Raw genomic sequence first — 54838 nt, 5'->3', positions numbered from 1 at the left:
ATTGCAGTCTGCATGCCAGCTTTTAATCATATAAATAATTCAATAAAATCAATTACTTACAACAACTCAAAGACGCTCACTCACACGCATCCTGCACGATCCCCACCGGCCAACCGTGCGAAATGCACGATCGGACCGTTCCGAGTCCATGGCTTTTTGATCAGAGGGGGAACTTTGCCGAGCCGCAGACAGCCTGATACAGACCCACCCAGGGTCTAGCCTTGGCAAAAGATTAGGGATTTCAGTCTGTTAGCCATTTCCGGCGGAGATATCTAACCTTCAGGCCGTGGAATGGATCAGAATCAACCTTGCAACTTGCCCGATTTTTCTGGGACTAATTAAGATCATTCATTAAAGGAGCCTGGGAAATGGAGTCAGCGCCGGAGAATCAAGGTCGCATCCTGCTGGTGGATGACGAATCCGCCATCCTCCGCACCTTCCGCTACTGCCTGGAAGACGAGGGCTATACCGTGGCCACCGCCAACAGCGCGGCCCAGGCGGATACGTTGTTGCAACGCCAGGTGTTCGACCTGTGTTTCCTTGACCTGCGCCTGGGGGAAGACAACGGCCTTGATGTGCTGGCCCAGATGCGCACTCAAGCGCCCTGGATGCGGGTGGTGATCGTCACTGCCCACTCCGCCGTGGACACGGCGGTGGACGCAATCCAGGCCGGTGCCGCCGACTACCTGGTCAAACCCTGCAGCCCCGACCAACTGCGCCTGGCTACCGCCAAGCAACTGGAAGTGCGCCAGCTCTCGGCGCGCCTGGAAGCCCTGGAAGGCGAAGTGCGCAAACCCAAGGACGGCCTGGACTCCCACAGTCCGGCGATGAAAGTGGTACTGGAAACCGCCCGCCAGGTGGCCAGCACCGATGCCAATATCCTGATCCTCGGCGAGTCGGGTACCGGCAAGGGCGAACTGGCCCGGGCCATCCACGGCTGGAGCAAACGGGCGAAGAAGTCCTGCGTGACCATCAACTGCCCATCGCTGACCGCCGAGCTGATGGAAAGCGAACTTTTCGGCCACAGCCGCGGCGCTTTTACCGGAGCCAGCGAAAGTACCCTGGGCCGGGTCAACCAGGCCGATGGCGGCACCCTGTTCCTCGACGAAATCGGCGACTTCCCCCTGACCCTGCAGCCCAAGCTGCTGCGTTTTATCCAGGACAAGGAGTACGAGCGCGTCGGCGACCCGGTGACTCGCCGGGCCGACGTGCGCATCCTCGCCGCCACCAATCTCAATCTCGAGGACATGGTGCGCGACGGGCGCTTCCGTGAAGACCTGCTGTACCGCCTGAACGTGATCACCCTGCACTTGCCGCCCTTGCGCGAACGCAGCGAAGACATCCTGACCCTGGCCGACCGCTTTCTTGCACGCTTCGTCAAAGAGTATTCGCGACCGGCCCGAGGCTTCAGCGACAACGCCCGGGAAGCCCTGCTCAATTACCGCTGGCCGGGCAACATCCGCGAACTGCGCAACGTGGTGGAGCGGGCAAGCATCATCTGTCCCCAGGAACGGGTTGAAATCAGCCATCTGGGCATGGCCGAACAGCCCACCAACAACGCCCCGCGAATCGGTGCCGCGCTGAGCCTGGACGAACTGGAAAAAGCCCATATCGGCGCCGTCCTGGCCACCAGCGACACCCTGGACCAAGCGGCCAAGACCCTGGGCATCGACGCTTCGACCCTGTACCGCAAGCGCAAACAGTACAACCTGTGAGCATCACCCTATGAAGTTAGCGATGAAACTGCGGACCCGGCTGTTTCTGAGCATTTCGGCCCTGATCACCGTGGCCCTGCTGGGTCTGGTGCTCGGGCTGGTCAGCGTGATGCAGATGGCCAGTACCCAGGAATCGTTGATCCGCAACAACTTCATCACCCTGGATCTGGGGCTCAAGCTGCGCCAGACCCTGGGTGATCAGTTGATCATCATGCTCAGCAACAAGCCCGACTCCGCAGCCCTGGAAGCCTCGCGGCAGCACTACCTGGGCCTCCTCGACCAGGGCATCGCCCACGAACAGCAGAACCCGTCCGTGGGTGGTTTCAAGCAGGCCCGCAGCGACTACCTGAACTTCTACCAGGCCTTCGAGCACAGCAACACTGCCGCGAGCCTGAACAACAACGAGGCGCTGACCGAGCGTTTCAATACCTTGCGCAACGGCCTGATCAACGAACACAAGCGGGCCCTGGACAACATCAGCCAGGTGGAACGCCAGGCCCGGGACCGTGCCTTGCTGGTAGCCGGCTTGCTGGGCCTGGTCGGCCTGGCGGTGCTGATCATCGGCTTCATCACCGCCCACGCCATTGCCCGGCGCTTTGGCGGACCGATCGAAGCCCTGGCCAAGGCCGCGGACAAGATCGGCCAAGGCAATTTCGACGTCACCCTGCCGATCTCGGCCGCCGCGGAAATGAACCTGCTGACCCGCCGCTTCGGCATCATGGCCGAGGCCCTGCGCCAGCATCAGGCCACCAATGTCGACGAACTGCTGGCCGGCCAGCAGCGCTTGCAGGCGGTGCTCGACAGCATCGACGACGGCTTGTTGATGATCGACCGCCAAGGCCGCCTGGAGCACCTCAACCCCGTCGCCCAACGGCAGTTGGGCTGGGACCAGGAGCGCCTCGGCCAGGGCCTGGGCAGCGCCCTGCAACGCCCGGAGCTGGATGAACAGCTGCAGCTGGTTCTGCGTGGCGGCAACCTGGAGCGGGCCCCGGAAGACCTGGATATCGAGGTCGATGGCGAATCGCGCCTGCTGACCTACAGCCTGACCCCGGTGAGCCACACCCAGGGCCATATTCTCGGCGCGGTGATGGTGCTGCATGACGTCACCGAACAGCGGGCATTCGAGCGGGTACGCAGCGAGTTCGTATTGCGCGCCTCCCACGAACTGCGAACCCCGGTCACCGGCATGCACATGGCCTTCGGCCTGCTTCAGGAACGCCTGCACTTTGCCGAAGAGTCACGGGAAACCGACCTGCTCAATACAGTCAACGAAGAAATGCAGCGGCTGATGCAACTGATCAACGACCTGCTGAATTTTTCCCGCTATCAGAATGGCCTGCAGAAACTCACTCTCGCGCCCTGCCCCCTGGAAGAGTTGCTGGAGCAGGCCCAGGGCCGCTTCAACGAACAGGCGCAGCGGCAGGACATCAGCCTGCTGCTGGAGATCCAGGCGCCGCTGCCGCGCCTGCACGCCGACCGTCCGCAACTGGAACGGGTCCTGGACAATCTGATCGACAACGCCCTGCGCCATACCGCCAGTGGCGGCCAGATCCGCCTGCAGGCCAGGCGCCATGGCGAACGGGTGATTGTCAGCGTCGAGGACAATGGCGAGGGCATCGCTTACGGTCAGCAGGGTCGGATCTTCGAACCCTTCGTTCAGGTCGGACGCAAGAAAGGCGGCGCCGGGCTCGGACTGGCCCTGTGCAAGGAAATCGTCCAGCTCCACGGTGGACGCATGGGCGTCTACTCAAGGCCGGGGCAGGGCACCCAGTTCTATCTGGCCCTGCCGCTCTAGGGCTTCAGGCTTCATCATCCAGGCGCCGGGGCACCAGACGCCGGCCCCGGGTAATCAGCTCGGTAAACTGCAAGGCACTCAGGGCATGGGCGAACAGCCAACCCTGACCGAAGCTCACCCCCTCGCTGCTGAGCAGCGAAGCCTGGTCCTCGAATTCGATGCCCTCAGCGATAACCGTGAGATTCAAGGCGTGGGCCATGCGAATGATGTGGGGCGCCACGCCACTGCTGGCAGCATCGTGACCCAGAGCGTCGATAAAGGCCTTGTCGATCTTCAGGCAATCCACCGGCAGGCTTTGCAGATAGGCCAGGCTGCAGTAGCCGGTGCCGAAGTCATCGATCAGCACCTGATGCCCGACATCCCTCAAGGCCTGCAGGTTGTTGCGCGCCACCACCACGTCGATCAGGCCACGCTCGGTGACCTCGAAGGCGATCTGTCGCGCCGCCACCTTGTGCAAGGCCAGAAGCCGCGCCATGACCTGACCGATGCGCGGCACCATGACATCACAGGCCGCCAGGTTGACCGAGATATACAGCTGGGGATTGGCTCGCAGTACGTGCCCCAGTTGCTCCAGCAGACGCTGCAGGACGAAGTCGGTGATCTGGCGGATCTGCCCGGTGTTTTCCGCCAGCGGAATGAACAGATCGGGACTGGTCAGGGTGCCGTCCGGACGCCGCCAGCGCAGTAACGCTTCAGCCCCTACACAGAGCCTGCTGTTGAGGTCGAAGATCGGCTGGTACAGCACCTGCAGCTCACCGCGTCGCAGCGCCCCTTGCAGCTCTGCTCCCAACGACTGGCGCTGCCGCGCCAACTGATACACCAGCCCGCCGATAAACAGCGCCAGCAACAGACTGAACGGTAACAACCACCACCAGCCATCGAGTATTTCCGCCTGCAGGCTGGCCCGGGGCGTGATCAGCACCAACTGGTACTCGGGATTCTGGGTGGGCATGCGATAGATCAGCAGGTCAGGGGTGACCTGCAGCGGCTCCTCGCGACTGGCGCGCCAGGGCTCCACCGGCGGCCAGGAACGGGCCTGACCCAGTACCGGAATCGCCCGGGAGCCATGCTCGACCACCACCATCAGGCTGCCACCGGCCGGCAGGTCCACCACATCGGTCAAGTGCCCACGGGAGGTGGCCACGCGAAAATTGCCCCGCCCCAGCATCAGAGCAGCGAGGTTTTCATTGGGTTGGGTCGAGGTGTTGAGCCAGTAGCTGTAGGTCGGCCCGCGGATATCCGGAGCTCTGGGCGAGGGCAGGAGATTCTGTCGCGGCCAGTTTGAGCACGTCTGGGTGGCATCCATGTAGGCCGCTTCATAAATGAAGCGATAGCTGTAGCTGACCTGTTGCAGGGCTGCGATCAGCTCGGCGTTGCACTCGCGCAGCGGCTGGGCCTCCAGTACATCCAGGCCTTCACGCAGTTGCCCGAACAGTTGCTCCAGACGCTCCAGAAAACGCTGGCCCTGGGCGTTCATCTGTTGGCTTTCTCGCTGCTGGACCTGATGCATGGCCACTCCGGCACTGCCCAGCAACAACACCGCCGCGCTCAGCACAGCCGCCAGCGTCGCCAACAACCAGGGGCGATGGAACCAGGTACGCAGGGTCTGGCGAGCAACCGGCATCATGAAAGATCCGAAGGATTACCAATGAGTTATAGCAACTGATTGAGCAATCGGCCCGAACCGTCCGGCGGCGTCATTATTTTGTCTGGTTGAGCACCTGCAGGATGGCTGCACTTTCGGCGTCCGGGGTGCCGTCGAATCGACCCGGGCGATAGTGCATCTGGAAAGCCGCCAGCACGTGGCGGGTGGCCACATCCAGTTCGCCAGTCTGCGGCGTGGCATAGCCCAGGACCGCCAACTGTTGCTGGAACCAGCTGATGCTCGGCAGGTTGGCGGCAAAAAACGCCTGTTGGCGAGCCACTGCCTGAGCGTTTGGCCACAGGCCGAGTCCGGCGTCGGCCAGGCGCTTCCAGGGGAACAGCGGGCCCGGATCGAGCTTGCGCGATGGCGCGATGTCGCTGTGGCCAATGATGTGACGCGGGGAGATGTTGTTGCGCTTGCTGATGTCCTTGAGCAGCACGATCAGGTTCTGGATCTGCGCTTCGCTGTAGGGATACCAGAGCCGTCCGTTGGGACCATCACGAAAGCCCGGGTTGACGATTTCAATGCCGATGGAGCTGGAATTGAGCCAGGTCCGGCCCTGCCACTGGCTCTCGCCGGCGTGCCAGGCGCGGTATTGCTCGTCCACCAGTTTGTAGATCGTGGCGGACTTGTCGTCGCCGATCAGGTAATGGCTACTGACCTGACCCTTGGTCAGCAGGGCCAGGGAGCGTTCCAGGGATGCCGAGGTGTAATGAACGATGATGAACTGGGCGCGCTGGTCGTAATTGACCGAAGGGTGGCTGGTGTCAATACGCGGACCGCTGGCACAACCGGCGAGAACCAGGAGCGAAAAAGCAAGAGCAAGAAGTTTCATGGCAAAGGGCAGTACGCTGAAGAAAAGAATGCAACAGTGTAACGTACTGCTCCCAACGCCATGGGCAAAACCGAGGTTTCAGACAGGAATCGGCAAGCGTCTCAGCCTGCCTCTACCCGGTTGCGACCCGCATCCTTGGCCCGGTACAACGCCTGATCGGCTCTTTTGATCACCAGATCGCTGCGATCACCGGCCCTGAAGGCACTCAGTCCGACGGACACGGTAATGGTCACTGGCTCGCCCTTGAAGTGGAACGGACACGCCTCGACCGCCGCTCGCAGGGCTTCCACTATCCGCGCGCCCGCTGGCAACGGGGTATTGGGCATCAGCAGGACAAACTCCTCGCCGCCGAAACGCGCGATAAAGTCGCTGCCACGCAGGCGCTTGCGCAACACGTTGGCGATGATCTTCAACACCTTGTCACCGGCCAGATGGCCGTAGTTGTCGTTGATCCGCTTGAAGTGATCGAGGTCGAGCATGGCCAGCAGCAAGCTGTTGCCATGTTGCCGCCATAGACCGACCTCGTGCTCCAGACGCTCGGTCCAGGCGGCGCGGTTGGGCAACCCGGTCAGCGGATCGATCAGGGCCTTTTGCCGCTGTTCCTCCAGGTGCTCACGGTAGCCCTGGGCCTCCTGCTCCATGCTCGAAACCCGCTCTGCCAGGCTTTGCAGACGGGCCGCCACTTCCTTCTCACGCTCATCGCGCTGCTTCTGGTGGTGATCCATGGTGCCCAGCAGGCCTTCCAGGTGGCTTTCCAGTACCTGCTTGAGGTCATCCAGATCTGCCGCCTCCTGCACGCTGCTCTGCAGGCCATCGACCTGCTCACGGATCTGGGTGTCCATGGCCCGTGCCGCCGAGCTGCTGTCGGCGTGGCCATCACTGGCCGCCTGCAGATTGCTCTGGAAGGCCTCAAGGCGCTCGTTAAGCTGTTTGAGGTACGTCTCGAACTCATGCTGGCCCGAATCGGTGATTGCCAGCATCAGTACCGCCAGATCATCGAGGATTGGCAGCAACTCGTACCAGTTCAGGCCATGTTGCAGACGATCACGCATGGCTTCGGCCTGAGGCCGATGGCGTTCCGGCAGACTCAGGTCATCGAGCAGTCCCAGCAGGGTGTGTTCGATATGCCTGGCCACCGAGCTGTAGGAGGGCTCAGGAGAGTCCGGCAGGGCGTAGAGCACATCGTGCTCGGATTGCTCTGGATCGATGGCCGCCAAGGCCTCGGCCATGACCGGCGGCAAGGGCAGGCTGTCGAGCAGCACTGCCGGGGAAACCGCGGGAAGCGGCAACAGCTCATCGGGGTTGATCGGACCGGGCTCGCTCTGAGGTGCGGCGGGTACTTCTGCCGGCGGCTGCAGAGGCGCTACCGGTAAAGCATCGACGGCGACAGAGGCCGGAGGCGCGACCTCGGCTGCAGCCGGAGCAGGCACTTCGATCGCGACCTGGGGCGCTGGCCCAAGGGACTCTTCCTGTGCCAGGACTGGTGGCACGAATGCCACCACCGACGACGGGGGCGGTACGCTGGCCGTTTCGGGCTCAATCTTGGCAGGGGCCTCGGAAACGGGCTGCGCAGCGGGTGTTGCCTCGGGCTTGGCCGGTGTCACGGCGACAGGTGCCGGAGGGACCTCAGCGACTTCCGGCAAATCCGTGGCCGGGGTCTGATAATGCTCGCGAACCACTTCGTCCGCTTCGCCAGCCTCTTCAACCTGGGGACGGGAGTTCACCGCAGGGACAGGAGCAGGCGCCGCTGGCGTAACCGCCTCAGCCTGGGGAGCATCGGCGGCGTCACGGGCCCCGAACAGGCGCTGCAACAGACTCGGGCGATCTGGTTCGGCGGGCGTTTCCAGCTGGCTCAGGGCCTTGCCCTGAAGATTGCTCAGCTCCCCCAGCAGCAAGGGGATCTCTCGCGCCTGACTGACCCGGCCATCCAGTTGCTTGGCGAAGGCCTTCAACGGGCGGCTGACTTCCCGGGGCAAGGGCAGGGACTGCAATTGGGTGACCAGGGCGGTCAAGGCACTGCTCATCTGGTTGACCCGGGTTTCACGCCGCTGCTCGGAGTCCAGCACGGCTTTTTCCAGACGGGGCAACAGCGCTGCAAGCCCGGCATCCATGTCGTCGGTGCGCACAACCTCGCGCATCTCCTTCATGCACTGGTCGACCGCACGATCGGTACCCTCCGCCGCCAGGGTGCTACGCACCAGGCCACGACGTAGCAAGTCCAGTCGAGCGGCCCATCGGCGCTCAAGCTTTTCCTGCTGCTCGATACTTTTGAGGTATTTCTCTTTCCAGCGTTGGGCGTCGTCGCTCATTCATCGGTTCCGCGAGGTGCAGGACTCAACGCGGGCAATGCATCGGCCGTGAGCGAACCCGGCAGACGAATCTCTACCGCGACCGGCAGGTGATCGGATATGGGTTGGGCCAGGACTTCGACTCGCTCCAGGGTCAGGCTGGGGCTGAGCAGGATATGGTCCAGGCAGCGTTGCGGACGCCAGCTGGGGAAGGTCGCCTGCAGTTGCGGCGCCAACAGGCTGAGGTCGCGTAAAGGGGAGTGCTCCAGCAGATCGCTGGCGTGGGTGTTCATGTCTCCCATCAGCACCTGATGCTTGTAGCCACCGATCAACTCGCGGATGTACGCCAGTTGCCGGGTTCGAGCCCGGGCGCCGAGCGCCAGGTGCATCATCACCACCACCAGCGCCTCGGGGCCTTCGCCAAATCGCACAAGGATCGCGCCGCGCCCCTTGGGGCCGGGCAGTGGATGGTCTTCGATAGCCCAGGGGCGCAAGCGACTGAGCACACCGTTGCTGTGCTGAGCCAGGCGTCCCAGGTTGCGATTGAGCTGTTGGTACCAGTAAGGGAAGGCACCCAGTTGGGCCAGGTGCTCCACCTGATTGACGTAGCCCGAACGCAGACTGCCACCATCGACTTCCTGCAGGGCTACCAGATCGAAGTCCCCCAGCAGATTGCCGATCTTCTGCAGGTTGTCCGCACGTCCGTTATGGGGCAGCAGGTGCTGCCAGCCACGGGTCAGGTAATGGCGATAACGCTCGGTGCTGATACCGACCTGAATATTGAAACTGAGCAAACGCAGGCGACTGTCCGCCGGCAGGCCGGTCGACGCCAAATGATGCTCGTTGACCTGCGGATCATGCAGGCCAACGATGCGTTCAGAGCCCCAGCGCGGCATGGCGGCGGCGCTTACTTGGCTGCGCGCTCTTTGGCAATCAACTGGTCGGCGACGCTCAGCGCACCTTCAGGACCACCGGCGGAGCCCAGGTCGAAACGGTACTTGCCGTTGACCACCATGGTCGGTACGCCAGTGATCTGGTAGGCCTGAGCCTTCTTCTTGGCGTCTTCGACCTTGCCTTTGACGGCGAAGGAGTTGTAGGTGCTCAGGAATTTGTCCTTGTCGACGCCTTCGGCTACCAGGAATTCGGCCATCTCTTCTGGAGTGGCGAGTTTCTTGCCGCTATGGATGGCTTCGAACACGGCCTTGTGAACCTTGTGCTCGACGCCCATGGCTTCCAGGGTGATGAACAGTTGGCCATGAACGTTCCAGATACCGCCGAACATCGCCGGGATACGCACAAAGTTGACATCGCTAGGGAGTTTTTCAACCCAGGGATTGATGGTCGGCTCAAAGGCGTAGCAGTGCGGGCAGCCATACCAGAACAGCTCTACCACCTCGATCTTGCCAGGCACGGCAACCGGAACGGCGCTGCTCAACTCGACATATGTTTTACCGGCTTCAAGCGGCTCGGCGGCTTGAGCGGTCACGCCAAACAGGCTGGCGGTGACGAGAGCGGCGCTGAGAATCAGATTACGCATGCTTTACTCCTGGACAATTTTGGCGCCTCGCGCGACCTGAATTCAGACAGATCATGGCGGGCTTGAGTTCGCTAGTGTAGCGGCAGACGCCATAAAAAAGGGCGGCCTGAGCCACCCTTTATGCTTGCACCGTCAGATTAATCGATCATTAACGTTGCCGCGGCTCAACACCCTCGGCAACTTGATCGAGCAGGCCTTAGTGCAGGCCCTGAATATAGCTGGACACCGCCTCGATGTCTTTGTTGCTCAACTTGGCGGCGATGCTGCGCATGACCATGGTATCGCCGTCGTTGGTGCGGTTGCCTTCGCGGAAGTCAGTCAGCTGCTTGGCCACATATTGTGCGTGCTGCCCACCCAGGTGAGGGAAGCCGGCCGCTGCGTTACCGGCGCCATTTGGCGCATGGCAGCCGGTGCAGGCTGGCATGCCTTGATCCAACTTGCCGCCCCGGAAGAGTTCTTCGCCACGGGCCACGACTTTAGGATCGGCGGCGCCGACGCTGCCTTTCTGGCTGGCGAAGTAGGCGGCGATGTCAGCCAGGTCCTGATCGTTCAGATTGGTCAGCATACCGGTCATTTCCAGCACTTGCCGCTTGCCGGACTTGATGTCGTGCAGCTGCTTCTCCAGGTACTTTTCCCCCTGACCCGCCAGCTTGGGAAAGTTTGGCGCCATGCTGTTCCCATCAGGGCCGTGGCAAGCGCCACATACTGCGGTTTTCGCCTGACCGGCAGCAGCGTCGCCTGCGGCATGGGCGACACCTGTGATGCCCAAGGTCAACAGCAGACTCACGAGTAATTTGTTCATCAGCTAATCCAACTACGGCTAAGGGTTAAGAGTTATGGACCGGAATCACTCGCTCATCCAATGGATGATGGCTCGGTAATCCTCGGCACTGCAGTCCATGCACAAACCACGCGGCGGCATCGCCTTGAAACCCTGGGTCACGTGTTGCACCAGCGTCTCCATACCTTGCGCCAACCTCGGCGCCCAAGCTTCCTGGTCGCCCTTGCGGGGCGCCGTGGGTAGTTGGCCGGAATGACAAGCCCCACAAACACGGTTGTACACAGCTTCCGGATCCTGTGTAGCCTGAGCGCTGTAAAGCGGCATCAAGACACCGGCAGCTAGCAGCCATTTCGTCATAAAACGACCTTTTCAGGGTTGAGAGCGTGCTGCGTTCTAATGCGCATTCAAGGTTTATCGCTCTCGTGAACTTCATCCTACGCTGGGACAAAGCGCACACAAAATCTGCGGCATTATATACTGGCGTTACTGAAACGGAAACGACACCGCTCGCCGCGTCCACTCTCGGCATCGCCCCTATCGGAAATCCCATGCAACTCAAGAACCCCATCCTCGGTCTGTGCCAACAGGCTACGTTCATGCTCAGCGCCGCCAAAGTCGACCAATGTCCTGACGATGACGGCTTTGAAGTGGCCTTTGCCGGGCGCTCCAACGCCGGTAAATCCAGCGCCCTGAACACCCTGACCCACGCCAGCCTGGCACGCACCTCGAAAACACCGGGTCGCACGCAGTTGTTGAACTTCTTCAAGCTAGACGACGATCGCCGTCTGGTCGACCTGCCGGGCTACGGTTACGCCAAAGTACCGATCCCGCTGAAGCAGCACTGGCAGCGCCACTTGGAAGCTTATCTGGGCAGCCGCGAGAGCCTTAAAGGCTTGATCCTGATGATGGACATCCGTCATCCCATGACCGACTTCGACCTGTTGATGCTGGACTGGGCGGTCGCCAGCGGCATGCCGATGCACATCCTGCTGACCAAGGCCGACAAACTGACCTATGGCGCAGCCAAGAACACCCTGCTCAAGGTGCAGTCGCAGATCCGCAAGGGCTGGGGCGAAGCGGTCACCATCCAACTGTTCTCGGCCCCCAAGCGCATGGGCCTGGAAGAGGCCTACACTGTGCTGGCAGGCTGGATGGAACTGGCCGACAAAGGCGCCGAAACCGAGGCCTGAGAAAGAGTTTCAAATTGTCTGCGCGGTGATCAGGCAAGGCAAAAAGCGGCGGGAAAGCGGAGTTTAGGGGCCTAAATGAGCATTTCCCGCCGCTTTTTAACGCAGCATGGTCGCCGCGCAGGCAATTTTCAGGCAAAAAAAACCCCGGACTTCGTATGGGGAGGGGGAAGTTCGGGGTTCAAGTTCTAGACCGCTAGGGCGGGGTCCAGATATCTGCCAACACTTAACACAACATAGGAGCATCGAAGGGCTTCACCAGCCATTCAGTAACTCTGAGTGAGCTTTCACCGATTTAGTTCCGGCGGATTGCAAAAACTATTGGCAATAAACGATGAAATTTTCCGTGCTAATAGCCCCTGGCCAGCTTTTACCGCGACACTATGCCGCGGCAAAAACCGCTTAAAAGAGCCCTTAGTGGGCCTCATCCCAGTTATTTCCCACGCCGACTTCAACCAATAACGGCACATCCAGAGTTGCGGCACCGCTCATGTAGCCGCGAATCTCATCACGTACTTGATCCACCAGGTCCTCACGCACCTCCAGTACCAGTTCGTCGTGTACTTGCAGAATGACCCGGGCATCCAGCCCCGAGGACTCCAGCCAGTTGTCCACCGCCACCATGGCCTTCTTGATGATATCCGCCGCCGTGCCCTGCATCGGCGCGTTGATCGCGGTGCGCTCGGCCCCGGCACGCTCCTGCGGCTTGTTGGAGTTGATCTCCGGCAGGTACAGCCGGCGACCGAAGATGGTCTCCACATACCCTTGGTCCGCCGCCTGGGCACGGGTACGGTCCATATACTCGCGAACCCCCGGATAGCGGGCGAAATAGGTATCGATGTAGGCCTTGGCCTGCTTGGTATCGACGCCGATATCCTTGCCCAGCTTCTGCGCGCCCATGCCATAGATCAGACCAAAGTTGATGGCCTTGGCACTGCGACGCTGATCGGACGTAACGTCCTTGAGCTCCACCTTGAACACTTCGGCAGCCGTAGCGGTGTGCACATCCAGGTTGTTGCGGAAGGCATTGAGCAGGCCTTCGTCCCGGGACAAGTGCGCCATGATCCGCAACTCGATCTGCGAATAGTCCGCCGCCAGCAGCTTGTAGCCGGCCGGGGCGATAAAGGCCTGGCGAATACGCCGACCTTCCGCGGTGCGCACCGGGATGTTCTGCAGGTTCGGATCACTGGAGGACAGACGCCCGGTAGACGCCACAGCCTGATGATAGGAGGTGTGGATACGCCCCGTGCGCGGGTTGATCTGCTCGGGCAGGCGATCGGTGTAGGTGCTTTTCAGCTTGCTCATGGAGCGGTACTGCATCAACACCCGAGGCAGCGGATAGTCGTCTTCGGCGAGCTTGGCCAACACCTCTTCAGCCGTAGAAGGCTGGCCCTTGGCGGTCTTTTTCAGCACCGGCAGGCCGAGCTTGTCGTAGAGAATCGTCCCCAGTTGCTTGGGCGAGCCCAGGTTGAACTCCTCACCCGCGATCTCGAAAGCCTCGCGCTCAAGGGCAACCATCTTGTCCCCCAGCTCGATGCTCTGAAGCCCCAGCAGCTTGTCGTCCACCAGAGCGCCCTGACGCTCGATACGCGCCAGGACCGGCACCAGCGGCATCTCGATATCGGTCAATACGCTGGCCAGGCTCGGAATGGCTGTCAGCTTCTCGAACAGCACCTGGTGCAGACGCAAGGTCACATCGGCATCTTCAGCAGCATACGGCCCCGCCTGCTCAAGGGGGATCTGATCGAAAGTCAGCTGTTTGGCGCCCTTGCCGGCGATGTCCTGGAAGCTCACGGTGCTGTGGTCCAGGTACTTCTGCGCCAGGCTGTCCATGTCATGGCGAGTGGCGGTGGAGTTGAGCACGTAGGATTCGAGCATGGTGTCGAAGGCAATGCCGCGCACAGTGATGCCATTGGCCTGATCGCCACCTATGGCGCAATTGGCCAGGATGTTCATGTCGAACTTGGCGTGCTGACCGACCTTGAGCAGCTTGGGATCTTCCAGCAACGGCTTCAAAGCCAGCAGCACAGTGTCGCGATCCAGCTGCTCCGGAACGCCCATATAGGAGTGGGTCAACGGAACGTAGGCCGCTTCCCCGGCCTTGACCGAGAAGGACAGCCCCACCAGTTGCGCCTGTTGTGCATCGATACCGGTGGTCTCGGTATCGAACGCAATCAGCTTGGCGTTTTTCAGCTTCTCCAGCCAGACCGCAAAACGCTCCTGGTCGAGGATGGTTTCGTACTGCAACTCAAGTGGCGCCTGCTCCGCCGCTGCCGGTTGCTCTGCCACCGCCTCAGGCGCCTCGGCAGAGCTGAGCTCGACGCGCTTGGCGTCTCGCTGCAAATCATCGAGCCAGCTCTTGAATTCCAGCAGGCTGTAGAGCTCCGCCAGTTTCTCGCGGTCGGGCTCGCGCAAGTGCAGGTCATCCAGCCCCACATCCAGGGCCACGTCTACCTTGATGGTCGCCAACTGATAGGAGAGAAAGGCCATCTCCTTGTGCTCTTCCAGCTTGGCCGGCAAGGTCTTGGCGCCGCGAATCGGCAGGGTCGGCACGATATCAAGCTGCTCGTAGAGCTCCTTCAGGCCACCATTGACCCCGACCAGCAAACCGGAAGCCGTCTTCGGACCAATACCCGGTACGCCCGGAATGTTGTCGGAAGAATCGCCCATCAGCGCCAGGTAATCGATGATCTGCTCGGGAGCGACGCCGAATTTCTCCTTCACGCCTTCCACATCCATGCTGCTACCGGACATGGTGTTGACCAAGGTAATGTGCCCGTCGACCAACTGGGCCATGTCTTTGTCACCGGTGGAAATCACCACCGGGCGATCCGCCGCCGCGCTGCTGCGGGCCAGGGTGCCGATCACGTCATCGGCCTCGACCCCTTCCACGCACAGCAGCGGGAAGCCCAGGGCGATCACGCTGGCGTGCAGCGGCTCGATCTGCACCCGCATGTCATCGGGCATGCTCGGGCGGTTGGCCTTGTATTGGGCGTACATGTCATCGCGGAAGGTCCCGCCCTTGGCATCGAAGACCACCGCGAACGGGCTGTCCGGATACTGCTTGCGCAGGCTCTTGAGCATGTTCAGCACGCCCTTGACCGCGCCGGTGGGCAGGCCTTTGGAGGTGGTCAGAGGTGGCAACGCGTGAAACGCGCGGTACAGATATGAAGAACCGTCCACCAGGACGAGGGGGGCTTGGCTCATGAGCAGGATCAACCTTTTCGGCGGGTCCGGCGCTAGAATAGCGGGACCGTTGACGACAAAGGGACAAGGTTATCATGCGCACACTAAATCGCTTGCTGCTGGCCGGCTTGATTGCAATCGCTCCAATGGCCGTGATCGCCGCAGAAGATGCGCCGTCAGCGGACCCGGAAGTGACCATTCGCACGGAAGGCGACAAGACCATCCAGGAATACCGGCAAAATGGTTTTCTGTACGCCATCAAAGTCACGCCCAAGGGCGGTAAACCCTACTTCCTGGTGCGCGCCGATGGCTCCGACGGCAACTTCATCCGTTCGGATCAGCCGGATATGCTGATCCCTTCGTGGAAAATCTTTGAGTGGTAAACCACTCCGACTTCAACTCATTGGCGCTGGCTCGATAGCGGCGCCCGTACTGGCAGTTTTTAACCATGTCTGTGTTCACCCCCCTGGCTCGGCCCGAGCTGGAAACCTTTCTCGCCCCTTATGGGCTCGGCCGCCTGCTTGACTTCCAGGGGATCGCCGCTGGTAGCGAAAACACCAACTTCTTCATCAGCCTGGAGCAGGGCGAGTTCGTCCTGACCCTGGTGGAGCGCGGCCCGGTCCAGGAAATGCCGTTCTTCATCGAACTGCTGGACGTGCTGCACCAGGCCGACCTGCCGGTGCCTTATGCGCTGCGCACCACAGACGGCGTGGCCCTGCGGGAATTGGCTGGCAAACCGGCGTTGCTGCAACCGCGCCTGGCAGGCAAGCACATCAAGGAAGCCAACGCCCAGCACTGTGCCCAGGTGGGTGAGTTGCTCGGGCATCTGCACGTGGCGACCAAGGACAACATGATCAAACGCAAGACCGATCGTGGCCTGGACTGGATGCAGGAGGAGGGCACCCAGCTGTTGTCGCATCTCGATACTCCCGCTCAAGACCTGCTGCAGCGGGCGCTGGATGAAATCACCAAACAGAAGACCAGCATCCTCGCCCTGCCCAGGGCCAACATCCACGCCGATCTGTTTCGCGACAACGCGATGTTCGAAGGCACCCACCTGACCGGCCTGATCGATTTCTACAACGCTTGCTCGGGGCCGATGCTCTACGACGTGGCCATTGCCTTGAACGACTGGTGCTCCGACGCCGAAGGCGTGATCGACGGACCACGGGCCCGGGCGCTGTTGGGCGCCTATGCGGCGCTGCGACCATTCACTGCGGCCGAGGCCGAACTCTGGCCGACCATGCTGCGGGTAGCCTGCGTGCGCTTCTGGCTGTCACGACTGATTGCCGCCGAGAGTTTCGCCGGGCAGGATGTACTGATTCACGATCCGATGGAGTTCCAGCAGCGTCTGGCACAGCGGCAACAGGTCAGCCTCACGCTGCCGTTCGCCCTGTAAAACGCTTCGCGGGCCAGCCCGCTCCTACAGGTGCACTCTGTAGGAGCGGGCTGGCCCGCGAAAGTCGTCCCGCAACAATCCCTGCTTAAAGCTGCTCCAGACAGCCCGCCAGATCGTTCCCCAATTTCTCCAGCACCTGCTCATAGCCCTGAGCGGTCGCGGGCGTATAACCACCCAGCGCATCCAGCTCCGCCAGTTTCACCGGCAGCCCGGCCACCAGGGTTTCCGCCAGCCGCGGACGCAGAGGCGGCTCGCTGAACACACAGGTCTTGCCCACCTGCTGCAAACGCGCGCGCATGGCCGCCACGTGCTGCGCACCCGGCTGCACTTCCGCAGCAACGCTGAACACCCCGGCGTGCTTGAGGCCATAAGCGTCCTCGAAGTAATCGAATGCCTCATGGAACACGAAGTAGGGCTTGCCGGCGATCCCCGCCAGACGAGCCTTCAAACGGGTATCCAGGGCATCCAGACGCTCATTGAATGCTTTCAGATTGCTCTGGTAACGGGCAGCGTTGGCCGGGTCGGCAGCACTCAAGTCCGCAGCAATGCGCGCCGCGATCACCCGGGCATTTATCGGCGACAGCCACAGGTGGGCATCCAGGGTTCCCGGGCGATGATCGTGATCGTGTTCGTCGGCTTCTTCGGCATGCGAGTGGCTATCTTCGGCGAAATGGCGAAGCTTCATGCCAGGCAGATCCTGCACCGCCACCGAGGGCAGGGTGCGTCCCTTAAGGACCCGCGGCAGAAAACCCTCCATGTCCGGGCCGATCCAGTACAGCAGGTCCACACTCTGCACCTTGCGTACGTCCGACGGACGCAGCGCATAGTTGTGCGGCGACGCACCCGGCGGCAGCAGCACCTCAGGAACCGCAACGCCGTCCTGCACCGCCGCCGCGATCAGTTGCAGCGGCTTGATGCTGGTGAGTACCCGGACTTCGGCCTGGGCCGAGCCGATCGCGAACAAGCTGAAGGTAAAAGCGACAAAAAGGCGAAAAAGTGTGGGCACGATGGACACTCGAAGAGGCGAGAACGGGTAACATAATAACGTCTCTCACAAACCTCGTCGCCGCTCATGCCTAAAACACCCCTTGCCAGCCGTCCACACGACCACTCTCACTGCGTACACAGCGCACTGTCTGAGGCCGACGCCCTGTGCGCACGGCAAGGCCTGCGCCTGACCGCCCTGCGTCGGCGGGTACTGGAGTTGGTGTGGCAAAGCCACAAGCCCCTGGGGGCTTACGACATTCTCGCCGTACTCAGCGAGCAGGACGGTCGCCGCGCCGCCCCGCCAACGGTTTACCGGGCCCTGGATTTCCTCCTGGAAAACGGCCTGGTACACCGCATCGCCTCGCTTAACGCCTTCGTCGGCTGCAACCACCCGGAACACGCGCACCAGGGCCAGTTCCTGATCTGTCGCGAATGCCACGCCGCCATCGAGCTCGAACAGAAATCCATCAGCGACGCCATCATCACCAGCGCCCGCGACGTCGGCTTCGTGGTCGAGGGCCAGACCGTCGAAGTGGTCGGACTCTGCTCGGGCTGCCAGGAGGCTTGATGAGCACTGCGTTGATCCGCCTCGAGCAGGTCGGGGTGACCTTTGCCGGGCAGAACGTCCTGGACAACATCCAGCTCAGCGTCGAGCCCGGGCAGATCGTGACCCTGATCGGCCCCAACGGCGCCGGCAAGACCACCTTGGTGCGCGCCGTACTGGGCCTGCTCAAGCCCGACAGCGGCAGCGTCTGGCGCAAGCCCAAGCTGCGGGTCGGCTACATGCCGCAAAAGCTCCATGTCGACCCGACCCTGCCCCTGTCGGTGCTGCGCTTTCTGCGCCTGGTGCCGGGCGTGGATCGCAGCCGAGCCTTGGCAGCCCTCAAGGAAGTCGGCGCCGAGCAGGTGATCGACAGCCCGGTGCAAAGCATTTCCGGCGGCGAAATGCAGCGCGTGCTGCTGGCCCGGGCATTGCTGCGCGAGCCTGAACTGCTGGTACTCGACGAGCCGGTACAAGGCGTTGACGTCGCCGGCCAGGCCGAGCTCTACAGCCTGATCACTCGCCTGCGGGACCGGCATGGCTGCGGCGTGCTGATGGTCTCCCATGACTTGCATCTGGTAATGAGCACCACCGACCAGGTGGTCTGCCTGAACCGCCACGTCTGCTGCTCGGGCCACCCCGAACAGGTCAGCGGCGATCCCGCCTTCGTCGAGCTGTTTGGCAAGAACGCGCCAAGCCTGGCGATCTACCACCACCATCACGATCACGCCCATGACCTGCATGGCTCGGTGGTCACCCAGCCCGCCTCGGGCCATACCCATGTCCACGGAGAAAACTGCAAGCATGGCTGATTTTCTGCTCTACGCCCTGCTCGCAGGTTTGGCCCTGGCGGTGGTTGCCGGCCCCTTGGGGTCCTTCGTGGTCTGGCGGCGCATGGCCTACTTTGGCGACACCCTGTCCCATGCTGCGCTCCTGGGAGTCGCCCTGGGTTTCCTGCTGGATGTCAGCCCCGCCGTGGCCGTCACCGTAGGTTGCCTGTTGCTGGCGGTGCTGCTGGTGACCCTGCAACAACGCCAGCCTCTGGCATCCGACACGCTGCTGGGGATTCTTGCTCCCAGCACCCTGTCCCTGGGCCTGGTGGTACTAAGCTTCATGCATGAAGTGCGAATCGACCTGATGGCCTACCTGTTCGGTGACCTGCTGGCGATCAGCCCGGGCGATCTGGCGTGGATTCTCGGCGGCAGCGCAGCGGTGCTGTTGCTGCTGGTGGCACTGTGGCGGCCCCTGCTGGCAATCACCGTGCACGAGGAGTTGGCCAAGGTCGAAGGCCTGCCCGTGGCTTCGCTGCGCCTGGCGCTGATGCTGTTGATTGCCGTGGTGATTGCGGTGGCGATGAAGATTGTCGGGGTATTGCTGATTACCTCGTTGCTGATCATCCCGGCCGCTGCGGCACAGCGTCACGCCCGTTCGCCGGAGCAGATGGCCCTGGGCGCAAGCCTGCTGGGCATGCTCGCGGTGTGCGGCGGGCTGGCGCTGTCCTGGTTCAAGGACACCCCGGCCGGGCCGTCGATCGTGGTCACGGCCGCCGCATTGTTTCTGCTGAGTTTTGTTCTGCCCCGTCGAGGGGTGTAGACTTGCTCGCTTTTTGCGCAATTAGAGAGTCGCAGGAATGAAGCCGTTCGCCTCCCGTTATCTGCTCCTTGTCGCATTCTCCCTGCTGCTGGGGGCCTGCCAAAGCACCCCACCGGCGACCACCCAGGTCCCCGATGCGCGGGCCTCGGCCATCGCGCAGCTGGAACAAAACATTGCCAGCAGTGAGCTGGCCACCGCTGAAGACCAACTCAGTGCGCTGCAGGCACAAACGCCTGACGACCCACAGTTGGTGCAATACCAGCGGCAGATTGCCGAAGCCTATCTGCAGCGCAGCCAGATCGTCCTGCAAAAGGGCGATGTGAATGCCGCGGCCACAGCCCTGAGTCGGGCTCGGGCGCTGATGCCCAAGGCGCCGGCGCTGACCGGTGGTGTCAACAACGCCATCGCTCATGCACGCAAGGCCGAGCTGGACCAGGCCGAAGCCGCCTTGAAGGCTGCCGAAGCGCGCCCAGCGGCCAAGCTGATCGATCCTGCGGCCCAGAGCACCACCATCGCCTTGAACGTCACCGATATCCGCAAGCTGCGTCATCAGCTCGATGCGCTGGCCACCGATGTGGTGAATTATCAGTGCGACGTGAGCATCCAGGTGCCGCGCACCGAAGATTATCCCTGGCTGTCGACCTTGCTCGGCAAGCGGGTGAAGAAGCTCGACCCCGACTTTGAACAGAAGATCAGCCGGCAGATCGTGCGCCACGTACCGGCGCAGATGGTCTTGAGCCCGCGCAAGGCGCAGTAAAGCCTTCGCCGGCAAGCCGGCTCCTACCGGGAGCGGGCTGGTCGGCGAAAGTTTGTTCAGGCCGGGATTGCCTTGGCCTTTTCCTCTCGATCCCAGACCCGATGCTGCCCAATGGCGGCAAAGAACGCTTTGAATGCCTTGGCATCTCCTCCAACGATCAAGCCCTTGTCCGCTTCCAGCTTGAGCACCGCCAGCAGCTCCCGGGCTTCGCCGTGCAAGGCGATGGCCTTGAGATGTTTGTAGGCCTCCAACAGGTAATGCAGCGCCACACCATTGCCGCTCAGGGTCTTGATCGACTGCGCACCGCCCGGCACGAACACCGCGTCGAACGCCACTGACGGCAGGCCCTCCATGGAAGCATCCACCGGCAAACGCTTGCCGTCCGCGGTGGTGACCGGTGCCGAGGTCGGCCCCAACAGCTTAGCGTGCGCCCCTTCGGCCGTGAGAGCCTTCTTCAACGCGTCAATCGCTGCACCATCAACGCCGTTGGCCGCAAGAATCGCCACTTTCCGCGTTTTGATATGACCCGGCAGCAGGTTCGCCTGGCTCAGGGCCGGCGAGCGTGTCAGCGACGTCTTGCGCTCAGCCACAGTGGCCTTCTTCGGCGCCGCCAGGCCCAGGTTCTCGGCCACACGAGCGGCCAGGTGCAGATCGATGTTGGCGAGAATTTCGTTTACCTGCCGCTCACGGATCCACTGCCGCTCGACCTTGCCCAGCTCGAAGCTGTAGGCCGCGATGATGTGTTCCTGCTCGTGCTTGCTCATGCTGTTGAAGAACAGCCGTGCCTGGGAGAAGTGATCGCCGAACGACTCGCTGCGCTGGCGGATCTTGTGGGCATCGATGCGCTCGTTATAACTCTCGAAACCACCATCCTGGGCCGCCGGCGGGGTTTCTTTCGGCCAGCCACCATCAATGGAGTTCGGCTCGTAGGCAGCCCGCCCCTTGTCGATGGTGCTGCGGTGCATGGCGTCGCGCTGACCATTGTGTAAAGGGATCAGCGGTCGGTTGATGGGCAGCTCATGAAAGTTCGGCCCACCCAGGCGACTGATCTGCGTATCGGTGTAGGAAAACAGCCGCCCTTGCAGCAACGGGTCGTTGGAGAAATCGATCCCCGGCACGATGTGCCCCGGGCAGAAGGCGACCTGCTCGGTTTCGGCAAAATAATTGTCGGGGTTGCGGTTGAGCACCATCTTGCCCAGGGGCGTGATGGGCACCAGTTCCTCGGGGATCAGCTTGGTGGGGTCGAGAATGTCGAAGTCGAAATTGTGTTCGTCTTCTTCGGCGATGATCTGCACGCCGAACTCCCACTCCGGGTAATCCCCGGCTTCGATGGAGTCCCACAGGTCACGGCGATGGAAGTCGGTGTCCTTGCCGGCGAGCTTCTGCGCCTCGTCCCAGACCAGGGAACAGGTGCCTACCGCCGGCCGCCAGTGAAACTTGACGAAGCTTGCGCGCCCCTCGGCGTTGATCAAACGAAAGGTGTGCACGCCAAAGCCCTGCATGCTGCGCAGGCTTTTCGGAATGGCCCGGTCGGACATGGCCCAGATCACCATGTGCGCCGATTCCGGCTGCAGGGAGACAAAGTCCCAGAAGGTGTCGTGGGCCGAGCCGCCGGTGGGGATCTCATTGTGGGGTTCGGGTTTCACCGCATGCACGAAGTCGGGGAACTTGATCGCGTCCTGGATGAAGAACACCGGCATGTTGTTGCCCACCAGGTCGAAGTTGCCCTCGTCGGTGAAGAATTTCACTGCAAATCCCCGGACATCACGCACGGTATCGCCGGAACCTCTTGGTCCCTGGACCGTGGAAAAGCGCACGAACACCGGGGTCTTCTTCTGCGGATCGCGCAGGAAACCGGCCTTGGTCAGCGCCGAATGATTGTCGTAGCTCTGGAAGTAGCCATGGGCGCCAACACCCCGGGCGTGGACGATGCGCTCGGGAATCCGCTCATGGTCGAAGTGGGTGATCTTCTCCCGCATGATGAAGTCTTCCAGCAGCGAAGGACCACGAGCGCCCGCCTTGAGGCTGTTCTGGTTGTCAGCGACCTTCACCCCCTGATTGGTCCGCAGGGCCTGACCCGTGGCGTCGGAGCGGAACGGCTCCAGGCTCTGCAACTTGGTGTTGCTGTTGCCCCGGTCCAGGGTATCGGTCCCGGCCATCTGGCTTTTCGGGGCATTGGGTTTTTTCGTACTCATCAGACAAAAACTCCTCGTTGGCGAAGTCCCTGGCACGCCGGGGCTTCGTGAACACAGGCCCGCAGGCACGGCACCTGGGGCTTCTCGAGTGGCTTAAGTAGTGACTGACGAGAAACTGCGAGCGTTCCTTTTTTATGACCTTTGATCGCGTTATTGCCAAATGGCAGGATGATTGCGAAATAAATGCTAAGAACCTCTATACGGACAGGCTAAAATGCGCGCCCGGCTAACCGCTGATCCTTTTCTAACGCGCCCCACAAGGTTCGCTACGTGATCGAGTTTCAAAACGTCCATAAAACCTACCGGGTCGCCGGTAAGGATATTCCCGCCCTGCACCCGACCAGTCTTCGGGTCGAGAATGGTCAGGTGTTCGGCCTGATCGGTCATTCCGGCGCGGGCAAAAGCACGCTGCTGCGCCTGATCAACCGCCTGGAAAACCCCAGCGGCGGCACGATCATCGTCGACGGTGAAGAAGTCACCGCGCTGGACGCCAACGGCCTGCGCCGCTTCCGCCAACAGGTCGGGATGATCTTCCAGCACTTCAATCTGCTGTCCTCCAAGACTGTGGCTGACAACGTCGCCTTGCCCCTGACCCTGGCCGGCGAGCTGTCGCGCAGCGACATCGAACGCCGTGTGGCTGAGTTGCTGGAGCGGGTCGGCCTGTCCGACCACGCCAAGAAATACCCGGCACAACTGTCCGGCGGCCAGAAACAGCGCGTCGGCATCGCCCGTGCCCTGGCCACCAAGCCAAAGATCCTGCTGTGCGACGAAGCCACCAGCGCCCTCGATCCGCAGACCACGGCCTCGGTCCTGCAACTGCTGGCCGAGATCAATCGCGAGCTGAACCTGACCATCGTTCTGATCACCCACGAAATGGACGTGATCCGTCGCGTCTGTGACCAGGTGGCGGTCATGGACGCCGGCCAGATCGTCGAACAGGGCTCGGTGGCCGAGGTGTTCCTGCACCCCAAGCACCCGACCACCAAACGCTTCGTCCAGGAAGACGAGCAGATCGACGAGAACGAGCAACGCGACGACTTCGCCCACGTACCGGGGCGTATCGTGCGCCTGACTTTCCAGGGCGATTCCACCTACGCACCGCTGCTGGGCACTGTGGCCCGGGAGACCGGGGTCGACTACAGCATCCTCGCCGGACGCATCGACCGCATCAAAGACACCCCTTACGGGCAACTGACCCTGGCCATCACCGGCGGTGACATGGAAGCGGCCTTCGCCCGCTTCACCGCGGCGGATGTCCACATGGAGGTGCTGCGCTAATGAGCGGCTTACTGCATTACTTCGACAACGTTGACTGGGCCGATATCGGAGTGGCAACCAGCGACACCATGGTCATGCTCAGCACGTCCCTGGTATTCACCGTACTGGTCGGCCTGCCGCTGGGGGTCTTGCTGTTCCTGTGCAGCCCAAGGCAGTTGCTGGAACAGAAAAATGTCTATTCGATCCTGGGCTTTGTGGTCAACGCCATCCGCTCGCTGCCGTTCATCATCCTGCTGATTGTGATGATTCCGACCACTATCCTCATCACGGGCACCTCCCTGGGTGTGGCGGGCGCCATCCCTCCGCTGGTGGTGGGCGCTTCCACCTTCTTCGCGCGCCTGGTGGAAACCGCTCTGCGTGAAGTGGATCGCGGCATTATCGAGGCCACCCAGGCCATGGGCGCCACGACCCGGCAGATCATCATGAACGCCCTGCTGCCCGAGGCCTGCCCCGGTATCATCGCGGCGATCACGGTCACCGCCATCGCCCTGGTCGGCTACACCGCCATGGCCGGTGTCGTGGGTGCAGGCGGCCTCGGTGACCTGGCCATTCGTTATGGTTACCAGCGTTTCCAGGACGATGTGATGGTGGTGACCGTGGTAATGCTGATTGTGTTGGTTCAGGTTCTGCAAACCGTTGGCGATAAGCTGGTGGTGCACTTTTCCCGCAAATAATTGCAATCGCCGGCCCCGGCCGGCAGGCGCCCGGGGTCGGGCGACTTACAAGGAGCTTGTTCGATGAAAAAACTACTCGTCGCTTTCGCAGCCGTTGCCGCGTTCTCCGCGCACGCCGCCGAAACCCTGACCGTGGCCGCCACACCGGTGCCCCACGCCGAGATCCTGGAATTCGTCAAACCGGCCCTGGCCAAAGAAGGCGTGGACCTGAAGGTCAAGGTCTTCACCGACTACGTGCAGCCCAACGTGCAAGTGGCCGAAAAACGCCTGGACGCCAACTTCTTCCAGCACCAGCCATACCTGGATGAGTTCAACAAGGCCAAGGGCACCAAGCTGGTGAGCGTGGCCGGCGTGCACCTGGAACCCCTGGGCGCCTACTCCAGCAAATACAAGCAACTCTCCGAACTGCCAGGCGGCGCCACCGTGGTGATCCCCAACGACGCCACCAACGGCGGTCGCGCCCTGTTGCTGCTGGACAAGGCCGGCCTGATCAAGCTCAAGGATTCCAACAACATCCTGGCCACCATCAAGGACATCACCGAGAACTCCAAGGACCTGAAGTTCCGCGAACTGGAAGCCGCCACCATCCCCCGCGTGCTGACTCAGGTCGACCTGGCCCTGATCAACACCAACTACGCCCTGCAGGCCAAGCTGGACCCTTCCAAGGATGCCCTGGTGATCGAAGGCAAGGATTCGCCTTACGTGAACATCCTGGTCGCCCGTCCTGACGACAAGGACTCGGACGCCATGAAGAAACTGGTCGCCGCCCTGCACAGCCCAGAAGTGAAGCAATTCATTCTCGAGAAGTACAAAGGCGCCGTGCTGCCAGCGTTCTGATCGGTTGCAGAAATACAAACGGGGCGCCTTGGGGCGCCCCGTTTTGTTTGTAGCCGCTGCCGAAGGCTGCGATAAGGCGCGAAGCGCCTTCCGAGGGCCTCAAGCACGCGTCCTCTTCGAGGCCGATCGCAGCCTGCGGCAGCGGCTACAGGGTTCAGCGGTTCAGCGGTTCAGCGGTTCAGCGGTTCAGCGGTTCAGCGGTTCAAGCATGCCGCGTTATTGGCGCTGCAACATCACCGGCAACTGGGCCACCAGCTTCTGGTTGTTCAACGGTGCGCGGATAAAGCCACGCTGGTGACCGTCCGGACCGATCACCGCGAGGTTGCCGCTGTGGTCCACGGTGTAATTGGGCTTGCTGGTGTCCGCCGGAATGAAGGGAATGCTCACCGCGTTGGCCAGCTTCTGCAGGTCTTCCACCGAGGCGGCGGTCAGGCCCTTGAAGTCCTTGTCGAAATAGCCCAGGTACTGCTTGAGCTGTTGCGGCGTATCGCGGTTGGGGTCGACGCTGACCAGGATCACCTGCAGCTTGTCCACCGCCTCCTTGGGCAGCTCACTCTTGATCTGCCGCAGTTGGGCCAGGGTGGTGGGGCAGATGTCCGGGCAGAAGGTATAGCCGAAGAACAGCAGCGACCACTTGCCCTTCAACTCATCGATCACCACGGGCTGGCCGTCCTGGTCGAGCATCTTCACCGCAGGCAGGGTACGGCTCTGGGGCAGGAGGATGATGCCGGCGTCGATCAATGCGGTGGGATCGCCCTGACCCTTGCCGGACAGTACTTTGTTGACGGTCAGCCCCAGGATCAGGGCCACCAGCGCAACGAGAATAAAGACGGTTTTCTGAGTTCGAGTCATAGGTTCAACAATAGGTAGTGGTCTACGAGCAGGGCGATGAACAGCAGGAACAAGTAGTAAATAGAGTACTTGAAGGTGTTGATCGCCGCGTGCGGCCGAGTGCCACGGTACAGCACCCAGGCCCATTGCAGGAAGCGCCCGCCCAGAAGCAAAGCGCACACCAGGTACAGCACGCCGCTCATGTGGATGGCATAGGGCAGCAGGCTGACCGCCAGCAGGGCAAAGGTATAGAGCAGGATGTGCACCTTGGTGTAGTGCTCACCGTGGGTCACCGGCAGCATCGGGATATCGGCCTTGGCGTATTCCTCCTTGCGATGGATGGCCAGGGCCCAGAAGTGTGGCGGGGTCCAGGCGAAAATGATCAGCACCAGCAGCAGCGGCTCGGCGCTCAAGTGCCCGGTAGCAGCAACCCAGCCCAGCAGCGGCGGCGCCGCACCGGCCAGCCCGCCGATCACGATGTTCTGCGGCGTCGCGCGTTTCAGAAAGCCGGTGTAGACCACCGCGTAGCCCAGCAGGGACGCCAGGGTCAGCCAGGCCGTGAGCGGATTGGTGAACGCCAGCAGCAGCGCTTGCCCGGCCAACGCGAGGCACAGGGCGAACGCCAAGGCCGCCCGGGGTGAAACCCGGCCTTGGGCCAGGGGCCGTTTGTGGGTCCGGGCCATCAGCGCGTCGATGCGCCGGTCCACCACATGATTCACCGCCGCCGCGCCACCCGCACACAGGGCAATGCCCAGGTTGCCGAACACCAGCACCGTCCACGGCACCCCCGCGCGGGTGGCGAGGAACATGCCCACCAGGGAGGTGATCAGCATCAGCACCACCACCTTGGGTTTGGTCAGTTCCAGGTAATCGCGCCAGATGGCCTGGGGATGCTGACGTTCGCTGATCAGAGTCGCCATGGCATCTCTCCTTTGATGGTGATGGGACCCGCCATCTGTTTGCGCGGGCTCAGACGCCAGCCCAGGGGCAGGCGATCCCGGGCCTGCACCAGGCTGGTACGGGCGTGATAGTTGACCAGCACCAGGGTCAGCAGCAGCGCCGCGCCCCCGGCGTTATGCGCCACCGCCACCGGCAGCGGCAAATGGAACAGCACGTTGCTGATGCCCAGGCTGACCTGCGCCGCCAGCGCCACCAGCACCAGCCCGGCCAGACGGGTCATGCCGGTTTGCCGCAACTGCCAGGCCAGCCCCAGCAACACCAGGGTCACCAGCACCGCGCCGACCCGGTGGGTCATGTGGATGGCGGTGCGGGCGTCGCTGTCCAATTGTCCGCCCAGGTAGTTGGGGCCGATGTGCTGGGTCAGGTGAAAGCCGTTGGCAAAATCCATGTTCGGCCACCACTGGCCATGGCAGGTGGGCAGGTCGATGCAGGCCACGGCGGCGTAGTTGGAGCTGACCCAGCCGCCCAGGGCGATCTGCCCGATCACCAGCACCAGCCCGGCCGTTGCCCAGTGCTGCAGGCGTCGCGGCACAATCAGCGCCGGCAGCACGCCGGACAGGCGCAAGGTCAGCAGGAACAGCAGGCTCAAGGTGGCGAAGCCCCCCAGCAGGTGCGCGGTGACCACTTGCGGCCAGAGCTTGAGGGTGACCGTCCACATGCCGAAGGCCGCCTGGGCAAACACCACCACCATCAGGAACAGCGGCAGCTTCAGGGGCTGCCCGGGATGCCGGCGATGGGTCCAGGCCCGGGCCGCCAGCAGCACGATCAACAGCCCCAGGGTGCCGGCAAAATAGCGGTGGATCATCTCGTTCCAGCCCTTGTGGGCTTCCACCGGGGTGTCGGGAAAATGCCGTTCGGCATGGGCCAGTTGGGCTTCGCTGTTCGGCACGCTGATAAACCCGTAGCAGCCGGGCCAATCCGGGCAGCCCAGGCCCGCATGGGTCAGCCGGGTGTAGGCGCCCAGCAGCACCACGATCAGAGCCAGCAAAGTGGCAAACAACGCGAGGCGAAATCCAGGTTTGGCCATGACGATGCCCTTATCCGATGTTCGACAGTTTCAGCAGGTGCCGCAGGTCGTTGAGCAGGTCCTTGCCCTTGACCCGAGCGTCGTAGCGCAACACCAGATTGCTGTGGGGATCGACGATCCACAGCTGCGGCGCGTCCTTGTCGTTGACGCCTTTGGCATAGGTCGCCAGGTCCAGGGGGTAGCGTTGCAACTGCGGGTACTCGCGCTGCAGCCTGGCTTGGTATTCGGCGCTCAGCGGCTGGGCGCTGGCCAGGGCATGGCTGGCCCGCGAAGCATCACGGCCCAGGGCCACCTGGATCTGCCGCGCCAGGTACACCAGTTGCTGGCAATCGGCATCACACGCCTTGGGGGCCGTGACCAGGATCTGCCAGCGATCCTCCTCGGACTGCACGCCGATCTGCGCCCGGGTCTGGCCATTGCCGATCAGCTCACCGTGATAGCTGCGGCTTTCCGGCACCCAGAACTGCAGCTTGTACATGCCGGTGGCGAGGATCATCGGACCGATCACCATCAGCAGGATCAGGATCAGTTGCCAACGGCCGCGGCGCCGGTTGGGCACCTGGGCGTCAGAGATGTTGGGTGGATTCATGGCCGTTCCCATGGCGGTTCTCCCGTGCGTTGTGCCAGCCGAAATAGAGATAGAGGAGCAGCAGGGCCAGGGCCATGGCGAACCACTGCACGGCATAGCCCAGGTGTTTTTCCGGCCCCATGGCCACCACCGGCCAAGCCGTCAGGTAGGCGCCAACACCGGACTCCTGACGCACTTCATGCTTGAAGCCGCTGCGGCCAAGCTCGGCCCAGAGAGCCTCCGGGTTCACGGCGGTGATCAATCGTGGCCAGCGCGCAGCCGCCGGGTCGGCCTGCAGTTGGAACGCCGCGCCCGGAGAAACGTAGACCCAGGCATCCAGACTCAGGCTCTGTTCCGGGGTGCTGAATGCCGCAGGCGTGCGCCGATCGGGCCAGGGCAGCCAGCCACGATTGACCAGCAACCAGCGCCCGCTGGCCTGATCGAGGAAGGGTTGCAGCAGCTCGACCCCGACCTGGCCGTCGTGCAGGCGGTTGTCCAGGAGCAGGCTGTGATCGGCATCGAAATGACCGTGCAGGCGCACCCGGCGAAAGGCCGGGTCCTCGACCGCCAGCAACTCGAACAACGACACCGGCTCGGCCGCGCGGCGCTCGGCGTAGCTGGTCAGCAATTGGCGCTTCTGCTCGCCACGGCTCAGTTGCCAGAAGCCCAGGGAAACCAGCGCAGGCAGCAGCAACAGCACCACCAGGGTCGGCACGACTCCCGGCCGGAAGCCTTTCATGACCGGCCCGCAAGGCTGAGAAATCCACTCGCTATACTGCTGTACATCGCGTTTCCCCCGGAGTCCCACCATGCTCAAAGCAGCCATCGTCCTGATGCTGATTGCCACGGTTATCAGCCTGTTCAGCGGCCTGTTCTTTCTGGTCAAGGACGACAGCCAATCCAAACGCCTGGTGACCGCCTTGAGTATTCGGGTATGCCTGGCCGCGATCACCGTGGGCTTGATCGCCTGGGGGTTCTTCAGCGGCCAGCTGGTGTCCCACGCGCCCTGGTAGGGCGCAGCAGGCCCTCAGAGCACGTAGACAAAAACGAACAGGCCGATCCACACCACATCGACGAAGTGCCAGTACCAGCTGGCTGCTTCAAATCCGAACTGATGTTCGGCGTCGAAATGCCCACGCATGATGCGCATCAGCATCACGAACAGGATCAAGGTGCCGATGGTCACGTGGGCGCCGTGGAAACCGGTGAGCATGAAGAAGGTGGCGCCGTAGATCCCCGAGCCCAGAGTCAGGCCCAGCTCGCGATAGGCGTGGATGTACTCTTCGGCCTGGAAGCCGAGGAAGGCGCACCCCAGCAGCACGGTCAGCGCCAGCCAGATCTTCAGCGCTCCACGATGGCCTTTCTTCAGGGCATGGTGGGCGATGGTCACGGTGACACTGGAACTGACCAACAACACAGTGTTGAGCAGCGGCAAGCCCCAGGGGCTGATGGTGCCCGTGGGCGATGGAAAGAGTTTCGGATCGGGGTTGTTGAGCAGGGGCCAGACGAACTCGAAGTTCGGCCAGAGCATATGGGCGATGCCCTTGTTCCCCTCACCGCCGAGCCAGGGCCCGGACAGGTGTCGCACATAGAACAGCGCGCCGAAGAAGGCCAGGAAGAACATCACTTCGGAAAAGATGAACCAGCTCATGCCCCAGCGGAACGAGCGGTCCAGCTGAGCACTGTACAAGCCGGCGCGGCTTTCCTTGATCACCGCGCCAAACCAGCCGAACAGCATGTAGGCCAGCAGCAGGCTACCGACGAAAAAGATCAGCGGGCCATGGGATTCCGGGCGCGCCGCCTTGAGGTCGTTGAACCAGGTCGCCAGGCCGAACACGGTGACGAACATGCCCACCGTCGCAATGATCGGCCACTTGCTCTGGGCAGGAACGTAATAGTGCTCATGAGTCGCCATGGGTTGTTCTCCTTATCGGGCACGCCAGATCGTCTATCCACCGGTCTTGGCGGCAACCGCCACCGGTGGATGACGCGCGGTGATATCGAACAGCGTGTAAGCCAGCGTCAGGTGCTTCACATCCTTGGGCATGTCGCGGTCAACGATGAAACGCACCGGCATCTCGATCTTCTCCCCGGGCTGCAGCACCTGCTGGGTAAAGCAGAAGCACTCGGTCTTGTGGAAATACATGGCCGCGCTGCTGGGGGAGATGCTTGGGATGGCCTGGGCGCTCATCGGGTGATCGCTGGGGTTGCGGGCGATGAAGACCATCTCGTTCACCGCCCCCGGATGGACCACGATGTCATCGAACTTGGGATAGAACTCCCAGACCATGTCGATGGCATTGGTGGACAGGAACTGCACCCGCACCTGGCGCGAAGCGTCGATCTGCTGCCCCTGGTCCGCGTACTGCCCGCCGGTCTTGCCATTGATGCCCAAGGCCTTGCACATCACGTCGTAGATCGGCACCAGGGCAAAACCGAAAACGAACATCGCCGCCACCACCAGCAACAGGCGGGTCACCAGCTTCTTCAGCGAGATCTCGGCCATCTCAACGTCCTCCCGAACCTGTAGGAGCCGGCTTGCCGACGAACCGGGCACCAGGTTCTGACGCCTTCGCGAGCAAGCTCGCTCCTACAACACAGCTGTTCATTTCACTTCCGGTGGCGTGACGAAGGTGTGGTACGGCGCCGGCGATGGAATGCTCCACTCCAGCCCTTCGGCCCCTTCCCACGGCTTGGCCGGGGCCGGTTTGCCACCGCGAATGCACTTGATGACGATGAACAGGAAGAAGATCTGCGTCGCGCCGAAGGTGAAGGCACCGATAGAGGACACCATGTTGAAGTCGGCGAACTGCAGGTTGTAGTCCGGAATCCGCCGCGGCATGCCCGCCAGACCCACGAAGTGCATAGGGAAGAACGCCAGGTTCATGCCGACGAAGGACAGCCAGAAGTGCAGCTTGCCCAGGGTTTCGTCGTACATGTACCCGGTCCACTTGGGCAACCAGTAATAGGCCGAGGCGAAGATCCCGAAGATCGCCCCCGGCACCAGCACGTAGTGGAAGTGCGCCACCACGAAGTAGGTGTCCTGGTACTGGAAGTCCGCCGGGGCGATGGCCAGCATCAACCCGGAAAAGCCGCCAATGGTGAACAGAATGACAAAGGCCACGGCGAACAGCATCGGCGTCTCGAACGTCAGCGCGCCCTGCCACATGGTGCTCACCCAGTTGAACACCTTGACCCCGGTGGGCACGGCAATCAGCAGGGTGGCGTACATGAAGAACAGTTCGCCCACCAGCGGGATGCCCACCACGAACATGTGGTGCGCCCAGACGATGAACGACAGGAAGGCAATGGCTCCGGTGGCATAGACCATCGAGGTGTAGCCGAACAGCGGCTTGCGGCTGAAAGTGGGGATGATCGAGCTGACGGCGCCGAAGGCCGGCAGGATCATGATGTACACCTCGGGGTGGCCGAAGAACCAGAACACGTGCTGGAACAAGACCGGGTCGCCGCCGCCGGCGGCACTGAAGAAGCTGGTGCCGAAGTGGATGTCCATCAGCATCATGGTCACGCAGCCGGCCAGCACCGGCATCACTGCGATCAGCAGAAAGGCAGTGATCAGCCAGGTCCAGACGAACAGCGGCATCTTCATCAGGGTCATGCCCGGGGCACGCAGGTTGAGGATGGTGGCGATCACGTTGATCGCCCCCATGATCGAACTGATCCCCATCAGGTGGATGGCGAAAATGAAGAAGGTCACGCTCTCCGGGGCGTAGGTGGTGGACAGAGGGGCGTAGAAGGTCCAGCCGAAGTTGGGCCCGCCGCCGGGCATGAATAACGTCGAAACCAGCATCAGGAAGGCCGCCGGCAACAGCCAGAAGCTGAAGTTGTTCATCCGCGGCAGGGCCATGTCCGGGGCGCCGATCATCAGCGGAATCATCCAGTTGGCCAGGCCGACGAAAGCCGGCATCACCGCGCCGAAGACCATCACCAGGCCATGCATGGTGGTCATCTGGTTGAAGAACGCCGGCTCGACGATCTGCAGCCCGGGCTGGAACAGTTCGGCGCGGATCACCATGGCGAACGAGCCGCCGAGGAGGAACATGCTGAAGCTGAACCACAGGTACAGGGTGCCGATGTCCTTGTGGTTGGTGGTCAGTACCCAGCGCATCAGGCCCTTGGCGGGACCATGGGCGTGGTCATCATGGCCGGCGTGGCCGTGGTCATCGATCACTGCACTCATGCCCTGTCTCCTGCAAACGGGTGGGCTGGACGCTCAGGGACACTGCACCCCGAGCGGTTGCGGAAATACCCAATAAGCCGGCTCATTTGCTTTCCGCCTGTTTCAGCGCCAGCACTTCTTTTGGCGTGACCATGTCGCCCTTGTTGTTGCCCCAGGCGTTGCGCTCGTAGGTCACCACCGCAGCGATGTCGACTTCCGACAACTGCTTGCCGAAGGCCGCCATGGCAGTCCCCGGTTTGCCGTGAAGGACGATATTCAAGTGATCGCCCTTGGGCCCGGTGGCAATCTTCGAGCCCTTGAGGGCCGGGAACATCGGCGGCAGGCCCTGGCCTTCCGCCTGGTGACAGGCGACGCAAGCGGTGTGGTAGACCTTATCGCCACGGGCCACCAGCTCATCGAGGGTCCATTCCTTGCTGGTCAGCTCCTTGAGCTTGGCGGCCTCGGCCTTGCGCTCGCCCATCCAGGTGTCGTAGTCGGCCTGGCTCTTGACCTCGACCACGATCGGCATGAAGCCGTGGTCCTTGCCGCACAGCTCGGCGCACTGGCCACGGTAGATGCCGGGCTTGTCGACCCGGGTCCAGGCTTCGTTGACGAACCCCGGGATGGCGTCACGCTTGACCGCAAAGGCCGGCACCCACCAGGAGTGGATCACGTCGGCGGCGGTCACCAGGAAGCGCACCTTGGCCCCCACCGGCAGCACCAGGGGCTGGTCGACTTCCAGCAGGTAGTGCTCGCCCTTGACGCTCTTGTTGTGGATCTGCTCGGCGGGAGTGGCCAGGTTGCTGAAAAACTCCACATCCTGGCCGAGGTATTTGTAGTGCCACTTCCATTGGTAGCCAGTGATCTGGATGTCCACATCCGGCTCGCTGGTGTCGTACATCTTGATCAGGGTCGCCGTCGCCGGGACGGCCATGGCCACCAGGATCAGGAAGGGGATGATGGTCCAGAGGATTTCCACGGTGGTGCTTTCGTGGAACCGGGCCGGGACCTGGCCCGTGGAGCGACGGTGAACGATCATTGACCAGAACATCGCGCCGAAGACGATGACGCCGATCACCACACAGATCCAGAAGATGGTCATGTGCAGGTCGAATACCGCGTGGCTTATCTCGGTAGCCCCAGGCGTCATATTCACCGTCCAGGCGGCTTGCGCCTGGCTGAATATCGACAACAACAGGAGGCCCATCCAGACATGTGGATGTCGCATCATTGCGGGTTCCCCTTATCGTTCTTGTTATCCCGCCGGCTTAACACCTGCGGCAAGGGAGCGGCTGCCTAGACTACGAACTTAAACCGGCCGGGCCTCGCTGCATCTGCAGTCGGGCGTCATCAGCTAACTTCACACAATGGCGAGTATAGACAGCGACTCTGACCTCGCAACGCGAGGGCGTAAATCAGCTGAAACACTGGAAAGGAGGTTTGCAGGCCACGGCACAAAAGGGGTCGAGTGCCCGGGATGGCAGAGCGATATAACCCCGCCGTCTAAGCATGAAATAATTATGACAAATGCGTCTTAAGCATTTTCGTAAGCAGGCTAACTTATGTGCTCCCTATTCATGTCCTTGTCCCTGGAGTTTTCATGAACACCGCCGCATTGCGCGAGCAGATCCAACTGGCCCGGCAACACGAAGCCAGCACAGGCCTTCTGACCCGTCAGTTGGAAACGCAACTGCCTCACCTGCACCCTGCCATCCAACTGCCCGAAGTCGACGCCAAGGACGTCATGACCCGTTTCGTCAGCGCCTACATCGACCAGGTTCCGGACCTGCTGGACGCCGCCAATGCGGTGGCCCGTGAAGCCGGAATCGAATCGCAGATCAAGCCGGTACTGAAGATCGCCGAGCAATTCTTCCTCCAGCCGCCGGCCATCATGGACGGCCACGTCGGCCTCGACAGCCTGCTGGACGAAGCCTACCTGGCCCTGCGCCTGGTGGAAGAAGTCAACGATCTGTACATCAAGCACTTCGGCCGTCCACTGATCCCCCTGGACATGACGGTCGCCAACCTCATCGCCCACCAACTGATCGGCGAAACCTTCGCCAACCAACTGGACGAAGCGGTGCACCACGCGGTCGACGCCATGCTCAACGAAGAAAGCTTCGCCCTGGAATCCGTGGAAGCCTACCGCGACACACTCAACAGCCCGGACACCGAGGCCGCGTGGAAGCGCTGGCCCTGCCTGTCGCGCCAGTTGGGCGTGGAGCTAGAGCTCGACCAGCCCGCCGCCTGAACCCACTCCTCGCCAGCAAGGCTCGCAACGAGCCTTGTGGCGAAGGGGCAGCCCATTCCCTGCCATCAACTTCTTGCTGACGCCACTCCAATCCCACCACCACTGCTCAAGCGTCCTTCCAGGCGTCGCTTCAAGCCCCGCGCCTCAATCATCAACCGCGAACCCTTGGCCTGATTGGCCCGAGTCCATTCCTCCAGCAGCTCCAGGCAGGCGTGATCGATGTAACTGAGGTGGTTGAGAGGCACATGCACCGTTGTCGCCGGTGGAATGCTCGCCAGAACCCGAGTCAGGGCCGGCACTTTGAGAAAGGTCGCGGCCCCCATCAGTCGCAGCTCCATCTCGCCAGCGGCTGGAAGGTCGATCAGGCTGATCTTCAAGCGCGAGGCCTTGAACGCCAGCTTGGCCAGCGTCAGGGCAAAACCTATCAGCACACCGGTCAGCAGATCGCTGAAGACAATCGCCAGGGCCGTCACCGCGTAGGTCAACATCGGCATCCGCCCGTAGCGCCCCAGGCCGCGAAACACCTTGAGGTCCACCAGCTTGAAGCCGGTGTAGACCAGCACCCCGGCCAGGCTCGCCACCGGAATGCTCTGCAGCACGCTGGACAGCAGCAACACGAAACCCAGCAGCCACAGGCCATGGAAGATCGTCGAGAAACGGGTCTGGGCCCCGGCCTGGACGTTGGCCGAACTGCGCACGATGACCCCGGTCATCGGCAAGGCCCCAAGCAGGCCGCAGAGCATATTGCCCACGCCCTGGGCCGACAGTTCACGGTCGAAGTCCGAACGCACGCCGCTGTGCATGCGATCCACTGCAGCGGCAGACAGCAAGGTCTCGGCGCTGGCAATGAAAGCCACGGCGAAGGCCGCGATCAACAGGTTGGGGTCCGCCAGATTGAGCAGGTCGGCGGGGCGCAGCCAGTCGATGGCCTCACTCAGGTTGGCCGGCACCTCGACCCGCTTCACCTCCAGGGCCAGGACCAGGCTGGCCAGGGTCGCCAGGCCCACCCCCAGCAAAGCCCCCGGAATGAAGCGCAGCGATTGTGGCCGCCACTTGTCCCACCCCCACATCAGCGCGATGGTCGACAACCCCAGCAAGCCCGCCTGCCAACCCAGGCTCGGCAAGGCCTGGGCCAGCGCCTGAGGGAAACCGACAAGGTTAGCCAGCCCCGAGGCCTGGGGCGCGGCATCAAGCATCACATGCACCTGGGACAGCACGATCAACACACCTATGCCCGCCAGCATGCCGTAGACCACCGCCGGCGCCGTGACCCGGAACCAGCACCCCAGGCGCAGACGCCCGGCCAGCAATTGCAGCAGCCCGGCCAACAGCAGGATCGGCCCGAGCATGGCCACACCGTGCTGGCGCACCAGTTCGAACACCAGCACCGCCAGCCCGGCAGCCGGACCGCTGACCTGCAAGGGCGAGCCCGCCAGCCAGCCCACCACCAGCCCGCCGATGATCCCGGTGATCAGGCCCTTGGCTGGCGGCAGGCCCGAGGCAATGGCGATCCCCATGCACAGGGGCAGGGCCACCAGAAACACCACCACCGAAGCCAGCAGCTCCCGTGGCAGGACACTTTTCAACTGTGCTGCACGCATGACAGTTCTCCTGACTTTTGTTCAGGCGTGGCAAAGCCGGACCGCCAAACGGCGGCCCTGGCTACAACCACTCAGGTGTATTTAGGCGGGATTAGAAGCGCGCTTTGGGCGTCGCCACGGGGATCGGATGAGTGCCATCGAGCGGCAGGAAACAGCCCTTGTCCGCGTCGTAGGCCTTGATCGAACTGGTCTCGATGTCGTAGACCCAGCCATGGATGAACAATTGGCCGTTGGCCATGCGCGAAGCCACCGAAGGGTGGGTGCGCAGATGCTGCAACTGGGCGATGACGTTCTCCTCGGTCAGCACATGCATGCTGGAGGATTCATCGGCGCAATCGCAGTTCTCGTGGACCATGGTCCGCGCCACTTCGGCGTGCCGCAGCCAGGCCTTGACCGTAGGCATTTTCTCCAGGCTTTGCGGATTGAGCACCGCCCGCATGGCGCCGCAGTCCGAGTGCCCGCAGACGATGATGTGGTGCACCCCAAGGGCCAGCACCGCGTATTCGATCGCCGTGGAAACACCCCCGTTCATCTGCCCATAGGGCGGCACCACGTTGCCCACGTTGCGGGTCACGAACAGGTCGCCGGGAGAGCTCTGGGTAATGAGTTCGGGAACGATGCGCGAATCCGCGCACGCAATGAACATCGCCCTTGGCCGCTGGGCGGTGGCGAGTTTCTTGAACAGCTCTTCCTGCTGCGGGAAGACTTCATGATGAAAATGCAAAAAGCCGTCAACGATATGCTGCAGCGCTGCATCGGCGGTTTCGGCAACCTCGGTGGGTGCGGGAGCCGACGCAGCCAACGGCTGTTTATCCTTGTCACTCATGATTCAGCCTCTCTGTCGGATTTGGTGAATTTTCCAGAATTATCCGGCACGACGCCAGTAATCGATTAAAAAATAACCGGGGCGCCGACCGCGACCCGTCGGTCACTTGATGGGCAAGGTAGCGCTAAAAACTTAACTCAAACTGAATGGAACGCTCTAGAACGCCACTATTGGCGATGTCAAAAGGTGACCAGCGGACCTCCGTCAGCAACATCCGCTAGGCAACCATAGGCCAATGCTTCTCACAGCAACGACATCTGCCCCCCCGGCGGACAGAAGGCCGAGCAATCAAGATCGAAGCCCGCGCGCCGATCGAGCCCCAGGCGCTTGAGCGCCTTGGCGAAACGCTGGGCCAACAGGTCGGCGAAGGGTCCCTCACCGCGCATGCGGCTGCCGAAACGGCTGTCGTAGAGCTCACCACCCCGGCTCTGGCGGATCAGGCTGAGCACATGGGCGGCCCGCTGCGGGTAATGCGCCGCCAGCCACTCCTCGAACAGCGGCGCCACCTCCAGGGGCAGGCGCAGCATCATGTAGGCCGCGCTCTGCGCCCCGGCGGCATGGGCCTCGCTGAGCAGGCTTTCCAGCTCGCTGTCGTTGATCATCGGGATCATCGGCGAACACAGCACCCCCACCGGAACGCCCGCTTCACGCATCACCCGGATCGCCCGCAAACGCGCCTTGGGCGCCGCCGCGCGGGGTTCGAGAATGCGCTTCAACTCATCGTCCAGGGTGGTCAGGCTGATCATCACCGCCACCAACCGCTGCCGGGCCAGCTCGACCAGCAGGTCCAGGTCCCTCAGGATCAGCGAGCCCTTGGTGACGATGGTCACCGGATGCCGATAGCGCAGCAGCACTTCCAGGGTGCGTCGGGTCAGTTGCTGCTCACGCTCGATGGGCTGGTAGGGGTCGGTATTGGACCCCAGGTTGATCGGGGCACAGCGATAGCCGGGCTTGGACAGTTGCTGCTCCAGCAGCGCGGCGGTGTTGCTCTTGGCGATCAGCTTGGTTTCAAAATCCAGCCCCGGGGACATATCCCAATAGGCATGGCTGGGCCGCGCGTAGCAATAGATGCAGCCGTGCTCACAGCCGCGATAGGGGTTGATCGAGCGATCGAAGGGCAGGTCAGGCGAGGTGTTGCGGGTAATGATGGATTTCGCCGTTTCAAAACGCACCTCGGTGCCCTGGGTCAGCGGCACTTCCTGGTACCAGCCGTCGTCCTCGGCCACCGAACGATTGGGCGCGAAACGATTGTGCGGATTGCTCGCGGTACCGCGACCACGGGGAGGCAGGGGGGTGAACATGGGAGCGCTCCATTACTGTATGCATACACAGTAATGGAGCCGGATTTATCTGACCAGCACCGCCGGACCGAAACCCACCCCCTGCAAGTGAACGCTCCCCAGCGCACACAGGCCGCACCTTCGCCGGCAAGCCGGCTCCTACAGGTTTGTGCCGTTGGGGTATAAGGCAGGCTCAAAGAACAGGAGCGCAAACATGCCCAGGACACCTGGCAGGCTGGAAAAGATCTTCTACGCAGCGGATGCCTACCTCCCCAGCTACGAACAAGGCGCCGACCTGATCATCGTCAGGGCGCCCGATGGCCAGCTCTGGGGCGTGGCCTGCGAATTCGAGCTGTGCACCCAGGACATCGAAAAGGCCGCGGTGAACAACCAGCAACCTTTCGATGAAGCGGACCCGAAGTTCGCCGCGGTGCGCTGGAGCGCCCACCACAATGGCATCGGCCTGCTCCCCGCAAGCTGGGAAGACCTGATGAACGCCGGACTGGCGGACTGCATCGCCGGCTATCAACTGGAAAGCCGCTTGGGCATCCAGCGCTTTACCCAGGACTGAACAGCCACCGCCGGACCGACGCCCGCAGCGGGCGCCGGCCTCGACGCTAGCGACCAGTGAACGGCCCCAAATCATCGTTGGACGTGCTCTGCAGGTCGCCATTGCGCAACGCCGCCACGTCCCCGGCCTTCACCGCCGACGCCTGGTTGCCCCAGCTGCCGCGGATGAAGTTGACCACATCGGCCACCTCCTGGTCCGACAGGCGCCAGGCGAAAGGCGGCATGGTGAAGGTCGACGGCGCGCTGTGGGTGGCCGGCAAGGTGCCGCCCTTGAGCACGATGTGAATCAGCGAGGTGGCATCCGCCGATTGCAGCACCGGATTGCCCGCCAGCGCCGGGAACACCCGGGTGTAGCCCTGGCCGTCGGTGCGATGGCAGGCTGCGCAGTTGTCGATGTACACCGCCGCACCGGGCTGGCTGTCGTCACCTTTCCACAAAGCCTCAGCCACCTGCTGGTCATACGAGTGCGGCTGATCCTTGGGATCATTGGCCGGCAGCGACTTGAGGTAGCGGGCAATCGCCGTCAGGTCGGCCTCGCTCATGTACTGCATGCTGTGCACCACCACATCGCTCATGCCGCCAAACACCGCGCTGCGATCGCTGCGGCCGGTCTTGAGGAACTGCACCAACTGCTCTTCGCTCCAACTGCCCAGGCCATCCTTGTGGTCACCGCGCAGGCTCTTGGCGATCCAGCCCTCCAGCGGCGCACTGCCGGACAGGAAAGCACTGCCGTCGCTGGCGCTCAGGGCCTTCTCCTGCATGGTCAGGGCCCGGGGCGTGTGGCAGGCACCACAGTGGCCCAGGCCCTCCACCAGATAGGCACCGCGGCTGATCACCGGATCGCTGCCGGTCGCGAGCGCCGGGGTCTCCACGCTCGGGGCGAACATCCAGCGCCAGATCGACAGCGGCCAGCGCATGCTCAGGGGCCAGGGAATGTCGCTGTCCTGGTTGTCCCTGGCCACCGGTGCCACGCCCTTCATGAAGTAGGCGTAGAGCGCCTGCATGTCGGCGTCGCTGACCCGGGCATAGGACGGGAAGGGCATGGCCGGGTACAGGGTACTGCCGCCCTTGGCCACGCCATGGCGCACGGCCTGGTCGAAGTCCTCGAAGCTGTAGTCGCCGATGCCGGTCTTGTCCGGGGTGATGTTGGTGGAATAGATCACCCCGATGGGGGTTTCCATCGCTAGCCCGCCGGCGAACGGCTGGCCGTCCTTGGCGGTGTGGCAGGCCACGCAGTCACCGGCACGGGCCAGGTACTCGCCCTGCTGCACCAGGGCCTGCTGATCCGCTTCGGCGGCGCTGACCGAGGCGCTGCCCAGCAGCGCCAGGGTGGCGATAACGAGTGCTTTCATGGTCATCGCTCCTTATGCCTGCACCAGCGGGCCGGGGTTTTTCAGGTACTGCTCGCGGATCGCCCGGGCCGACCAGTAGGTCAACGCCGCCACCAAGCCGGTGGGGTTGTAGCCCAGGCCTTGAGGGAAGGCCGAAGCCCCGGGAACGAAGACGTTGTGCACGTCCCAGCTCTGCAAGTAGCGGTTCAGGGCACTGGTCTTGGGGTCGGTGCCCATGATCGCGCCACCGTTCAGGTGCGTGGTCTGGTAGGACGCGGTGTTGAAGTGCTCCCCTACCTGCTTGCCCAGCCGGGCAATGGCCTTGGGGTTCATCGCCTCGGCGATCTTGCCCATCTTCTCGACCATGAAGCGGTTCATCTTGATGTCGTTTTCCTGCCAGTCGAAGGTCATCCGCAGCAGCGGCAAGCCGTAGGCATCGCGGTACACCGGGTCCAGATCCAGGTAGTTGCCACGGTAGGACTGATGCGCACCGTGGGCGTCCATGGATACCTGGTGGGTGTAGTAATCGGCAGTGGCCTTCTTCCAGGCGCTGCCCCAAGTCGGGGTGCCCGGTGGGTTCGAGGTGCCGGCAATCGGCCGGCTGCCGGCCTGGTTGACCCACATCGGCGAGCCGCCGACGAAACCGTGCGGGCCGTGGTCGAAGTTGTCAGCGTTGAAGTCGTCCACCGCCACACCGTTGCCGCCGGCGCCGATGAAGTTGTTGGTGTGCACGTCCTTGTCGAAGTAGGCCTTGATGGTGGCCATGTTCTGGTAGGCGAAGTTCCTGCCCACCACGCCTTCGCCGCTGATCGGGTCGTAGGGTTTGCCGATGCCCGACAGCAGCATCAGGCGCACGTTGTGCAACTGGAAGGCGCCGAGGATCACCAGGTCCGCCGGCTGCTCGATCTCCCGGCCCTGGCCGTCGACATAGGTGACGCCGGTGGCGCGGGTCTTGCTGCTGTCGAGGTTGACCTTGAGCACGTGGGAATTGGGGCGCAACTCGAAATTCGGCAGCGGCTTGAGGGCCGGCAGGATGTTCACGTTGGGCGAGGCCTTGGAATACATGTAGCAGACGTAGCCGCTGCAGAAGCCGCAGAAATTGCACGGGCCCATTTGCGCGCCATAAGGGTTGGTGTAAGGCCCTGAGGTATTGGCCGACGGCAGGTTGTAGGGCTTGTAGCCCACTTCATGGGCGGCTTTCTGGAACAGCTGTGCGGAATAGGTGTTTTTCTGCGACTCCAGGGGGAAGTGGTCCGAGCGATCCGGTGCATAAGGGTTGCCGCCCTTGCCGTCGCCCACCAACTGGCCCTTCACGGTCCAGGCCTGGCCCGAGGTGCCGAAGACCTTTTCCGCGAAGTCGAAGAACGGCTCCAGCTCTTCGTAGCTGACGCCGAAGTCCTGGATGGTCATGTCCTTGGGGATGAAATGCTTGCCGTAGCGCTCTTCGTAATGACTGCGCATGCGCAGTTCGATGGGGTCGACGCGAAAGTGCACGCCAGACCAGTGCAGGCCGGCGCCGCCCACGCCGTTGCCCGGCAGGAAGGCGCCCAGTTGCCGGTTGGGCAAGGCCACGTCGTTGACGCTGTGGCGAATGGTCACCGTTTCTTTGGAAATGTCCTGGAAGAGTTTCTTGCGCACGCTGTAGGTGAGCTCGTCGATCACCTGGGGATAACTGCCGTCAGGGTAGGTGTCCTGCATTGGCCCGCGCTCCAGCGCCAGCACGTTGAGCCCGGCTTCGGTCAGCTCCTTGGCCATGATCGCGCCGGTCCAGCCGAAACCGACGATCACTGCGTCGACCTTCTTCATCACTGTTGCCATGCTCAAGCCCTCTGGCCGCGAATCGATACTGCCGGGAAGGGGTATTGCTCGTTGCGCTCCACCCAATCCATGAAATCGGCGCGCGCGCCGGGAAAGCCGATCAGGGTCCAGCCCACCAGGCCTTGGTTGCCACCGTGGATCGGATCGCTGAAGAAGCCTTCCTTGGTGTTTTGCAGCAGCAGATTGAAGAAAAGCTTGGCCGGGACCGCCTCGAACTGCGGGGTTCCGGCCTCCAGCTGCTTGAGCAAAGCGTCTCGGGTAGCGCTGTCTTGCGCAGCAAAAACTTGACCCTTGAGGTCTTTGCACCATGCATCCACAGCGGCAATGCCCAGGCGATAGATCTCCTTGGGCACCAGCTTGCTCTGCCAACCCATCTCCGGTGCGGCGTCGGCCTTGAACGGGCCTTGCATGTACCACAGGGCGCCGGCGGCGTAGGGGGTGTTCATTTGGCGGTCGATGTACTCCGGCACCCCGGCTTCCAGGGCACCTGGCCCCATTTCGTCCGCCGGGATCAGGCGCTCTACCGCCGCCTTGATGAAGGCCCACTCTTCGGCGCTGAAGTAACTGGGCTCATAGTTCTGGCTGCCCCTGGGCAGCTTGCTCGGCGCCGCCGGCCTGGCAGGGGCGGCCGTCTCGGGCGCGGCCGCCAGCATGGAACTGCCCAGGCCGGTACTGGCGACAGTGACCACAGGGATCAAGGTCAAGGATTTACGCAAAAACTCACGCCGCGGGTTGTCTCGATCTTGATCAGACATGGGTGCACCTCATCAGGCATTGATGGAAATGTCAGCCGCGTCATGGCGCGACTTTGTGTTTTGGCAACGCAGAAGGCCGGGCAAGACCCGGTTTTTATGAGCACATCAGCAAAATTTGGTTACAAATGGTAGCAGGCTAAGCATTTGGATGAACCGTTTCAGGCGAAAAAAAGATCAGAAGCGGCGGAAAATTACGTATCAGCTTCACGTTTCTCTGACAGTTGGCTCACGGGGCTTTGCTGGCCAATGGCGGCTGCAGCACCCGTGTGTTCGCCACCTGCTCGGTGAAAAGCTGGTTCGAAACGGTGGGGGTCAGGAGGCCGCGTAGGAGCGAGCTGGCTCGCCAAAGCCCACGGGGCGAAGGAAGGATGGCGAATCGTTTCGCCGGCAAGCCGGCTCCTAACAGGGAGCCGGCTTTGTCTGGCGTGGTCAGTCGGTTTTTTTCTTCAACTTGGGGTTGGGGAAGAACTGCACCGATTGCACCTTGGTGTCGGCCACCTTGGGCGTCGCGCTGTTGACCCGGGTCCCGAGTTCCTTGGGCACCGACAGGCCCTGCTCGTTGAGGGTGTCGGAGTAGCCACAGGCCACGCACTCGCGATGGGGTACGTCGTCCTCACTCCACATCATCAGCTTGTCCTGCTCACTGCACGCCGGGCACACCGCACCGGCGATAAAGCGTTTCTTGGTCTTCACGGGTGCGTCACTCATGCTGCCGCGTCCTCGCTGAGGCCGCTGTGGCGCAAGAGTGCGTCAATCGACGGCGCCCGTCCGCGGAAATCGACAAACAGCACCATCGGCTCCTGGGAGCCGCCACGGGCCAGGATCGCCTCGCGGAACGCCCGCCCGGTGGCCGGGTTGAGCACGCCGTCTTCCTCGAATTTGGAGAAGGCATCGGCCGACAGCACTTCCGCCCACTTGTAGCTGTAGTAGCCCGCGGCATAACCGCCGGCAAAGATGTGGGCGAAGCTGTTGGGGAAACGGTTGTAGGCCGGCGGACGCATCACCGAGACCTCGTCACGCACGGTTTCCAGCACTTGCAGCACGCTGCGGCCATCGCCGTGGGTGGCATGCAGTTCGAAGTCGAACAGCGAGAATTCCAGCTGGCGCACCATCATCAGCCCGGACTGGAAGTTCTTCGCCGCCAGCATCTTCTGCAGCAGGTCCTGGGGCAGCGGCTCGCCGGTTTCATAGTGACCGGAGATCAGCGCCAGGCCTTCCGGCTCCCAGCACCAGTTCTCCATGAACTGGCTCGGCAGCTCCACCGCGTCCCAGGCCACGCCGTTGATACCGGAGACCCCGGCATGCTCGACCCGGGTCAGCAGGTGGTGCAGGCCATGGCCGAACTCGTGGAACAGGGTGGTGACTTCGTCGTGGGTCAGGAGTGCAGGCTTGCCGCTGTCGGCCGGGGTGAAGTTGCACACCAGGTTGGCCACCGGGCTCTGCAACACACCGTCAACGGTGCGGCGACGGTCGCGGGCACCGTCCATCCAGGCACCGCCACGCTTGTTGGAGCGGGCGTAGAGGTCGAAGAAGAAACGGCCGACGTGCTGACCGTTTTCCTTGATTTCGAACAGGCGCACGTCCGGGTGCCAGCTGTCGAAGCCCTGCTGCTCGGCAATCTCGATGCCGTACAGGCGCTGGACAATGGCGAACAGGCCGCCAAGTACCTTGTCGATGGGGAAGTAGGCGCGCAGGGCTTCCTGGGACACGCTGTAACGCTGCTCGCGCAGCTTCTCTCCATAGAAACCGCTGTCCCAGCTTTGCAGGTCGGGGCAGCCCTGTTCGGCGGCATAGGCCTTGAGCTGTTCCAGGTCCTGAGCGGCAAAGGGTTTGCTGCGCTTGGCCAGGTCCCGCAGGAAGCTCAGCACCTGATCGCTGGACTCGGCCATCTTGGTGGCCAGGCTCAGCTCGGAAAAGCTGGCAAAGCCCAGGAGCTTGGCCAGTTCCTGACGCAGGTCGAGGATCTCTTCCATCACCGGGCCGTTGTCGTTCTGACCGGCATTAGGGCCTTGGTCCGACGCCCGGGTGCAGTAGGCGGCATAGACCTCTTCACGCAGGGCACGGTCCTGGGCGTAGGTCATCACCGCGTAGTAGCTGGGGAATTCCAGGGTGATCAGCCAGCCGTCCAGGCCTTTGGCCTGGGCCGCGGCGGCCATTTGCGCCTTGGCCGAGTCGGTCAGGCCGGCCAGGGCCGCTTCGTCGGTGATGTGCTTGGTCCAGGCCTGGGTGGCGTCCAGCAACTGGTTGGAGAAACGGCTGGCCAGCTCCGAGAGCCGGCTTTGTACCTCTGCGTAGCGCTGTTGCTGCTCGGGCGGCAAGTCGATACCCGACAGGCGGAAGTCCCGCAGGGAGTGTTCAAGGATGGTTTTCTGCGCCACGTCGAAACCGGCGGCTTCGGGGCTCTTGGCCAGGGCGTCGAAGGCCTGGAACAGCTCGCGGTTCTGGCCCATTTCCGTGGAGTAGGCGCTCAAGGCCGGCAGGCAGGCCTCGTAGGCTTCACGCAGTTCGGCGCTGTTGCACACCGCGTTGAGGTGGCTGACCGGGCTCCAGGCCGCGCTCAGGCGGTCATTGAGCTCGTCCATGGCCAACACCAGACCGGCCCAGGTGGGCTGGGTGGCTTGGGTCTTGAGGATTTCAGCGATGGCGGCGCGGTTGTCAGCCAGGATCTGTTCGATGGCCGGTTGCACATGCTCGGCGCGGATCGCCGAGAACGGCGGCAGGTCGTAGGGCTGCAGAAGAGGGTTGTTCACACTCACGGTGGGCACCTTGGCTGGAAGAAACATGCAGGGAAACGTAGCACCATCTTAATTACAATGAGCGGCCACCGCAGCTATAGCCCCCATTAATAAATCTCAGAGAGGCATTCGCACTTGGCCATTCGCAGCTATCAGAACCACACCCCGAGCCTGGGCGAACGGGCCTTTGTCGACCACTCGGCCGTGGTCATCGGCGACGTCGAGATCGGCGCCGACAGCTCGGTCTGGCCCCTGACGGTAATCCGCGGCGACATGCACCGCATCCGCATCGGCGCGCGCACCAGCGTGCAGGACGCCAGCGTGCTGCACATCACCCACGCCGGCCCCTTCAACCCCGACGGCTTCCCGCTGCTGATCGGCGACGACGTGACCATCGCCCACAAAGTCATGCTCCACGGCTGCAGCATCGGCAACCGGGTACTGATCGGCATGGGCAGCATCGTCATGGACGGCGCGGTGGTGGAAGACGAGGTGATCGTCGGCGCCGGCAGCCTGGTGCCACCGGGCAAGCGCCTGGAAAGCGGCTTTCTCTACGTCGGCAGCCCGGTGAAGCAGGCGCGCCCGCTGACCGACAAGGAGCGCGCCTTCTTCACCTACAGCGCCGCCAACTACGTGAAGCTCAAGGACCTGCACCTGGCCGAAGGCTACGACCGTCCCTGATCTGCTACTGACTGCCGAGGAACTGCCATGCATTACCAAACCGTCCTGTTCGACCTCGACGGCACCCTGACCGATCCCCGCGAAGGCATTACCCGCTCGATCCAGTTCGCCCTGGGCAAGCTGGGGATCGACGAGCCGGACCTGACCCGGCTGGAGCACTTCATCGGCCCGCCGCTGTTACAGGCTTTCATGCAGTTCTACGGTTTCGACGAAGCCCGGGCCTGGGAGGCGGTGAACTTCTATCGCGAACGCTTCAAGGTCACCGGCCTGTATGAGAACCGGGTCTTCGACGGGGTCGCGCCGCTGCTGGAAACACTCGGTGGGCAAGGGCGCCAGCTGTACATCGCCACCTCCAAGCCCTGGGTGTTCGCCCGGGAAATCGCCCGCCACTTCGACTTCGCCCGGCACTTCAAGGTGATCTACGGCAGCGAACTGGACGGTACCCGCACCGACAAAGTGGAGCTGATCGCCCATTTGCTGGAGCAGGAACAGCTGGACCCGGCCAGCACCCTGATGATCGGCGATCGCAAGCACGACCTGATCGGCGCCAAGCGCAATGGCCTGGACGCGGCGGCGGTGGGGTATGGATTCGGCAGCCGTGAGGAGCTGAGTGCCGAAGCTCCGGCCTATCACTTCGAGACGCTGGCCGAGTTGCATCAGGCGTTTTTGCGGCGTTAGAACCGCTGTTCGCCGGCAAGCCGGCGCCTACCGGTCAGGGGTGGGAGCCGGCTTGGTGGATAGGGCGCTCTGCAGCCTGAGCAAATCAGCCTTGCGCTGCTCAGCCGGCAGGCGCCCCAGTTTCTCCACTGCAAGGAAGAACGCCGGCCAGTCGCCATTGACCTCCTTGAACAGCGCGGCAAACGCCGGCACCCATTGGTCGTACAGACCGAAGGGCAGCAGCCGGGCGTTGTTCAACGGTGCGTTGATCCAGGCGTCATAGCGCTTGGAACCGGCCCACTCGCGGTCCCGCAGCTGCCGATAATCCCGGCGCAGCACTTCGAACTCCTGGGCCTTGCGCTGGCGCATCTGCTCGGCGGACAAGGGTTGGGCATACAACTGCTCCAGGCGTTTGCGAGCATCCAGCAACAGCTGGATGAACTGATCCCGTTGACGGACATCAGCGTTGTCCTGAGGCGGCAACCCACGATAGGCCCGCCACTGGCGGGTGCCTTCCTGCTCGACGAAAGTGGCGAAGGACTCATTGAACTCGGTGTCGTCCTTCACATAGAAGCGCTGGTGCGCCAGCTCGTGGAAGATCAGGGTCGCCAGACGCTCATCGCCCCAATGCATCATCGAACTGATGATCGGGTCATCGAACCAGCCCAGGGTCGAATAGGCCTCCACCCCGCCGATCGCCACGTCCATGCCTTTTTGCCGCTGCAGTGCCGCCTCGCCCCGGGCGGCGCCCTGGCTGTAGTAGCCGCGGTAGGCCACGCAACCGGCAATGGGGAAGCAATGGGTCTGCGGGCTCAGGGAAAACTCCGGGGTCGCGAACACGTTCCACACCACATAGGGCCGGCCGATGTCGACGTACAGCCGGTAGCTGTTGTTATCCGGCAGGTGCAGATGCTGGCTGGCAAAGGTACGGGCCCGTTGCGACTGGGCCAGATGGGCCCGCAGGGTCGGGTCGCGGGTGGGGTCGGCGACCACCTGGGCCACCGGCGTGCGAGCCCGCAACAGGTGCATCTGGCCGCTGGCCAACTGGCTGTAGTACGCAACGCTGCTGCAACCGTTGAGCAGCAAAAGCGTCAGGGCCGCAAACAAAAAGCGCAAAAGAGGATCAAGTAACCCATGGCTTGAATGCGGCCTATTCAATTGGAATCATCCACAGAGAGTCTGCCCGCAAGACTATCTCGCCAGCCTGGAGTTTCGCCATGTGCGTGTTACTGCCGACGGCCGCACTCTTGTCTTTCGTCGGCGGCGCCGGACTGCCCGAACCGGCCCCGGCGCAAGCCTGGATCGACCTCGAGCCCCCCGGGACCGCCACCTGCTGGCTGATGAGCAACACACCCTGCTAGCGGCGGGCTGCCAGCGCAATTGATCGGCGCTATGCTGAGGGCCTTTCGCTTATTCGGCCTCCGTCATGCGCCCACTTCTGTTGATCCTTGCCCTTGCCACCCTCAGTGCCTGCAGCACACCCCTGCCCAGTGTCGATCCGCAACAGGCCTGGATCGACCTGGCCACGCCGACGCCGGGGGGCAAGCTGGTCATGGCCGAACGCCTGGACAACCAGCGCCTGCGGGACGGGCGTTTCTTCCAGGTCAGCCCCGGCAGCCACGAGCTGATGGTGCGTTTCGACTTCGAGGTGTTCGGCGGCGGCATGGGGATGACCACCGATCCCCAGGAGCGACTGTGCTACCTGAGCCTGCGCTACGACCATTTTGAGGCCGGCCAGCGCTATCGCCTGGAGGCGCGCAACCTGGCCTTCACTCCCAGCGCCCGGCTGTACAACGCCAAGCGCGAGATCGTCGCCGAGGAGCGCCTGATCAACTGCGTGCCGTGAGCCGGCTCAGCGATCGTTCTTCTGATAGATGATCTTCTTCGTGCCGTTCTCACAGCTGCCGACCACCATGTTGTTGTCGTGGACCTCGTCGTTGGTGACGATTTCCAGCGTGTAGGAGGCAACGCCCTGGGCCTGGATCTTGGCTTCGATCTCAGCCTTGAGTTCCTCGCAGGGCTTGGGGGCGGCGAAGGCCGATGTGGCCAGCGCACAGCAAACAACCGCCAAGGCAAAACGTTTCATGATCTCAAGCTCCCTTGCTACGGCGCGCACGAGCGTGCGCTGAAGCCGCAGTCGCGTATTCGACCACAGGTTCTTGTCCGCCGCACAGACGCATTCACCGGCATGCCGGCTCCTAGCAACCGAAGCAGGAGCTGGCTTGCCGACGCAACGCTCAACCCAGCAGCGTCGCTTCCAGGCTGATCTTGGCATTGAGCACCTTGGACACCGGACACCCTTCCTTGGCCTTGTTGCTCAGTTCCGTGAACTGCTGCTGGCTGGCGCCGGGGATCTTCGCCTTGAGGATCAGGTGCACCGCCGTGATGGCGAAGCCGCCGTCCACCTGATCCAGGGTCACTTCCGCCTGGGTATCGATGCTGTCCGCCTTGAGCCCGGCATCACCGAGAATCATCGAAAACGCCATGGAAAAGCAGCCCGCATGGGCCGCACCGATCAACTCTTCCGGATTGGTGCCCTTGCCACCTTCAAAACGTGCCTTGAAGCCATAGGGCGCCTCACGCAACACCCCGGTTTCGGTCGAGATCGAGCCGATGCCGGTTTTCAGATCACCTTCCCAATGAGCCGAAGCCTTCTTTTTGATACTCATCTCTTTCTCCTCAAGAACCGGGTGCGAAGGGTCGCACCGCACTTGTTTCTGTTGCCTAAGGGTTCTGAGGATAGATCCGGCGGCAAAGTTCAGCCGGTGTGCGCGACGTCTATTTACCCGACAAATTCACTCTGACTATTGAAACTCGGGTATATGCCCACATTGCATGAGTCTGACTTACATATTTCGGCAGGTTTTGGCTCATGACAAAGGCCTGCACCCCTATGGAGAAGCAGGCCTATGAAACCGCTGTCCGCTGTTAAATTCTCGACCCTCGATCTGGTGCCCGTGCGTGAAGACGGCAGCCCGGCGCAATCCCTGCGCAATTCCCTGGACCTGGCCCAGCACGTGGAAAAGTTCGGCTACACCCGCTTCTGGGTCGCCGAACACCACAACATGGATGGCATCGCCAGTTCCGCCACTTCGGTGTTGCTGGGTTATCTGGCCGGTGGGACATCGAGCATTCGCGTCGGCTCCGGCGGGGTCATGCTGCCCAACCACGCACCGCTGGTGATCGCCGAACAGTTCGGCACCCTGGAAAGCCTGTACCCGGGACGCATTGACCTGGGCCTGGGCCGCGCCCCGGGTTCCGACCAGATGACCGCCCGCGCCCTGCGCCGGGAACGCTCCGGCAGCGCCGACGATTTCCCCGAGGACGTGGCGGAACTGATGGCCTACCTCGGCCCGCGTACTCCGGAGCAACGGGTGATCGCAGTACCGGGCACCGGCACCAACGTACCGGTGTGGCTGCTGGGCTCCAGCCTGTTCAGTGCGCAATTGGCCGGGGAGCGGGGTTTGCCTTACGCCTTCGCCTCGCATTTCGCACCGCGCTACATGCATGAGGCGATTCGCGTCTATCGCAATCACTTCAAGCCTTCTGCGGTGCTCGACAAACCATACGTGATGCTGGGCGTGCCTCTGGTAGCAGCGGATACCGATGAACACGCGGATTACCTGGCCACCTCGGTGTACCAGCGGATTCTCGCCCTGATGCGCGGCCAGAGCCTGGTCCAGCGCAAGCCGGTCAACAGCATGGACGGCCTGTGGCTGCCCCATGAGAAGGAGGCGGTGTCGAGTTTCCTGGGGTTGGCGATGATCGGCAGCCCGGCGAAGATCCGCGCCAAGCTGGAGGTGCTGATCGAGCAGACCGGCGCCGACGAACTGATCTTTACCTGCGACCTGTACGAACACGCCGATCGCCTGCACTCCTATGAGTTGCTGGCCCAGGTGATGAAGGGCTAAGGCTGCTTTCGGGCACAAAAAAGCCGACGCTGATGCGTCGGCTTTTCAATGGGCTTCTACAAAGGCTCAACCGCGCTTGTAGACAATCTCCTTGGTGCCGGCTTCGCAGGAGCCAACCACTTTGCCGTCAGCCGCCGCGCCTTTGTCGACCACTTCCAGCGAATAGTGGGTGGCGCCTTTGGCATCGATCTTCGCGGCGATCTCGCTTTTCAGCTCTTCGCACGGCTTGCCGGCGGCAAGGGCAGTTCCCGCAAGACTCAACAAAGCAGCAGCTAATACTAGTTTTTTCATCGGTCACATTCCCTGGTCGGATCAAAAGAGGCGGCGTTGCAGCCAGCCTGACAGAGGCTCAAGACAGTTGTAGCGCTTTGCCACTTCCTATGGCACTCGGCCAGCGCACAAGTTCCAGAGCCTAGCCCAAGCTTTCAACTATTGGCAATCCGGAAGCCTACCTTGAGGGTGACCTGGAAATGCGCCGCTTTACCGTCCTTGATATGACCCCGGGTTTCGGTCACTTCGAACCACTCCAGGTGCTTGATGCTCTTGTGCGCCTCGGCCAGCGCGTTGTTGATTGCCTCTTCGATGCTGTTCGGCGACGAACCCACCAGTTCGACTTTCTTGTAGGTGTGATGATCGGTCATGGCGCTCTCCTTTTTTGCTGTGAAATACAGCCTAGCAGTGATTTTTCTTATTACTTGGGGCGCCAGTGCCAAGGGGTAAGTTCAGATTTTCTGCACTTTCCCAACAGGCCGCAGTCGGAACCTACACAGCCTATTCATCACCCCGCAGGAGAGCCGACATGGCCAACACCTCGTTACGCAAAGCCTCACTGGAAAGTATGGAAGCCGAGATCGAAAGCCTGCTCAAATCCCTGGAAAGCCTCAAGGACGATGCGACTGACGAATCGCGCAAGACCCTCAAGGCCCTCAAGAGCAACGCCGAGAATGCGCTCAAGCATTCCCGCAGCCTGATCAGCGATGCCTACGAAGAAGTCAAAGTCAAAACCCGCGAAACCGGGATCGCCACTCGCGACTACGCCCAGGAACACCCCTGGACCACCGCGGGTGTGGCGGTAGGCGCCATTGGTCTGCTGGCCGCCTACCTGCTGTGCAAGCGCGGTAACTAAAGCGCCTGGCGCAGTTCGTTTTTCAACCACTGCGCCAATTGCCGGGCGCGCCCATCGGCGGCGCGCTTGGGTAACCACAGCGCCAGTTGCCCCGGGGTGTCGGAAAACCCCCACGGGGCAACCAGCCTGCCCGCCAGCAAGTCCTCGGCCACCAGCGGCTCAGGAGCGATTGCCACGCCCAGCCCGGCCACGGCCGCTTCCAGTAAGTAATACAAATGCTCGAAACCCTGCCCGTACTTCAGCGCCTCGGCGCTGATGCCGTTGTGCCGTGCCCAACTGGGCCAGGCCTGGGGACGCGAGGTGGTGTGCAGCAGCGATTCTGCCGCCAGGGCCGCCGCTGGCGCTTCGCGCAAATGCGAGTAACCGGCATAGCGCGGGCTGAGCACCGGCCCGATTCGCTCGCTGGCCAGCTCATAGACCTGCATGTCCGCCGGCCAGGGGGGCTCGGCAAACACCAGCAAGGCATCCAGCCCCGGGCGCCGGGGGTCCAGATCGCCTTCACCGGCGGAAAGGTGCAGGCGCAGGTCCGGCAAGTCGGCATTCAGGCGCCCCAGGCGCGGAATCAGCCAACGCGCCAGCAGGCTGCCGGAGCAGCCGAGCACGAAGGGCGCAGCGGCACTGCCCCGGGTCAGTTCGCCACAGACGTCCCGCAGGCGCTCGAAGGCCTCGCTGCTGGCATCGCGCAGGCGAACCCCGGCATCTGTGAGTTTAATGCCACGGCCATCCTTGACGAAAAGACTCAGGCCCAGGTGTTCTTCCAGCACCTTCAACTGCCGGCTGACTGCGCCGTGGGTCACGTGCAGTTGTTCGGCAGCCTGGCTGACGCTGTTGAGCCGGGCAGTGGCTTCGAAGGCCCGCAGGGCGTTCAGGGGGGGCAGGTCGCGGCTCATGGGATAGGTGAGTTTTCCTGACAGGTTGCGGCGATCTTATCGGTTTTCAGGCTCCAGTGTCAGGGGTAGAGTGGGCTCCATTGTCCTTCCACGAATCTGTCATTCCACACACTTCCCCGGGAGCGCTCCAATGACCCAGTCCCAATTGCGTAATGGTCCTGACGACAACGGCCTGTTTGGCGCGTTCGGCGGCCGTTATGTGGCAGAAACCCTGATGCCGCTGATCCTCGACCTGGCCCGTGAATACGAAAAGGCCAAGGAAGATCCCGAGTTTCTCAAGGAGCTGGCCTACTTCCAGCGCGACTACGTCGGCCGTCCCAGCCCGCTGTACTTCGCCGAACGCCTGACCGAACACTGCGGCGGCGCGAAGATCTACCTCAAACGCGAAGAGCTGAACCACACCGGCGCGCACAAGATCAACAACTGCATCGGCCAGATCCTCCTGGCCCGGCGCATGGGCAAGAAACGCATCATCGCCGAGACCGGCGCCGGCATGCACGGCGTGGCCACCGCCACCGTGGCCGCGCGTTTTGGCCTGGATTGCGTCATCTACATGGGCACCACCGACATCGAGCGCCAACAGGCCAACGTGTTCCGCATGAAGCTGCTGGGCGCCGAAGTGATCCCGGTCGTCGCCGGCACCGGCACCCTGAAAGACGCGATGAACGAAGCCCTGCGTGACTGGGTAACCAACGTCGACAGCACCTTCTACCTGATCGGCACCGTGGCCGGCCCGCACCCGTACCCGGCCATGGTCCGCGACTTCCAGGCCGTGATCGGCAAGGAAACCCGCGAGCAGATGCAAGCCCAGGAAGGCCGCCTGCCGGACAGCCTGGTGGCGTGCATCGGCGGCGGCTCCAACGCCATGGGCCTGTTCCACCCGTTCCTCGACGACAAAAGCGTGCAGATCATTGGCGTTGAAGCCGCCGGCTACGGCATCGAGACCGGCAAGCACGCCGCCAGCCTGAACGGCGGCGTACCAGGCGTGCTGCACGGCAACCGCACCTTCCTGCTGCAGGACGACGACGGCCAGATCATCGACGCCCACTCGATTTCCGCCGGCCTCGACTACCCCGGCATCGGCCCGGAACACGCCTGGTTGCACGACATCGGCCGCGTCGAATACACCTCGGTGACCGACGACGAAGCCCTGGCCGCGTTCCACCAGTGCTGTCGCCTGGAAGGCATCATCCCGGCCCTGGAAAGCGCCCACGCCCTGGCCGAAGTCTTCAAGCGCGCACCGACCCTGCCCAAGGATCACCTGATGGTGGTCAACCTCTCGGGCCGCGGCGACAAAGACATGCAAACCGTCATGCACCACATGCAACAGTCCCAGCAGGAGAAACACTGATGAGCCGCCTGCACACCCGCTTTGCCAAGCTCAAGGAACAGAACCGCGCCGCCCTGGTGACCTTCGTCACCGCCGGCGACCCGAACTACGACACTTCCCTGGCGATCCTCAAGGGCCTGCCCGCAGCGGGTGCCGACGTGATCGAACTGGGCATGCCCTTCACCGATCCGATGGCCGACGGCCCGGCGATCCAGCTGGCCAACATCCGCGCCCTGGGGGCCAAGCAAAACCTGGCGAAAACCCTGCAGATGGTCCGCGA

56 protein-coding genes (1 of these 56 running past the window's edge) are annotated in these 54838 nt (G+C 62.6%); 23 read left to right on the top strand and 33 right to left on the bottom strand.

The genetic code is table 11. The features are described from left to right. Positions 1-368 precede the first annotated feature (368 nt). Together algB and ACMGF8_RS05465 are read left to right on the top strand one after the other, a co-directional pair. Positions 369-1715: a sigma-54-dependent response regulator transcription factor AlgB gene (gene algB / locus ACMGF8_RS05470; protein ID WP_102862502.1), complete on the top strand. Its 1347-nt coding sequence runs from the start codon at positions 369-371 to the stop codon at positions 1713-1715. 10 nt (positions 1716-1725) lie between these two features. Further along, positions 1726-3510, top strand: coding sequence for a KinB sensor domain-containing domain (locus tag ACMGF8_RS05465; RefSeq protein ID WP_115581310.1), 1785 nt, complete (start codon positions 1726-1728; stop codon positions 3508-3510). A gap of 4 nt (positions 3511-3514) precedes the next feature. Here ACMGF8_RS05465 and ACMGF8_RS05460 read toward each other — a convergent pair whose 3' ends face one another. The 7 genes from ACMGF8_RS05460 to ACMGF8_RS05430 form a co-directional block, all read right to left on the bottom strand. Further along, positions 3515-5134, bottom strand: a complete 1620-nt coding sequence (locus ACMGF8_RS05460) for an EAL domain-containing protein (RefSeq protein WP_115582452.1) — start codon at positions 5132-5134, stop codon at positions 3515-3517. A 76-nt stretch (positions 5135-5210) separates the two neighbouring features. Beyond that, positions 5211-5990: an N-acetylmuramoyl-L-alanine amidase gene (locus tag ACMGF8_RS05455; RefSeq protein WP_102862500.1), complete on the bottom strand. Its 780-nt coding sequence runs from the start codon at positions 5988-5990 to the stop codon at positions 5211-5213. 101 nt (positions 5991-6091) lie between these two features. Further along, positions 6092-8299: a GGDEF domain-containing protein gene (locus tag ACMGF8_RS05450; protein ID WP_207166845.1), complete on the bottom strand. Its 2208-nt coding sequence runs from the start codon at positions 8297-8299 to the stop codon at positions 6092-6094. Continuing rightward, positions 8296-9174 (bottom strand): endonuclease/exonuclease/phosphatase family protein, encoded by an 879-nt coding sequence (locus ACMGF8_RS05445; protein ID WP_102862498.1) that lies wholly within the window; start codon positions 9172-9174, stop codon positions 8296-8298. Before ACMGF8_RS05445 ends, ACMGF8_RS05450 begins: the two co-directional genes overlap by 4 nt. Positions 9175-9185: 11 nt before the next feature. Continuing rightward, entirely contained in the window at positions 9186-9815 is a 630-nt protein-coding gene (locus tag ACMGF8_RS05440) for a thiol:disulfide interchange protein DsbA/DsbL (RefSeq protein ID WP_102862497.1), read from the bottom strand. 196 nt (positions 9816-10011) lie between these two features. Further along, positions 10012-10617, bottom strand: coding sequence for a c-type cytochrome (locus ACMGF8_RS05435; RefSeq protein WP_102862496.1), 606 nt, complete (start codon positions 10615-10617; stop codon positions 10012-10014). A 45-nt stretch (positions 10618-10662) separates the two neighbouring features. After that, positions 10663-10953: a c-type cytochrome gene (locus ACMGF8_RS05430; RefSeq protein WP_016963939.1), complete on the bottom strand. Its 291-nt coding sequence runs from the start codon at positions 10951-10953 to the stop codon at positions 10663-10665. Between the two features lie 191 nt (positions 10954-11144). On the opposite strand from ACMGF8_RS05430, the gene yihA reads away from it, so the two are divergent. Next, positions 11145-11786: a ribosome biogenesis GTP-binding protein YihA/YsxC gene (gene yihA, locus ACMGF8_RS05425; protein WP_060836883.1), complete on the top strand. Its 642-nt coding sequence runs from the start codon at positions 11145-11147 to the stop codon at positions 11784-11786. 411 nt (positions 11787-12197) lie between these two features. Here yihA and polA read toward each other — a convergent pair whose 3' ends face one another. Continuing rightward, on the bottom strand, positions 12198-14990 hold the full coding sequence (polA, locus tag ACMGF8_RS05420; protein WP_102862494.1) for a DNA polymerase I: 2793 nt from the start codon (positions 14988-14990) through the stop codon (positions 12198-12200). Between the two features lie 74 nt (positions 14991-15064). Here polA and ACMGF8_RS05415 point away from each other — a divergent pair, with 74 nt between their 5' ends. After that, complete coding sequence (locus tag ACMGF8_RS05415) at positions 15065-15352, top strand: DUF2782 domain-containing protein (protein ID WP_102862493.1); 288 nt, start codon at positions 15065-15067, stop codon at positions 15350-15352. Between the two features lie 65 nt (positions 15353-15417). Further along, positions 15418-16368: a homoserine kinase gene (locus ACMGF8_RS05410; RefSeq protein ID WP_102862492.1), complete on the top strand. Its 951-nt coding sequence runs from the start codon at positions 15418-15420 to the stop codon at positions 16366-16368. 85 nt (positions 16369-16453) lie between these two features. Here ACMGF8_RS05410 and ACMGF8_RS05405 read toward each other — a convergent pair whose 3' ends face one another. Beyond that, positions 16454-17383, bottom strand: coding sequence for a zinc ABC transporter substrate-binding protein ZnuA (locus tag ACMGF8_RS05405; protein ID WP_102862491.1), 930 nt, complete (start codon positions 17381-17383; stop codon positions 16454-16456). Positions 17384-17440: 57 nt separating this feature from the next. On the opposite strand from ACMGF8_RS05405, the gene zur reads away from it, so the two are divergent. The 4 genes from zur to ACMGF8_RS05385 are packed head-to-tail and all read left to right on the top strand — an operon-like array spanning position 17441 to position 20246. Beyond that, the gene (gene zur, locus ACMGF8_RS05400; RefSeq protein WP_416758929.1) at positions 17441-17923 is read left to right on the top strand and encodes a zinc uptake transcriptional repressor Zur; all 483 of its coding nucleotides are present in this window, start codon (positions 17441-17443) and stop codon (positions 17921-17923) included. Next, positions 17923-18708 (top strand): zinc ABC transporter ATP-binding protein ZnuC, encoded by a 786-nt coding sequence (gene znuC, locus ACMGF8_RS05395; RefSeq protein WP_416758927.1) that lies wholly within the window; start codon positions 17923-17925, stop codon positions 18706-18708. Before zur ends, znuC begins: the two co-directional genes overlap by 1 nt. Beyond that, a complete protein-coding gene (znuB, locus tag ACMGF8_RS05390; RefSeq protein ID WP_102862489.1) occupies positions 18701-19489 on the top strand; it encodes a zinc ABC transporter permease subunit ZnuB in 789 nt (262 codons plus the stop codon). Before znuC ends, znuB begins: the two co-directional genes overlap by 8 nt. A gap of 37 nt (positions 19490-19526) precedes the next feature. Beyond that, on the top strand, positions 19527-20246 hold the full coding sequence (locus ACMGF8_RS05385) for a PA5502 family lipoprotein (protein WP_102881442.1): 720 nt from the start codon (positions 19527-19529) through the stop codon (positions 20244-20246). A 56-nt stretch (positions 20247-20302) separates the two neighbouring features. Here ACMGF8_RS05385 and katE read toward each other — a convergent pair whose 3' ends face one another. Continuing rightward, complete coding sequence (gene katE, locus ACMGF8_RS05380) at positions 20303-22477, bottom strand: catalase HPII (protein WP_416758924.1); 2175 nt, start codon at positions 22475-22477, stop codon at positions 20303-20305. 234 nt (positions 22478-22711) lie between these two features. Here katE and ACMGF8_RS05375 point away from each other — a divergent pair, with 234 nt between their 5' ends. From ACMGF8_RS05375 to ACMGF8_RS05365, 3 genes are all read left to right on the top strand, one after another. Beyond that, entirely contained in the window at positions 22712-23719 is a 1008-nt protein-coding gene (locus tag ACMGF8_RS05375) for a methionine ABC transporter ATP-binding protein (RefSeq protein WP_102862486.1), read from the top strand. Next, positions 23719-24393 (top strand): methionine ABC transporter permease, encoded by a 675-nt coding sequence (locus tag ACMGF8_RS05370; protein ID WP_102862485.1) that lies wholly within the window; start codon positions 23719-23721, stop codon positions 24391-24393. Before ACMGF8_RS05375 ends, ACMGF8_RS05370 begins: the two co-directional genes overlap by 1 nt. Before the next feature lie 63 nt (positions 24394-24456). Next, positions 24457-25230 (top strand): MetQ/NlpA family ABC transporter substrate-binding protein, encoded by a 774-nt coding sequence (locus tag ACMGF8_RS05365; protein WP_102862484.1) that lies wholly within the window; start codon positions 24457-24459, stop codon positions 25228-25230. Between the two features lie 216 nt (positions 25231-25446). Here ACMGF8_RS05365 and ACMGF8_RS05360 read toward each other — a convergent pair whose 3' ends face one another. The 5 genes from ACMGF8_RS05360 to ACMGF8_RS05340 are packed head-to-tail and all read right to left on the bottom strand — an operon-like array spanning position 25447 to position 29355. Beyond that, a complete protein-coding gene (locus ACMGF8_RS05360; RefSeq protein WP_102862483.1) occupies positions 25447-26082 on the bottom strand; it encodes an SCO family protein in 636 nt (211 codons plus the stop codon). Further along, positions 26079-26981, bottom strand: coding sequence for a heme o synthase (gene cyoE / locus ACMGF8_RS05355; protein WP_102862482.1), 903 nt, complete (start codon positions 26979-26981; stop codon positions 26079-26081). The genes ACMGF8_RS05360 and cyoE overlap by 4 nt, the downstream gene beginning before the upstream one ends. Then, entirely contained in the window at positions 26969-28048 is a 1080-nt protein-coding gene (locus ACMGF8_RS05350) for a COX15/CtaA family protein (protein WP_416758920.1), read from the bottom strand. Before ACMGF8_RS05350 ends, cyoE begins: the two co-directional genes overlap by 13 nt. 10 nt (positions 28049-28058) lie before the next feature. Beyond that, on the bottom strand, positions 28059-28649 hold the full coding sequence (locus ACMGF8_RS05345) for a hypothetical protein (RefSeq protein WP_102862539.1): 591 nt from the start codon (positions 28647-28649) through the stop codon (positions 28059-28061). Then, positions 28615-29355 carry an SURF1 family protein gene (locus ACMGF8_RS05340; RefSeq protein ID WP_416758918.1) on the bottom strand — a complete coding sequence of 247 codons (741 nt, stop codon included), beginning with the start codon at positions 29353-29355 and terminating at the stop codon, positions 28615-28617. The genes ACMGF8_RS05345 and ACMGF8_RS05340 overlap by 35 nt, the downstream gene beginning before the upstream one ends. 70 nt (positions 29356-29425) lie before the next feature. Between ACMGF8_RS05340 and ACMGF8_RS05335 the strand changes: the two genes are divergently transcribed. After that, positions 29426-29629, top strand: a complete 204-nt coding sequence (locus ACMGF8_RS05335; RefSeq protein ID WP_016967712.1) for a twin transmembrane helix small protein — start codon at positions 29426-29428, stop codon at positions 29627-29629. A gap of 14 nt (positions 29630-29643) precedes the next feature. Here the strand turns inward: ACMGF8_RS05335 and ACMGF8_RS05330 are convergent, their stop codons facing one another. From ACMGF8_RS05330 to coxB, 4 genes are all read right to left on the bottom strand, one after another. Further along, entirely contained in the window at positions 29644-30531 is an 888-nt protein-coding gene (locus tag ACMGF8_RS05330) for a cytochrome c oxidase subunit 3 (protein ID WP_102862479.1), read from the bottom strand. Positions 30532-30564: 33 nt separating this feature from the next. Continuing rightward, positions 30565-31122, bottom strand: coding sequence for a cytochrome c oxidase assembly protein (locus ACMGF8_RS05325; RefSeq protein ID WP_207166839.1), 558 nt, complete (start codon positions 31120-31122; stop codon positions 30565-30567). A gap of 99 nt (positions 31123-31221) precedes the next feature. Continuing rightward, positions 31222-32817, bottom strand: a complete 1596-nt coding sequence (gene ctaD / locus ACMGF8_RS05320) for a cytochrome c oxidase subunit I (protein ID WP_102862477.1) — start codon at positions 32815-32817, stop codon at positions 31222-31224. Positions 32818-32899: 82 nt separating this feature from the next. After that, positions 32900-34027 carry a cytochrome c oxidase subunit II gene (gene coxB / locus ACMGF8_RS05315; RefSeq protein WP_102862476.1) on the bottom strand — a complete coding sequence of 376 codons (1128 nt, stop codon included), beginning with the start codon at positions 34025-34027 and terminating at the stop codon, positions 32900-32902. A 369-nt stretch (positions 34028-34396) separates the two neighbouring features. On the opposite strand from coxB, the gene ACMGF8_RS05310 reads away from it, so the two are divergent. Then, the gene (locus ACMGF8_RS05310; protein WP_102862475.1) at positions 34397-35047 is read left to right on the top strand and encodes a hypothetical protein; all 651 of its coding nucleotides are present in this window, start codon (positions 34397-34399) and stop codon (positions 35045-35047) included. A 65-nt stretch (positions 35048-35112) separates the two neighbouring features. On the opposite strand, the gene ACMGF8_RS05305 is transcribed toward ACMGF8_RS05310, so the two are convergent. The 3 genes from ACMGF8_RS05305 to ACMGF8_RS05295 form a co-directional block, all read right to left on the bottom strand. Beyond that, on the bottom strand, positions 35113-36648 hold the full coding sequence (locus tag ACMGF8_RS05305) for a SulP family inorganic anion transporter (RefSeq protein ID WP_110652528.1): 1536 nt from the start codon (positions 36646-36648) through the stop codon (positions 35113-35115). Positions 36649-36739: 91 nt separating this feature from the next. Next, on the bottom strand, positions 36740-37474 hold the full coding sequence (locus ACMGF8_RS05300; protein ID WP_102862473.1) for a carbonic anhydrase: 735 nt from the start codon (positions 37472-37474) through the stop codon (positions 36740-36742). Positions 37475-37716: 242 nt separating this feature from the next. Beyond that, positions 37717-38775, bottom strand: coding sequence for a PA0069 family radical SAM protein (locus ACMGF8_RS05295; protein WP_110594127.1), 1059 nt, complete (start codon positions 38773-38775; stop codon positions 37717-37719). 193 nt (positions 38776-38968) lie between these two features. Here ACMGF8_RS05295 and ACMGF8_RS05290 point away from each other — a divergent pair, with 193 nt between their 5' ends. Beyond that, positions 38969-39325, top strand: coding sequence for a hypothetical protein (locus tag ACMGF8_RS05290; RefSeq protein ID WP_102862471.1), 357 nt, complete (start codon positions 38969-38971; stop codon positions 39323-39325). 46 nt (positions 39326-39371) lie between these two features. Here the strand turns inward: ACMGF8_RS05290 and ACMGF8_RS05285 are convergent, their stop codons facing one another. The 5 genes from ACMGF8_RS05285 to prlC form a co-directional block, all read right to left on the bottom strand. Next, a complete protein-coding gene (locus ACMGF8_RS05285; protein ID WP_102862470.1) occupies positions 39372-40676 on the bottom strand; it encodes a c-type cytochrome in 1305 nt (434 codons plus the stop codon). Between the two features lie 12 nt (positions 40677-40688). Continuing rightward, a complete protein-coding gene (locus ACMGF8_RS05280) occupies positions 40689-42473 on the bottom strand; it encodes a GMC family oxidoreductase (RefSeq protein WP_102862469.1) in 1785 nt (594 codons plus the stop codon). Positions 42474-42475: 2 nt separating this feature from the next. Further along, positions 42476-43228 (bottom strand): gluconate 2-dehydrogenase subunit 3 family protein, encoded by a 753-nt coding sequence (locus ACMGF8_RS05275; protein ID WP_416758912.1) that lies wholly within the window; start codon positions 43226-43228, stop codon positions 42476-42478. Positions 43229-43657: 429 nt separating this feature from the next. Next, positions 43658-43936, bottom strand: a complete 279-nt coding sequence (locus ACMGF8_RS05270) for a YheV family putative zinc ribbon protein (protein ID WP_047290196.1) — start codon at positions 43934-43936, stop codon at positions 43658-43660. After that, entirely contained in the window at positions 43933-46011 is a 2079-nt protein-coding gene (prlC, locus tag ACMGF8_RS05265) for an oligopeptidase A (protein ID WP_180988544.1), read from the bottom strand. Before prlC ends, ACMGF8_RS05270 begins: the two co-directional genes overlap by 4 nt. Before the next feature lie 87 nt (positions 46012-46098). Between prlC and ACMGF8_RS05260 the strand changes: the two genes are divergently transcribed. Together ACMGF8_RS05260 and ACMGF8_RS05255 are read left to right on the top strand one after the other, a co-directional pair. Next, positions 46099-46644, top strand: a complete 546-nt coding sequence (locus tag ACMGF8_RS05260) for a gamma carbonic anhydrase family protein (protein WP_207814914.1) — start codon at positions 46099-46101, stop codon at positions 46642-46644. Positions 46645-46671: 27 nt separating this feature from the next. Further along, positions 46672-47322 (top strand): HAD family hydrolase, encoded by a 651-nt coding sequence (locus ACMGF8_RS05255; protein ID WP_102862466.1) that lies wholly within the window; start codon positions 46672-46674, stop codon positions 47320-47322. A gap of 27 nt (positions 47323-47349) precedes the next feature. On the opposite strand, the gene ACMGF8_RS05250 is transcribed toward ACMGF8_RS05255, so the two are convergent. Further along, a complete protein-coding gene (locus ACMGF8_RS05250; RefSeq protein WP_416758908.1) occupies positions 47350-48459 on the bottom strand; it encodes an aminopeptidase in 1110 nt (369 codons plus the stop codon). A 59-nt stretch (positions 48460-48518) separates the two neighbouring features. Here ACMGF8_RS05250 and ACMGF8_RS05245 point away from each other — a divergent pair, with 59 nt between their 5' ends. Both ACMGF8_RS05245 and ACMGF8_RS05240 read left to right on the top strand, forming a co-directional pair. After that, positions 48519-48662 carry a hypothetical protein gene (locus tag ACMGF8_RS05245; protein ID WP_207166833.1) on the top strand — a complete coding sequence of 48 codons (144 nt, stop codon included), beginning with the start codon at positions 48519-48521 and terminating at the stop codon, positions 48660-48662. A 65-nt stretch (positions 48663-48727) separates the two neighbouring features. Further along, positions 48728-49147 (top strand): hypothetical protein, encoded by a 420-nt coding sequence (locus tag ACMGF8_RS05240; RefSeq protein ID WP_102862464.1) that lies wholly within the window; start codon positions 48728-48730, stop codon positions 49145-49147. Between the two features lie 6 nt (positions 49148-49153). On the opposite strand, the gene ACMGF8_RS05235 is transcribed toward ACMGF8_RS05240, so the two are convergent. After that, complete coding sequence (locus tag ACMGF8_RS05235) at positions 49154-49387, bottom strand: DUF1161 domain-containing protein (protein WP_102862463.1); 234 nt, start codon at positions 49385-49387, stop codon at positions 49154-49156. 151 nt (positions 49388-49538) lie between these two features. After that, positions 49539-49970, bottom strand: coding sequence for an OsmC family protein (locus tag ACMGF8_RS05230; protein WP_102862462.1), 432 nt, complete (start codon positions 49968-49970; stop codon positions 49539-49541). Between the two features lie 240 nt (positions 49971-50210). Here ACMGF8_RS05230 and ACMGF8_RS05225 point away from each other — a divergent pair, with 240 nt between their 5' ends. Further along, positions 50211-51212 (top strand): LLM class flavin-dependent oxidoreductase, encoded by a 1002-nt coding sequence (locus ACMGF8_RS05225; protein WP_102862461.1) that lies wholly within the window; start codon positions 50211-50213, stop codon positions 51210-51212. A gap of 66 nt (positions 51213-51278) precedes the next feature. Here the strand turns inward: ACMGF8_RS05225 and ACMGF8_RS05220 are convergent, their stop codons facing one another. Both ACMGF8_RS05220 and ACMGF8_RS05215 read right to left on the bottom strand, forming a co-directional pair. Continuing rightward, complete coding sequence (locus ACMGF8_RS05220) at positions 51279-51503, bottom strand: DUF1161 domain-containing protein (protein WP_102862460.1); 225 nt, start codon at positions 51501-51503, stop codon at positions 51279-51281. Positions 51504-51637: 134 nt separating this feature from the next. Beyond that, positions 51638-51853, bottom strand: a complete 216-nt coding sequence (locus tag ACMGF8_RS05215; protein ID WP_016965134.1) for a dodecin — start codon at positions 51851-51853, stop codon at positions 51638-51640. 158 nt (positions 51854-52011) lie between these two features. Between ACMGF8_RS05215 and ACMGF8_RS05210 the strand changes: the two genes are divergently transcribed. Further along, positions 52012-52338 carry a DUF883 family protein gene (locus ACMGF8_RS05210; RefSeq protein ID WP_102862459.1) on the top strand — a complete coding sequence of 109 codons (327 nt, stop codon included), beginning with the start codon at positions 52012-52014 and terminating at the stop codon, positions 52336-52338. Here ACMGF8_RS05210 and ACMGF8_RS05205 read toward each other — a convergent pair. Continuing rightward, positions 52335-53228, bottom strand: coding sequence for a LysR family transcriptional regulator (locus tag ACMGF8_RS05205; protein WP_102862458.1), 894 nt, complete (start codon positions 53226-53228; stop codon positions 52335-52337). The two genes, ACMGF8_RS05210 and ACMGF8_RS05205, sit on opposite strands and share 4 nt — an antisense overlap. A gap of 130 nt (positions 53229-53358) precedes the next feature. On the opposite strand from ACMGF8_RS05205, the gene trpB reads away from it, so the two are divergent. Both trpB and trpA read left to right on the top strand, forming a co-directional pair. Beyond that, positions 53359-54579 carry a tryptophan synthase subunit beta gene (trpB, locus tag ACMGF8_RS05200; RefSeq protein ID WP_102862457.1) on the top strand — a complete coding sequence of 407 codons (1221 nt, stop codon included), beginning with the start codon at positions 53359-53361 and terminating at the stop codon, positions 54577-54579. After that, positions 54579-54838 carry the start of a tryptophan synthase subunit alpha gene (trpA, locus tag ACMGF8_RS05195; RefSeq protein WP_102862456.1) on the top strand. It continues 553 nt past the right edge of the window, so the window shows 260 of its 813 coding nt (coding positions 1-260); it begins with the start codon at positions 54579-54581; the stop codon falls past the right edge of the window. Before trpB ends, trpA begins: the two co-directional genes overlap by 1 nt.

This window comes from Pseudomonas sp. BNK-7, assembly GCF_048072025.1.
In the GTDB taxonomy this organism is placed as follows: Bacteria; Pseudomonadota; Gammaproteobacteria; order Pseudomonadales; family Pseudomonadaceae; genus Aquipseudomonas; species Aquipseudomonas danubii.
This window is presented reverse-complemented; position numbering and strand designations above follow the sequence as displayed.

Coding starts and splice junctions, on each gene's coding strand:
- algB (WP_102862502.1), top strand. CDS start 369: ATGGAGTCAGCGCCGGAGAATCAAGGTCGCATCCTGCTGGTGGATGAC.
- ACMGF8_RS05465 (WP_115581310.1), top strand. CDS start 1,726: ATGAAGTTAGCGATGAAACTGCGGACCCGGCTGTTTCTGAGCATTTCG.
- ACMGF8_RS05460 (WP_115582452.1), bottom strand. CDS start 5,134: ATGCCGGTTGCTCGCCAGACCCTGCGTACCTGGTTCCATCGCCCCTGG.
- ACMGF8_RS05455 (WP_102862500.1), bottom strand. CDS start 5,990: ATGAAACTTCTTGCTCTTGCTTTTTCGCTCCTGGTTCTCGCCGGTTGT.
- ACMGF8_RS05450 (WP_207166845.1), bottom strand. CDS start 8,299: ATGAGCGACGACGCCCAACGCTGGAAAGAGAAATACCTCAAAAGTATC.
- ACMGF8_RS05445 (WP_102862498.1), bottom strand. CDS start 9,174: ATGCCGCGCTGGGGCTCTGAACGCATCGTTGGCCTGCATGATCCGCAG.
- ACMGF8_RS05440 (WP_102862497.1), bottom strand. CDS start 9,815: ATGCGTAATCTGATTCTCAGCGCCGCTCTCGTCACCGCCAGCCTGTTT.
- ACMGF8_RS05435 (WP_102862496.1), bottom strand. CDS start 10,617: ATGAACAAATTACTCGTGAGTCTGCTGTTGACCTTGGGCATCACAGGT.
- ACMGF8_RS05430 (WP_016963939.1), bottom strand. CDS start 10,953: ATGACGAAATGGCTGCTAGCTGCCGGTGTCTTGATGCCGCTTTACAGC.
- yihA (WP_060836883.1), top strand. CDS start 11,145: ATGCAACTCAAGAACCCCATCCTCGGTCTGTGCCAACAGGCTACGTTC.
- polA (WP_102862494.1), bottom strand. CDS start 14,990: ATGAGCCAAGCCCCCCTCGTCCTGGTGGACGGTTCTTCATATCTGTAC.
- ACMGF8_RS05415 (WP_102862493.1), top strand. CDS start 15,065: ATGCGCACACTAAATCGCTTGCTGCTGGCCGGCTTGATTGCAATCGCT.
- ACMGF8_RS05410 (WP_102862492.1), top strand. CDS start 15,418: ATGTCTGTGTTCACCCCCCTGGCTCGGCCCGAGCTGGAAACCTTTCTC.
- zur (WP_416758929.1), top strand. CDS start 17,441: ATGCCTAAAACACCCCTTGCCAGCCGTCCACACGACCACTCTCACTGC.
- znuC (WP_416758927.1), top strand. CDS start 17,923: ATGAGCACTGCGTTGATCCGCCTCGAGCAGGTCGGGGTGACCTTTGCC.
- znuB (WP_102862489.1), top strand. CDS start 18,701: ATGGCTGATTTTCTGCTCTACGCCCTGCTCGCAGGTTTGGCCCTGGCG.
- ACMGF8_RS05385 (WP_102881442.1), top strand. CDS start 19,527: ATGAAGCCGTTCGCCTCCCGTTATCTGCTCCTTGTCGCATTCTCCCTG.
- ACMGF8_RS05370 (WP_102862485.1), top strand. CDS start 23,719: ATGAGCGGCTTACTGCATTACTTCGACAACGTTGACTGGGCCGATATC.
- ACMGF8_RS05365 (WP_102862484.1), top strand. CDS start 24,457: ATGAAAAAACTACTCGTCGCTTTCGCAGCCGTTGCCGCGTTCTCCGCG.
- ACMGF8_RS05360 (WP_102862483.1), bottom strand. CDS start 26,082: ATGACTCGAACTCAGAAAACCGTCTTTATTCTCGTTGCGCTGGTGGCC.
- cyoE (WP_102862482.1), bottom strand. CDS start 26,981: ATGGCGACTCTGATCAGCGAACGTCAGCATCCCCAGGCCATCTGGCGC.
- ACMGF8_RS05350 (WP_416758920.1), bottom strand. CDS start 28,048: ATGGCCAAACCTGGATTTCGCCTCGCGTTGTTTGCCACTTTGCTGGCT.
- ACMGF8_RS05345 (WP_102862539.1), bottom strand. CDS start 28,649: ATGGGAACGGCCATGAATCCACCCAACATCTCTGACGCCCAGGTGCCC.
- ACMGF8_RS05340 (WP_416758918.1), bottom strand. CDS start 29,355: ATGAAAGGCTTCCGGCCGGGAGTCGTGCCGACCCTGGTGGTGCTGTTG.
- ACMGF8_RS05335 (WP_016967712.1), top strand. CDS start 29,426: ATGCTCAAAGCAGCCATCGTCCTGATGCTGATTGCCACGGTTATCAGC.
- ACMGF8_RS05330 (WP_102862479.1), bottom strand. CDS start 30,531: ATGGCGACTCATGAGCACTATTACGTTCCTGCCCAGAGCAAGTGGCCG.
- ACMGF8_RS05325 (WP_207166839.1), bottom strand. CDS start 31,122: ATGGCCGAGATCTCGCTGAAGAAGCTGGTGACCCGCCTGTTGCTGGTG.
- ctaD (WP_102862477.1), bottom strand. CDS start 32,817: ATGAGTGCAGTGATCGATGACCACGGCCACGCCGGCCATGATGACCAC.
- coxB (WP_102862476.1), bottom strand. CDS start 34,027: ATGATGCGACATCCACATGTCTGGATGGGCCTCCTGTTGTTGTCGATA.
- ACMGF8_RS05310 (WP_102862475.1), top strand. CDS start 34,397: ATGAACACCGCCGCATTGCGCGAGCAGATCCAACTGGCCCGGCAACAC.
- ACMGF8_RS05305 (WP_110652528.1), bottom strand. CDS start 36,648: ATGCGTGCAGCACAGTTGAAAAGTGTCCTGCCACGGGAGCTGCTGGCT.
- ACMGF8_RS05300 (WP_102862473.1), bottom strand. CDS start 37,474: ATGAGTGACAAGGATAAACAGCCGTTGGCTGCGTCGGCTCCCGCACCC.
- ACMGF8_RS05295 (WP_110594127.1), bottom strand. CDS start 38,775: ATGTTCACCCCCCTGCCTCCCCGTGGTCGCGGTACCGCGAGCAATCCG.
- ACMGF8_RS05290 (WP_102862471.1), top strand. CDS start 38,969: ATGCCCAGGACACCTGGCAGGCTGGAAAAGATCTTCTACGCAGCGGAT.
- ACMGF8_RS05285 (WP_102862470.1), bottom strand. CDS start 40,676: ATGAAAGCACTCGTTATCGCCACCCTGGCGCTGCTGGGCAGCGCCTCG.
- ACMGF8_RS05280 (WP_102862469.1), bottom strand. CDS start 42,473: ATGGCAACAGTGATGAAGAAGGTCGACGCAGTGATCGTCGGTTTCGGC.
- ACMGF8_RS05275 (WP_416758912.1), bottom strand. CDS start 43,228: ATGTCTGATCAAGATCGAGACAACCCGCGGCGTGAGTTTTTGCGTAAA.
- ACMGF8_RS05270 (WP_047290196.1), bottom strand. CDS start 43,936: ATGAGTGACGCACCCGTGAAGACCAAGAAACGCTTTATCGCCGGTGCG.
- prlC (WP_180988544.1), bottom strand. CDS start 46,011: ATGTTTCTTCCAGCCAAGGTGCCCACCGTGAGTGTGAACAACCCTCTT.
- ACMGF8_RS05255 (WP_102862466.1), top strand. CDS start 46,672: ATGCATTACCAAACCGTCCTGTTCGACCTCGACGGCACCCTGACCGAT.
- ACMGF8_RS05245 (WP_207166833.1), top strand. CDS start 48,519: ATGTGCGTGTTACTGCCGACGGCCGCACTCTTGTCTTTCGTCGGCGGC.
- ACMGF8_RS05240 (WP_102862464.1), top strand. CDS start 48,728: ATGCGCCCACTTCTGTTGATCCTTGCCCTTGCCACCCTCAGTGCCTGC.
- ACMGF8_RS05235 (WP_102862463.1), bottom strand. CDS start 49,387: ATGAAACGTTTTGCCTTGGCGGTTGTTTGCTGTGCGCTGGCCACATCG.
- ACMGF8_RS05230 (WP_102862462.1), bottom strand. CDS start 49,970: ATGAGTATCAAAAAGAAGGCTTCGGCTCATTGGGAAGGTGATCTGAAA.
- ACMGF8_RS05225 (WP_102862461.1), top strand. CDS start 50,211: ATGAAACCGCTGTCCGCTGTTAAATTCTCGACCCTCGATCTGGTGCCC.
- ACMGF8_RS05220 (WP_102862460.1), bottom strand. CDS start 51,503: ATGAAAAAACTAGTATTAGCTGCTGCTTTGTTGAGTCTTGCGGGAACT.
- ACMGF8_RS05215 (WP_016965134.1), bottom strand. CDS start 51,853: ATGACCGATCATCACACCTACAAGAAAGTCGAACTGGTGGGTTCGTCG.
- ACMGF8_RS05210 (WP_102862459.1), top strand. CDS start 52,012: ATGGCCAACACCTCGTTACGCAAAGCCTCACTGGAAAGTATGGAAGCC.
- ACMGF8_RS05205 (WP_102862458.1), bottom strand. CDS start 53,228: ATGAGCCGCGACCTGCCCCCCCTGAACGCCCTGCGGGCCTTCGAAGCC.
- trpB (WP_102862457.1), top strand. CDS start 53,359: ATGACCCAGTCCCAATTGCGTAATGGTCCTGACGACAACGGCCTGTTT.